Genomic DNA, 47,690 nt, shown 5'->3' with positions numbered 1-47,690 from the left:
CTCGCGAATGCGGTGGATCAGCCAATACATGTATGACTGACACACCGCATTCGCGAGCAAGCCCGCTCCCACATTGGATTGGCTGTGTTCTTGAGAATGGGGCTATTCAAGATTTCGCGCCGAATTACTCAACGCCCTTGAACACTGCAAAAGCGCCGGCGCTAGCTGCTTCTCCGCATCCGCCCGGCTCCACCGACTGGTCGGCGCCACCACATGCACCGCCGCCACCGGCCGGCCATTGGCACCGAGCACCGGTGCACCGATGGTCATGTCGCCCAGGAACAGCTCCTGGCCATTCACCGCGTAGCCCTGCTCGCGCACCTGCTGCAACGATTCCAGAATCCTGTCGACCTCAGTCAACGTTTGGCTGGTGTGCGCAATGCGCTGGCTGTTGTCGATCAACACCAGCGCTTCATCCACCGGCAAGGCACTCAAATACGCGCGCCCCGACGCCGTGCAGTACATCGGCACCCGTGAGCCAATCGGCATGTGCACCGGCACAAAACCCGAACTGACAAAGCGTGCGATGTAGGTCATGTCCAGGCCCGCCGGCTCGGTCAGGCATGAAGTTTCGCCGGTCAAGCGCGTCAACTCCGAGAGAAACGGGTTCGCCACTTCGATCAGCGAATGCGCATCCAGATAACTGAACCCCAACTCCAGCACGCGGGGTGTGAGTTGGTAATGCCGTGTGCGCGAGTGTTTCCGAAGGTAACCCAGGCTTTCGAGGGTAAACACCATGCGCTGGGCCGAACTTTTGGTCATGCCGGCGGCCTCGGCCACCTCTGCAAGGCTCATGCTGCGGCGTTGGGCGCTGAATGCCTTGAGCACCGACAGGCCCTTTTCCAAGGATTGGTTGTGCAAACTGTTGCGTTCTTCGGACATGGCGGGCTCAGGAGTCTGTTCGGTCGGGCGTGGCGATATTTTTACCTCAAATCACAAAAATAGACCATTAAAAATCGCATATCGATACGATTGGTTCAATTTTTCGAATTTAGATAGTGATATACGATTTTTATGAATCGAAATGGCACAGAGCTTGCGGTTTCATCCGTAACCGCTTGCGGTACTGACGATCCGTTTTCCTTTTGGAGTAACCCGATGAACAGTCTTTCGCCCCTGTTTCGCCGCCTCGCCTTCGGTATATGCGCCACGCTCGCCGTTACCGCCGTGCACGCAGAAAGTGCGTCCTCGTACAAAGTCGGTGCAACGGCCAGTGGCTCGCCGTTTACCTTCCTCGATATCAAGAGCAACAGCATCCAGGGCGTGATGGTCGATGTGGCTGAGGCAGTGGGCAAAGCCGGCGGGTTTACCAGCCTGATCGAACAGACCAACTTCGCTGCGCTGATCCCCTCACTCACCTCCGGCAAGCTGGACTTCATCGCCGCCGGCATGCTCAAGACCGCAGAGCGCACCAAGGTGGTCGACTTCAGCGCCCCGGTTTACGCCTACGGTGAAGGCCTGATCATCAGCGCCGATGACAACGCCGCCTACCCAGACCTCACGCCATTGAAAGATCAGGTGGTCGGCGTACAAGCCGGCACTGTCTTCTACGACCAATTGAACAAACTGGGCATTTTCAAGGAAATCCGCACCTACGATTCTATCGGTGAGATGGTCCGAGACCTGTCCCTGGGCCGGATCAAAGCTGCCGTCGGTGATCAGCCGGTGGTGGCCTACCAGATCCGTCAGAAGCTGTTTAAAGGCGTGAAACTGGCCAGCGACTACACGCCCACCAATGTCGGCGAAGTGTGCCTGGTAGTGCGCAAGGACGACGCCGCAACCCTCGAGCGCTTGAACAGCGCCATCGCCAGCATCAAGGCCGACGGCACCCTGGACAACATCCTCAAGAAGTGGGGACTTGATACCCAGGTGCACCCATGAACCCGGCTGAATTCCTGCAAAACGCCCAGGACTTCTTGCCGATTCTGCTGCAAGGCGCCTGGGTGACCATTCAGATCACCGTACTGTCGTTCCTGCTCAGCAGTGCCATCGGCCTGGTGCTGGCGCTGTTCAAGTTGTCGCCGATCCGCGCGTTGTCGTGGGCGGCGAGCACCGTCATCAATGTGATTCGCGGCCTGCCTATCATCGTGCAACTGTTCTACATCTACTTTGTGCTGCCGGACATGGGCGTGCACCTCACCGCGTTCTACGCGGGTGTGATCGGCATGGGCATCGCCTACTCGGCATACCAGGCGGAGAACTTTCGCACCGGCATCATTGCCGTCGAACAGGGCCAGCGTGAAGCCGCCGAAGCGCTGGGCATGCGTTCGGTGCTGATGATGCGCCGGGTGATCCTGCCGCAAGCGTTTCGCATCGCGCTGCCGCCCTATGGCAACACCTTGGTGATGATGCTCAAGGACTCGTCCCTGGTGTCGACCATCACCGTCGCCGAGATGACCCGCCAGGGCCAATTGATTGCCTCGTCCACGTTCCAGAACATGACCGTCTACACCCTGGTCGCCCTGCTCTACCTGCTGATGAGCCTGCCGCTGGTGTATGGCCTGCGCCGCATGGAACAGCACCTGGGCCGGAGGAAAAAAGCATGATCGAGATTCGCCAACTGCAAAAACATTACGGCAGCCACCGCGTGCTGCACGGCGTCGACCTCGACGTGGCCAAGGGCGAAGTGGTGTGCCTGATCGGTCCGTCGGGCTCGGGCAAATCCACCTTGCTGCGCTGCATCAATGCGCTGGAAGCCTACGACGGCGGGGTCATCACGGTGTTCGGTGAGACCGTGCAGCGCGCCAGCAAAAGCGTGCATTCGCTGCGCAGCCGTATGGGCATGGTGTTCCAGCGCTTCAACTTGTTCCCGCACCGCACCGTGTTGGAAAACGTGATGGAAGGGCCGGTGTACGTCAAAGGCGAACCCTTGAAACAAGCCCGCGAAGAAGCCCTGGTGCTGCTGGAAAAAGTCGGCTTGAGTGCCAAGGCCGACGCCTACCCGGAACAACTTTCCGGCGGCCAACAACAACGCGTGGCCATCGCCCGCGCTCTGGCGATGAAGCCTGACGCCATGCTGTTCGACGAACCCACCTCGGCACTGGACCCGGAACTGGTCGGCGACGTGCTGGCGGTAATGCGCACCCTGGCCGACGAAGGCATGACCATGATCGTGGTCACCCACGAAATGGGCTTTGCCCGTGAAGTGGCCGACCGCGTGTGCTTTTTGCATGGCGGTTACATCGTCGAAAGCGGCGCGGCGGAGCAGGTGCTGGGCAACCCGCAGCACCCACGCACCCAGGACTTCCTGCGCCGCGTGCTGCACCCCACCGGTAATACGCGGAGCCTGTCATGAGGTCGTTGTGGTCAGCGACCGCGCCGTGCGTGGTGCCGACACCCACGCTGGGGGCGTCGGTGAAAGTCGATGTGGCGATTGTTGGCGCAGGTTACACCGGGCTGTCGACCGCGCTGCATCTGGCCGAGCGCGGCGTGAGTGTGTGCGTGCTGGAGGCCAATGAGCCGGGCTGGGGCGCGTCGGGGCGTAATGGTGGGCAGGTCAACCCCACACTCAAATTCGACCCTGAGCATCTGGTGCAGATGTACGGGCCTGAGCGCGCTGAGCCGTTGATTACGACCGTCTCGAGTTCTGCGGATTTGGTATTCAAGCTGATCGAACGCCATAACATCGACTGCGCGCCGGTGCGCAAAGGCTGGATGCAGGTGTCGTACACACAAAAAGGCGTGGCCGGGCTGCATGCGCGGGCCGAGCAATGGGCGCGGCGTGGCGTGCCAGTGCAGCGTCTGGATGCGGCGCAGGTGGCTTCACGCATGGGCAGTGAGTCGTTTGCCGGTGGCTGGCTGGATGGCCGCGCCGGGGCGATTCAGCCACTGGCGTATGCGCGCGGGTTGGTGGGGGCGGCGTTGGCAGCGGGTGCACGCATTCACGGCCACAGCGCTGTGGTCGGCCTGCAACGCCAGGGGTCCGGTTGGCAATTACAGACCGCCAACGGTGCGCAGGTGTCAGCCGATCAAGTGGTGCTCGCTACCAATGGCTACAGCGGTAACCTGTGGCCGGGCATGGCGCAGAGCATCCTGGCGGCCAACAGTTTTATCGTCGCCACCAAGCCGTTAAGCGGCAGCACGGCCGAGAGCATTTTGCCGGGCCAGGAAACCGTGTCGACCGCGCAAAGGTTGCTGTTGTATTTTCGCAAGGACAGCCATGGCCGTTTATTGATGGGCGGGCGCGGGCTGTTTAACGACCCCACATCGCCTGCCGACTTTGCGCACCTTGAACGCTCCCTGGCATTGCTGTTTCCGCAACTGGGGCCACTGGAATTCGAGTACCGCTGGGCCGGGCGCATCGCGATCACACGGGATTTTATGCCGCATGTTCACCAACCTGCGCCGGGGCTGACGCTGGCCCTGGGTTGTAATGGGCGCGGGATTGCGTTGTGTACCAGCCTGGGCCAGCAATTGGCAGCACGCTTGTGTGACAGCAAGGCGGAATTTGCCTACCCGGTGACGCCATTGCAGCGCTTGCCGATGCATGGGCTGCAACGGTTCTATATTGGTGCGGGTGTGGCGTGGTACAGCTTGTTGGACCGCCTCAACATCAGCTGAATGTAACGTCGCAGGTAGGCAATGTGAGAGCTGGCTTGCCTGCGATGGCAGTGATTCAGTCAATACATCCGGCACTGGAAGATCGCTTTCGCAGGCAAGCCAGCTCCCACAGGAGATCGCATCCGTTCAGATATTTCCCACAAGGGTTTCAGGTTGTCGGTCGGACGTGCGCTGACTACTCTCTGCTTCGTCGCTGCCAACTCAGCGGCCGGATTTGACCGTCCGATTAATTAAAGTACAGCTTGGCTCTAACCTATTTCAGGTGTTTTTTTCACGCCTGAGGTATCGTGTTGCGGTGGCTGTACGCGGGATACCTTCGGGTATGCCGGATTTCCTTTGATTGCCGGTCGGTCAACCCGTGTACAGCTGCCACCCTCTTCGCTTGACCGCGAATGTTGGCAGCTTCACTCAATCTTAGGACCTTCACGATGATCAAAGACAGCCCAAATCCCCCAGGCCAGCAAGACTACGACACCAGCACCCTGCACGAAGTGGCCTACCGTGCGATCAACCACTACCTCAACCCCGGCAAACCCATTCCCGAGCCCAGTGAAGGCATCTTCACCGTGCGCGCCGACCTGGGCACCGAAACCCTGCTGGTTAACGCCTCCCAGGATCTGGCGTCCATCAGCGATATCGCCAACCACCTGGCGTTTGAAATAGAAGGCTCCCAACGCAATGTCGCGCTGGGCATCTGCCGCATGCTCGAAGGGGTGCAGCTGCTGGTGGACAAAGCCCTGAACGTGGCACACCCAGCAGCCTGAAGATCGTTCCCACGCTCTGCGTGGGAATGCCGCCCCGGACGCTCTGCGTCACGTACTTTTTCCACCGATAAAGCTCTTGTCGAACCTCAATCAGTGATGACGTCATCTATCGCCGCCACTTATTTAAGAACATTGATACCTTAAGATTTACAACTGTTATTAATTACAGTTTTTTAGACATCATCAACATAAGACCAGATTTAATATTTCAAAAAGGTATTTACTCCATCACACCAAAACTAAATCTTGACAACCTAAAAAACTGAGTTTTCTATTGAGATCCCGGACAAGTATGCGGATACTTTTCGCACGACAAGCGAAATAGTTAACTATATTTTAACGCGAAAAGATGCTCGCTAAGCGTTTGATAAAACAGAGAAGCCGAGTGTATTTTCGTCTGCGAGACACAAAGCATATTAAACATGACTCCTTTGTTGTATGGAGGAGTTATCAATAGATGTAGCAGACTACCTCAACTATCTCCGAGCATAACGTTTCGCCGCTTTATGTGATCACTTTGGGTTGCATAAAGATCGTTCCCACGCCCTGCGTGGGAACGATCAATAACCGCGTAAGACTTAAACCGAGGCATGGTCAATCCCAATGCCCACGCCCTCTTTGCTACGTCAGCTTGTCAATGACGTATTGCTGAAACCACGCTGGCTGGGTATCAGAGACGATATCAATATCCTCGCCCTCTGTAATCTCAGCAAGTTGAGCAAAGCTGGGCTCACCGTCCTGCGAATTGTCAAAAATGTAGGCTCTGTTGGATAACAATATTGCCTCGGATAGGTTCTCCAATGAGCGGTTATACCGGGATCGAATTTTGTCGGCTGGGACATCATGCCCGCCAATGGAAGTTCTATAAGCAACCCGAGCAACGTTGATATCTGCGTCTGCCGTAGCGACGTAATAAACATAGACGCGATAACCGGCAGCCTTTGCGCGCCGTAACAGCTCAATTTTGCTGGTATCCGACATAACCGTTTCAAAGGTAAAACTCACGCGTTCTTCAATCAGTGACACGCGAATAAAGTCAGATAAAGCAGACGCAATATAGGAATCAACTTGCCGGAAAGGAAAGCTGATCTGTTCGCCGCCCACAACCAGGCTATCCAGTTTGGCAAGAGAGTCGGGGAATTTTAAAAGTAGCGTATGACTACGCAAGAATGGAAGCACTAGCCTGGCATATCGCTCAAGACCAAAAGCAGCAAACTCAAACACTCCCGTTTCGCGGATGCTTAACTCAATCGCGTCAGGGTTGATGTAGTTAACCAGCAAGTGCGCCGGAACCTTCGAGTTGAACGTACTTTTCCCACTCCCGTTAGGTCCGGCGAACATCCGGACTCGGGGCGTTGTACTCAAGCCTGGATCTGCGCCTGGGCGGATCGGCGATCCAACAGAGACTTTCTGGTTTTCAAGCGCGTGCCGGCCTTGAGGGTCCCGTAGGCTTCGACCGGTCGAATAACCAGAGCCTCCGTGTTTGACACTTTCATGAGTTGGCCTGCACGCACCACGAGGACAGACTCACCTTTGGAAATGGCAACCTCGTAAGCGTCCCGAAATGCCTTGGCGGCGATAGAAGGAATACTCGATTCTTGGGCAAGCACCTGTGCTTCGGTGATCTGCGGCTTAACTTTTTTACGCGACATGCTGGTCTCCGGCTTAGGACAAGGGAGGATCAATGACGATTAGCATAGATCACCCCGGGCGTCGATCGCTGGCTCAACTTTACCTCAATATATATCCCCTGTCCTCTCAGCCAGTGTTAGCGTCACTTGCCTTCAAGGTCGACGCTTTCAAAACACCGACCACCCAATCCGCTCGCTCAGCAACTCCAACGCCTTCATCCCCGCCAACGAGTTCCCCGCCGCATTCAGCTCCGGCGACCACACGCACACGGTAAATTGCCCCGGCACCACCGCGACGATCCCGCCACCGACGCCACTTTTACCCGGCAAACCCACGCGGTAGGCAAAGTTGCCTGCCTCGTCATACAGCCCACTGGTGGCCATGATCGAGTTGACCTGCCTGGTCTGGCGTGCGGTCAAGATCTGCTCGCCGCTGTGGGCACTCACGCCCTCGTTGGCCAGGAAGCTGAAGGCCCTGGCCAGATCCAGGCAGCTCATTTGCAGCGCGCAGTAGTTGAAGTAGCTGTGCAGCACCGCGTCGACGTCGTTGTGGAAGTTGCCGAAGGACTTCATCAAGTAGGCCATGGCTGCGTTGCGCGCGCCGTGCTGGGCCTCGGAGTCGGCGACGACGCTGTTGACCAGGATTTGCGGGTTACCCGACAGGCGCCGCACAAAGTCGCGCATCGACAGAATCGGCACGGCAAAGCGCGACTGGTTGATGTCGCAGATCACCAGGGCGCCGGCGTTGATGAAGGGGTTGCGCGGGCGCCCGCGTTCGAACTCCAGCTGCACCATGGAGTTGAACGGTTGCCCGGAAGGCTCGTGGCCCAAACGCTCCCAGATGGTTTCGCCGCCATGGTCGATGGCCTGCACCAGGCTGAACACCTTGGAGATGCTCTGTACCGAGAACAGCGTGTCGGCGTCGCCTGCGCAATAGGCCGAGCCGTCGTTGCCGTACACGGCGATGCCAAGTTGGTTGGCGGGTACATCGGCCAGCGCGGGGATGTAGTCGGCCACTTTGCCCTGGCCGATCAGTGGGCGGACTTCGCCCAGGATCGAATCCAGCAGTGCCTGCATGTCTTGTCCGGTCATTCTTTTTGAATCAGTGGTAAGCGGGGCGCGGAGGATACTTCAATGTGCCCGCAAGAACACCACTCAACCAATGTGGGAGCGGGCTTGCTCGCGAATGCGGTGGGTCAACCGATGATTTATTGACTGCTACACCGCTTTCGCGAGCAAGCCCGCTCCCACTTTTTTCACCCCGTGCACTTCAAAAATGCGCCACATCCGACACCTGCTCATCGAGCACATCCCGCGCCAGCGCCCAGGCGCGGTCCCTGGACTCCACCACCAGCAGCGGGTAGCCCCAAGCCTTGCCAAACATCACCGCAAACGGCTTGAGGGCCAGGCGTTGCGCGGCGCTGGGTTCCACCTGGATCATGCCTTTGACGTAGGTGCGCAGCGCCGGTTTGTTTTTCTTCATCCAGATCGAGGCGTGTTTGCGCTCTTCGTGGGAGTGTTCGTGGTTGTTTTCGTCGACAGCTTTTTCGTGCAGCAGCACAAACGCTTGCTGGCGAGCGAGCAGGTTTTCGAACACAACAAAAGCGTCCTCGGGACCGCCTTCGTTCGGGGCGTCAAACACGATTTTCACCACGGGGAAGTTTGTACTGTCGAGTCGCATGGCAAAGCTCATTAATGAGAGTGAATCTCATCATAACGCTCAGCACGCTGGACGCCATTGCACAGAATAGCCAGAATGTTTCGCAATTCGGCCAATGAGCGAATCCGATATGCAACGCCACCGCCTTGAAGAACGTGACCTTTCCCGGTCCAGGGACGCCGACCTGATCCCGCGCGCAGTGGTGGCCGTGGGCGCCACCAGCACGTCCGAGCGTTGGGAGCACACGCCGCACGCCCATCGCAAAGGCCAGTTGATGTACACGCTGCGCGGGGTGATTCATTGCCAGATCGAGACCGGCATCTGGATCGTGCCGCCCCAGTGCGCACTCTGGATTCCCGGTGGCCTGGCCCATGCCGCGCGCGGCGCCGGGGAAGCGGAGGTGTATTGCCTGCTGATCGACCCGGACGCCGCCGGCGCCTTGCCCACCCAAGGCTGCACCTTGGCGGTGTCCGGCCTGTTGCATGAGCTGATCAGCAAAGCGGTAACGTTTCCCCATTTGTACGAAGAAAACGGCGCACAGGGCCGCCTGATCAGCACATTGCTCGACGAACTGGCCCAGGCCCCCATTGAGGACCTGCACCTGCCCATGCCCCAGGACCTGCGGCTGCGGCGCCTGGCTGACAGCTTGCTGGCTGACCCCAGCGACAAGTCCACGCTCGAGCAGTGGGCACAACGCATCGGCATGAGCGAACGCAGCATGACGCGCCTGCTGTTGGAAGAGTTGGGGTTGAGTTTCGGCCGTTGGCGCCGGCAGTTGCATGTGATTTTGTCACTGCAACGCCTGGCCAAGGGTGAAAGCGTGCAACGGGTGGCGCTGGACCTGGGTTACGAGAATGCCAGCGGCTTTATCACCATGTTCCGTAAAGCCGTGGGCCAGCCGCCGGCGCGTTACCTGGCGGATCGCGCCGGCGCGTCGAGTGCAACGGCGGCTGGCGCCATCGCGTTGCACCCGGACAGTTGATCAACGCTGAACCGGAATACGGATATCGCCGCCTTTGCACGTTGTCTTCATGCTCCTGGGGCAACGGGTAAAACGTTGCTCCTTGCTCATGCACACGCGCACTTCGGACAGCACCCTGCCTTTGCAAATAACCGCCATGCCATGGTTGCCCATGGCCGGATTGCTCTGGCGGAACAGGCTCTCGATCTCTTGTGCATGCAGGTGGTTGGGCACATTGAACGGCTCAAATAGCTGCGGAATTTTTACCGACGCCAGTGCCGTATCGGTCGCATCCAGATAACCCAAGGCACCGAGCCCACTGCACGTGCCGTGTTTGGCCCACACGTGCTCGAGCAAGGCTTGCGAGGAGAAGACCAACACACCTTTAGCCAACTCAGCCGGCGACAGGCGCGATTGCGCATCACACGATTGCGGCCCACCACCTTTGGTGTACTGCGGCCAAAATCCATGCAGCAAGAAACCGTAGCCTTCCGTGCATTTCTTTTTGCCCGGGCTTATCAGGCAGTAGGTCGGCGACCATGACAACGACAACACATAAAAATCAAACTCTCCAGGCTTTCCTTGACTACTCGAATCCGCCAACACATGGGTGGTCAGCAACAGCCACAACAGCATCCAATATTTCATTTTCCCATTCCTTAAAAAGAAACAGGTATATCCCGATTAACCTGGCAAATTGGGGTAGTTTTATAACACCTTATCCAGGCTCCAATCGGTCTTAGGCGCCTCAATGGCAAGCGAAAGATGGCCGGAATGCGCCGACGCCTGCGGCCACCGCCTTGCACCCAGCCACCCCTTGATCAACGTTGCACCGGAATGCGGATATCACCATCTTTGCATTGGGTTTTAACACTGCGGGGGCAGCCGGCAAAACGCAGCTCTTTACTCAGGCATACGCGCACTTCGGACAGCACCTTGCCCTTGCAAATGACCGCCATGCCATGGTTGCCCATGGCCGGGTTGCTCTGGCGGAACAAACTTTCGATCTCGCGTGCCTGCATGTAATTGGGCACGTTGAACGGCTGCAACTGCTGCGGAATCTGCACGGCCGCCAGCGCCGTATCGCTCGCCTCCAGATAGCTCGAAGCGTCCAGCCCACTGCAGGTGCCGTGTTTGGCCCACTCGTGCTTGAGCAACGCCTGCGTCGGATAGATCAGCGCGCCCTTGGCAAGGTCCGCCGCCGACAGCCGAGATTGCGTATCGCACGATGCTGGCCAGCCGCCTTTGGCGTATTGCGGCCAAAGCCCGTGCAGCACAAAGCCATAACCTTTACCCGTGCATTGCTCGTTGCCAGGGTGCGTCAGGCAAAACGTCGGCGACCATGACAACGACAGCACATAAAAATCAAAATCCCCAGGCGTCCCCTGACTACGCGGGGCCGCCAGCACATTGGTGGCCACTAACAGCCACAACAGTATCCAATATTTCATTTGCCTAATTCCTAGAGAAAAACCAGGTATATCCCGATTAACCCGGCAAATTGGGGTTACGGAGTAACACCTTATCGAGGATCCGATCAGTCTTCAGCGCCTCGATCGCCAGTGATGGGTGCTCGGACTCGCCACGAATATGCGCATTCATGGCCAGCACGTGATGCCACTGGATATGTGCATGGCAAGGTATTTCCAGCACCTCATTCAACTCACCTTCCAGGCGTAACGGCTGGTCTTCGAATACGGCAAAGGTGATGCGGCCACGGCTGCCGATCAGCTCCACGCGATCTTCGCGCCGGTCGGCGACAAAGTTCCAGCAACCCATGCCCAGCGCGCCGTTCGCGAAGGTCCAGCACGCAGTTACCGCATCTTCCGCCGCGTAATGGCCGGCCTGTCGCGCGGTAAACCCGGTGACCTCGACAATATCGCCGGCCAGGTACTGGAACAAATCGAACCCATGGCTGGCCAGGTCGGCAAAGTAGCCGCCACCGGCAATGGTCGGGTCGGTGCGCCAGTTGGCAGCGCTGGCATCGGCGGCGGCCGGTGGCTTGCACAGGCTCCAGGTCACGTGGCGCAACTCGCCGATACGCCCTTGCTGCAGCCAATCGCGTACTTGCTGGAAACGCGGCAGCGAACGGCGATAGTAGGAAACAAACAAGTGCAGCCCGGCACGCTCGAAGGTGCGCTGCATCAAGGCGCTCTGCTCGGCATTCAGCGACATGGGCTTTTCGACGCAGCAATGCTTACCGGCCGCCGCCACCATCAGGGCATATTCGAGGTGGCTGTCGGGCGGTGTGGCAATGTACACCGCGTCCACTTCAGGGTCGTCGATCAAGGCCTGGGCGTCGGTATAAAAACGCGCGATGCCGTGGCGTGCCGCATAATCGCGCACCGCTTCTTCACGGCGCCCCATCACGGCCACCAGCGCCGAACCTGGCGCTTTGTAGAAGGCGGGTCCACTCTTGAGTTCAGTGACGCTGCCACAGCCAATCATGCCCCAACGTACGGTATTCATCAGTTGTCCTCGTCCGTTTTCATCAAGGGGGCAGTATCCACATGACCGCCCGTGCATGCCACCCTCGATCAGCATGACAATTGCATTACACTTTAATGACAGTCACTGAGCCAGGCAGGTGTAGACATTGAAAATACGTGCAACCGTTATTTGTGAACACGAGGGGCATATCCTCTTCGTGCGCAAGGCCCGCTCCAAATGGGCATTGCCGGGCGGCAAGGTCGAGCGTGACGAGCGCCCGGTCGGCGCCGCCGCACGCGAGCTGGAAGAAGAAACCGGCTTGAATGTGGATGGCTTGCTGTACTTGCAGGAGCTGAAGGCCCGCGACACCGTGCACCACGTGTTCGAGGCCTCGGTGGTGAACATCAGCGAGGCGCGCCCTTGCAACGAGATCATCGACTGCCGCTGGCACGCCTACGACGCAATGGACGAACTGGACACCACCGACGCCACCCGCCACATCGTCAAATCGTTCCTACGACGCCTGTAAGTCCGCGCTCTGCCCGCTGTCCAGCAACCCACGCTTGACCCCACCCTTGGCTTTCTGCCGTTCGACAAAGGATTTGACGAACGCGGCAGCGGCTGTGTGCGCCACTGGAACGGCCATGGCCTGGTGTATGGTCATGAAGTCATCGTCAAGCAGACGCGAGTGCGCAAACACGCGGGTTTGCAGAAAATCCCTCACCCCCGCCGCCGCATCCAGGCCCTGCTCGATAAACCAGTCCACCGCCGCCGCAGAAGTGGGCGCGCGCACCAGTTCGGCATGCTGCACGGTTCGGCTCAGGTACAGGTCGTAGGCCGCGCCCTGGCCCACCGCGATGCGCTTGCCCGGCGCGTCCAGTTGCGCCACCCGGGTCAGCGCCGAATCAGCCGCCACCAGGTACGTGCCCTTGATCGCCACATACGGTGCACTGAAGGCGATTTGCTGCTCACGCACCGGCTCGATCGCCAGGAACGCCACGCGCCACACGTCCTCGGCCAAGGCGGCAAAGACCTTGCCGGCGGCCTCGAAGGTGATCAGCTCAAGGCGGGCGCCCAGCTCTTCGGCCAGCGCGCGTGCGAGTGCCACCGACACGCCTTGCGGCTCGCCATCGGCGCCGCGTTGCGCCAGCACCGGGTTGCCAAGGTTGATAGCGGCGCGCAGCACGCCATCCGGGGCCAACTGTTGCAGTACTTGCGGGTCAATCATCGAGCGCTCCTTGACGGCTCCGTTGCACAGTCTTTCGGATCACAAACGGCAATACGCCGCCGTGCTCAAGGTACCCAAGCTCTTGCTGCGAGTCGAGGCGCAAGGCCAACAGGCTCATAGCAATACTGCCGTCGGCGCGCTCAATGCGCAGGGTGATCGGGTTGTCATCCACCGTCAGTTGCCCAAGCCCCAGGAATGTCAGGCGCTCACGCCCATCCAGCGCGAGTTCTTGCACCGAGGCGCCCTCGGCAAAGACCAGCGGCAGCACACCCATGCCAATCAGGCCGATTCGAAGCGGGTGTTTTTAATGGCTGAGAATGGGCTGGGCGTGCGGCAGTTGTCGTTCGATTTCAGCGCCGATGTGCTGACCTTTGAGTTGACCGACAGCCACGCGACTCACCGCCTGACCGTGGGCGTCGATCATTGTGTTTGAAGGCAATGGAGTGAGCGTTGCGCCCACGGTTAACGTCAACAGTGCGCAACGCGAGCAGCAAGTGCTGATCGGCGTGTTAGCCTGATCGCTTCCACCGGCTTTGGTTAGCATCATGCGCACCGATCTGAACCTGCTACGCGTCCTGCTGGCCATCCACGACTGCCGCAACGTGACTGCTGCAGCCAAACGTTTAGGTATCAGCCAACCGGCCGCCAGCGCTGCGCTGGCGCGCCTGCGCCACTCCCTCGGCGACCCGCTGTTCGTGCGCAACGGCACCACCATGGAACCTACGCCACGGGCGCGCAGCATCGTCGAACGCACCCGTGAAGTGATCGCTACCATCGACCAGGAAATCCTTCCAAACCCCACCTTCGACCCGGCGCACACCCGCGAAACCTTCACCTTCTGCACCAGCGAAATCGGCGAAATGGTCTTCCTGCCCGCCCTCTTCGACCGCCTGCGCAGCGCCGCGCCCCACGCCAGGATCCACTGCGTGAGCCTGAGCCCCAAAGACCTCCTCGACGGCCTGCGCGAAGGCCATGTCGATTGCGCCCTCGGCTACTTCCCCGACCTCGACGCGCCGAACATCTACCAGCAACGCCTGTTCTCCCACGACCTTGTCTGCCTGATCGGCCGCCACCACCGCGTCACCGGGCCACAGCTGAGCCTGGAAGAATTCTGCACTCTGGAACACGTGCAAGTGCGCGATGGCAGCCGGAGCCAGGAGATGTATGAAAGCTTTCTGGCCGAGCAAGGGATCGAACGCAACATCGTGCTGCAGATCTCGCACTACATGAGCATGCCGGCGATTATCGAACGCTCGGACCTGATTGCGGTGCTGCCACGGTCGGTGGCGCATATTTATGAGAAACACGCGGCAGTCAGGATGATTGAACCGCCGGTGGGGATACCGGCGTATAGCTTGAAGCACCATTGGCATGCGCGGAATCAGAAGGATCCGCGGCATGTGTGGTTGAGGAAGGTGGTGGTGGGGATTTTTGCCGAGGTAACAACTGCCCCCTGAAGCTAACGTCGAACCAGACATTTAATATCAAAGAAATGGGTTAGGTTCTATAAAGGCAAGAATTTCATCTAGCGCAGTGTCAACACCCATAGCCTGCCTACGTGCATTATTATAAAGTTTCCCCATCACCTCATAAGAGTCAGCTATAAAACCAGATAACTGAGCATTATTGATTTCCTCAATAACATTGCCTTCATTATTTAATATTTGTAGCTGATACTCCAGCTGCCCAAATGGGCCTTTCTCTTCAAAGGACAACCTAACAAAGTTATTCGGAAAAGCCATTTGAAACACATCAACCACCTCTGTCTCTACCCAACCAATACTTCCCTGTTCCGTTTTGGCAGCCAAAGTAGATATTAACTTAACCATTTTGGGATAACTCATAGCGACTCTCCTAGCCCAATTTGCCCTTTGACCCTGATTAAAAGCCCTTGAATTATATCTTCATGCTTCGACACTAGCCGATTCATCTTCGAGGGCAATATTTTCTCACCAGTATCAATAGCTTTTTCAATATATTTTTCCAGCATTACGAATTGCGCTATCGCACCTTGAATATCTTGCCGTTCAATATCTGTAAGCAACGGATTTGAGGATCGAATAGAAACCAGAAATTTTCGTAAGTGGGAATAGCGATCCGGCAGATATGCAAGACTGTGAGAGCGGTGCAAGCGCTTTATCTCTTCCATAATCGCCAAAGCAGTAGCGAAGTCGGCTACTGTATCTCCTCTTCGTAAATCAGCCCTCATATTCTCAACAGCCGCCATAGCCAATGCAGAAGCAGCACGTGACGTCAAAACGGTTCTAATCGTAATGCCAAACCCAACAATTGAAGCGAGCAACCCAAGCAGACTGGCATAATCTGCTAGGCGATAAGTTTGCATTAATGCATTGAAGTCCTCTAGCACATTACATCCCTTTAGAATACCTTATGAGATTTAACAATTTAAAAATTCACAAAAACCAAGTAGCTTACAACTTTATGTCAGATCACCTTGATTCATTAGAATCTAAAGGTCATTCGGATATCCCTGAGCACTATCCTGGCGCGCCCTTCAGCGCCTAAAGCTACTATTTCGCCACCGTTTCGTCTATGGGTTTACGGCTTATCTGTAAAGAATTGGGCAAGTGCTGAAGCGTTACTTATACAAGGTCGTCGGATCCGAAAATGCCTCTCTAGGCTGCCGTCCCCTCAAAAAATCACCCTACGAGGCCATAACACACAAGATATGGCCATGATGTTTCCCTTTCCCTTGCAGGACGTTTCCGAGAAAATCTCATCTACTTGCGCCTCCCCATTGAGCTAGCTAGTCTTTGCCGGTCACTGCCAATTCAGTGACCGGGTTTAGCAGCCCGCCGATGACTAGGCGCAAAGCGCCACCTTTTGCAGGGCGCTTTTTTTCGGCCCGACGCTTTATGGTGGCCGTGCGCAGGGCACCTTCGGGTGCGCCGGGTCCTAGTCTCCGGTTCTGCTAACCTGCGTTCGGCCGCCACCTTTCAATCGTTTAGCAGCGGTGGTGACGGCCTCTAACCGACTAGAGGTGCTTCACGATGGATAAGATTATTCCCGATCCGCCTTTCAATCGCTTCGACGCTTCTTCTGACCAAGCGCAAAAATACGCCGCATACAAACGCGCACTGGATCACTATCTCTCCCCTGCCCCGTCGCCCGACTCGCTCGAACCGATGGTGTTTACCGTAGAGGCCGAAACCAGCTTTGAGAGTGCATTGGCGCATACCAGCAGCCTTTTGCGTTGCGCGTCGGCTACTGCGCAAGAGGCCGGTAATCAGTTGGACGGAGCTTCGCAGGCGCTGGTGATCTCGGTGCTGCATCTGGTGGATATGGCGAGGGCGCTGGTGGATCAGGCGGTGGAATGCATGCAGCCGCTTAAAGCCTGATAGACCGAGGCGCCTGCATCGCAGGCAAGCCAGCTCCCACACTTAAACCGCGTTGCATCAGGTAGACAGGCTTTTGCCTTGCACTTGATCTGGCTTTTGCTTCAACCACTCAGGTCGGCTTTCAGGCCGCCGTGCTGTAGATCTTGATCTTGATCTGAGGCGCCCCGTTAACCACGATGGCCGAACGCAGGCTTGAATCCGTGGGTAAACCGGCAGGACGCCGGGTTAGCCGCGCTGGGCCAAGGATGGCCCATCGCGGCGGCCCACGGATTCAAGCCTTCGTTCTGGCATGCCGAGCCTAAGCGAGGCACCGAGTGGTGGGGCACAGACCTTTCGGTTACTTTTGGCTGGGCCGGCTTTCCGGGCGTTTGCCAAAAGTGACCCGCTGTAAAAGCGGAACCAATAGAAGCCGTTACCGCAGAAATGGATATGTACACCGACAAACCGCTATCGCAGGCAAGCCAGCTCCCACACTTGGACCGCATTACATCAGCTAGATGTGGGCAACCGTTCAAGAACGCGGTCTACTCCCCGCCACCTGCGGCAACTTATCGCGGTTTTTAGCCTGCCCACGCTGGTACAACGCCTCGACCAGTTTCTGCCGCTCATCCTGGGGCAAATTACTCGCGAACTGAGCCAGCGTCGAGTCCACCAACGCCCGCAGTGCGACGTCTGCCTCGCGGGCCTTGGCCAGTTCAGTCACCAGCGCATCACGATCCAGCGTCGGCGCTTCGAGCTGCTTGATCACCCCCAGGCGTGCTTCCCGGCCGGCCATGATCAAAGGCTGGCTGTCGGCACGGTTATGGCGCAACAACTGACGCAATTCCTTGCGCCGCTCCATCGGCAACTTGATCATCGCCTGGCGCAACCCATGCTGGTTAACCACCGCTTCGGCAGGCTTGGCGGTGGCCATCCAGTGATAGAGCCCACCGCCCACACCGCCGATCAAAAACACATTGAGCAATACCGAAAAGACCAACCAGGGTTTAAGAGATGTCGGGGTCATTGCTCGGTTTCCTCGGCGTTGACGGTGAAGACGACATCGGCGTCGCCCTGATCGAAGACGCTGGGCAGCACGTCGGATGACAACATCGGCAACGGCACACTCAGTGATGCCACAAGCACGCCAGCGGCAATCCCGGCAACACCCACGCCGACCAAGCCTGCGGGCGACAACCAGTTGGCATAACGTGCCCAGAACGACGGCCGTCGCGGCGCAGCGTCGCGGATCTGGCGTGCAAGCGCTGGATCATTGAAAACCAGCTGATGGCTGTCCAGCTGGGCGTCGAGCCAACTGACCTCGCGCAACGCCTCGCGGGCGCGGGGGTTGCCGCTGTCGAGCAGCGCCTGGGCAGCGGCTCGTTCGGCGCTGGGCCAGCGATGCAGGCTGGCTCCGTAGGCATCAGCCAAGTGCGCAAAGCGTTCAGGTGTCATGGTTTTCCCCTTCCTGGGCGGGCGAGCCCGGGTGTGTCGGCAAGTTGACTGCGCAACTGGCGTCGGGCCCGCGACAGCAGGCTCTCCAGTGCCTCGACGCTGATGTTCATCAGGGCCGCGGCGTCGATGTTCGACAGCTCCTGGTAGTACTGCAACACAATGGCTTCGCGCTGGCGCTCGGGCAAGGCCGCCAGGGCGGCGGCCATCCTTGCACTGCGGTCCGCCGTTTCCAACTGTTCATCCGGCGACGGTGCGCTGTCCGCCAGTTCCAACGCTTCATCCTCGTTCAACGGGCGTTCCTTGCGCCGGCGCAAGCGGTCATGGCACAGGTTGAGCGCCACGCGGTGCAGCCAGGTGTCAAAACGCGCTTCGCCGGGGCGCCAGTTGGCCGCCTGGCGCCAGATGCGCAGGAAGCTTTCCTGGGCCACGTCCTTGGCTTCGTCGGCATCCCCCAACAGCCGACCGGCAAGCGCAAGCAGGCGCGGCAGCTTGCGCGTCACCATTTCGTTGACGGCCGCAGGTTCGTTGTTGCCGATACGCGCCAGTAGCTCAACGTCCGGATCAGTGTCTTTCAATCAGGTAATACTCGGTCCGGGGGCTAAGAGGTTTCAGCGGATCCAGTGCCCTTCGCGCCAGTACCAGTTAGGGCCACGGGATTCCCAATGCCCAGGCTCCCAGCGCGCGTTACGCACCACTTCCTGCCAGTGGCCCGGCACCCAGGCATACGCGCCGCGTTCCCATTGCCAGTGGCCACGGTCCCAGACGAAGCCTGGGCGCTCAGCCGGGATCACTTCGACGCGTTCGGCCGGTGGGGCCTGGCGGATGATCACTTCGGTCTGGGCAAAGGTCGGGGTGCTGACAAGCGCGGCGAAGGCCAGCGGGACCAGCAAGGCGTAGCGCAATTTGGCCAGTGGGTTCATGGCAACTCCTTCATACGGCGGACGAAAATGTTCGCATCTGATGGGTTGAACGCTGGGCAGCGAAAAATCCGTCGCGAGAAACCTAAGTTTTTTCTCGACGCTGGAAGTATTGCTCAGGGGATGAAGACGCTGGATGAAATGTTTGAAAGTATCGCGACGGATTTGCGCCGGTGGCTGCGTTCAACACGTAACGCAGAACACACAATGAGGAAATATCATGACCCGTCGACTCTCTATGCTGGTTGCCGCCCTGTTGATTGTCAGCCTGAGCGGCTGCGTGATCCTGCCCGAACACCGGCATTGCTGCTGGCGCTACTACGGCGCCGTCGACAACTCGACCAGCAGCGTGAACAGCTAGCCTACCGCCGCAAAACCTCGGCGCCCGGCCTTTATCTCAGCGCGCAGTTCGCCAAAAGGTTTGAGATAGAACGGATGCTGTCCAAACCTTGGGGCGACACCCGCGGCAGCAGCAGGTCAACGCGACCCGAAGCCGGTTCGAACACGCTGATGCGCAGCGAGCCGTCGCTGTTGAGGCTGCAATCACAGGCCAGCGGCAGGAAGCCTGCGGCCATGATGTTGTTGAGTTCGTCGATCGCAATCATGCTGAGTCCCCCGTCCCTGGGTTCTACCCTGTGGGTGTGATGCAACCAGCATAGATAAGGTTTTGCCTGCTACTGAACAATTAATTCAAAAGTGATACCTGCGCCGCATTTTGCCCTGTAAACGCTGGTGCGCTGGCGCCAGAAACCCAGCACACGACCTCTCGTCTGCCGCTTTGGCAAGCGCTTGACTCACGCTGTGTATCAAAAGACGCTCTTGGCTTTTAGCCATCACCCCGAGCCGCCCGCCATGAGCATCGTTCCCCCGAGCCAGCCCGACAGCGACGTGTACAAAACCCTGCTGGAGTCGACCAAAGCCATCCCGTGGCGCATTGACTGGCAGAGCATGACCTTCAGCTACATCGGCCCGCAGATCGAAGCACTGCTGGGCTGGAGCCCGCAAAGCTGGGTGAGCGTGGATGACTGGGTCGAGCGCATGCACCCGGACGATCGTGAATACGTGGTGAATTTTTGCGTGTCGCAATCGCGTGCCGGCGTGGACCACGAAGCCGACTACCGCGCACTGACGGTCAACGGCGACTATGTATGGATCCGCGATGTGGTGCATGTGGTGCGCAAGGACGGCGAAGTCGAGGCCTTGATTGGCTTCATGTTCGACATCAGCGAGCGCAAGAAGACCGAAGAGCACCTGATCCGCCTGCAAAAACAATTAGAGGAATACTCCTTCCAGGACGGCCTTACCGGCATCGCCAACCGCCGCATGTTCGACACCGTGCTTGAACGCGAATGGGCCAGCGCCCTGCGCAGCCAATTGCCGTTGTCGTTGATCATTCTGGATATCGACTTTTTCAAGCAGTACAACGACCACTACGGCCATATCAAGGGCGATGAAGCTTTGCGCCAGGTGGCGCGCACCTTGTCCCAGGCGGCGAACCGGCCGCGGGATTTTATTGCGCGTATCGGCGGCGAGGAATTTGTGTGGTTGCTGCCCGAAACCGACGCAGCCTCAGCCCGGCAAGTGGCGCAACGCTGCCTGCACTTGATTTGCCAGCAGCAGATTGAACATGCTGTTTCGCCAGTCTCCAAGTTGCTGAGCCTGAGCCTGGGGGTGGGCACGCATACCGTGACGCCCAACAGCGACCTGCTGGCGTTCGTCGAATCGGTCGACAAGCTGTTGTACCAGGCCAAACGCAATGGACGCATGCGCGCAGAGTTTGCCGAGAGTGAAGTTTGACGTCGAGGTCAAATTGCGCGCAAAAAAAATCCCAAGTAGCTGATGGAAACTTGGGATTTAAAAATGCATAAACCGTGGGAGGTGAACGCCCGGCTATAGTATCGATTGTAAAAACCTGTAACAAGATTATTTTATTCCTTTCGTCGGATTAAAAGCCGCGTAAGTCATTCAATAACCACATAATTTTTAAGGTAGCCAATCCATAAAGTGCCACTTTTTGGTGCAACAAGCCTATATAACCCTTATCACTTCGTGGCTATATATCCATTATTCAAATGGGGTTATTGCCTATAACGGCGCGACACTCTCGCTGTAACGCTTTCTGAGTTGCTTACAGGCCAAAAGCGATTCAAGAGCGGTCGTCGAAGTGGCACGGGCCACACTTTCAATATGTTGGCACAGCGCCAGGCGTTCGGCGGCCTCTTCCCGTTCCAGATCGACCTGAGCATTGAAGCGCATAAACAAGACGCCCAGCAGCACCGCAGCGCACACAACCCCGATCGCCGCATAGCGAAGGCCGTTGTTGGACGGAGGTTCTGCCGGGTTCATGATTCAGGGTGCCCTACTCTTTTCATAGCGCACATCGTCGCCATCGACCCGGCCCACCTGCATCCACCCCAAACGTTGATAAAACCCGTTGGCGCGGACCTCATCGCGCCCGTCGGTGATCAGGTACAGCGTCTGGTGATGCTCAAACAGCGCGGCTTCAGCCACCGCCATCAGTTGGCGGCCCAGACCCCGGCCTTCATAGGCGGGCAGTACGAACATCGCAAATACCTCGCCGCTGTCAAAGTTGACCATCGAAAAAGCAGCCGGTTCGCCCTCCACTTCTGCCAGCCATACACACGGCGCTTCACGGATGCTGTCTGCCAGCACCTGTGGCGTAATGCCCAGACCCGCCATCTGCTCACGGCTCAAGTGGTTCTGCACCACTGCGGTGCGAATGGTGAACAACGTATCGATATCCGCCAGCGTCGCCAGCCGAATAAGGGTTTGCATAGATGCCTCCTCCGTGGATGCATGCAATTGTATGTAAATAGAAACACAGAGATTGTCGTGGATTTGTAAGAGGAGGCATTCGGTTACAAGGATTTTGCCTGTTGTTGACGCCGAAACTGCCCCGGCGCCAAACCATGAGCCTTGCGAAAACAGCGGGAGAAGTACGCCTCATCGGTAAACCCGCAACGCCGGGCCACTGCACCGATCATCTGCGCAGTGTTGAGCAGTAAGGTGCGCGCCAACTGCATGCGGCGGTCAAGCACCCATTGGGAGAAGGGTTTGCCGGTTTCTTTGCGCAGCAGATGGGTGAGGTAATTGGGTGACAGGAAGGCAGCGGCTGCCGCGTCGGTAAGATTAAGGTTCGGCTCGTGCAGATGTTCGCGGATATAACCGTGCACCCGTGCCAACGCGTCTTTGCGTCCGCGCCGGGTGGCGTTATTGGCGGCGAACGCCTGTAAGGGTTCGGCGTACTGCTGACAAACCAACCCGATCAGTTGGAACAAGTAGCCTTTCAAGCGCTCACGGGCGCCGAAGGTGCGCTGGGCGTCCAGCATGCGCATATGGCCGAGCCAGGTGTGCACTTGCTCAAAGTCCGCGTCGTCAAGGATGAAGTCCAGGTGCTCCTGAAAACGAAACGGTGACAGCTCCGGCGCCTGGCTGATGGGGATGTCTTCCAGGTCCAGCGGATCACAGGTCAACTGCGGCAGGAAGAACGCCTGGCTGAAGTTGATCAGCATGAACTCGCCGTCTTGCGGGTGCGGAATTACATGCAGGCGATGGGGCAGGATAAACGCCATGGCTTTGTGTGGGAACGGACGCAACGCGCCGCCGATATGTTGCACGGTGTCGCCGCCCAGGTTGATCTGGATCTGGAAGTATTCATGCCGATGCGGGCTGGTCAGCGCCGCCCGCCCGCGCTTGTCGCGGATATAGAAGTCGGGGCGGTCGCTGCGTTGTTCCATGCCATAGGTGGTGACGCGGGTGCCTGGCATAACAGTCTCTCGAATGGCCTGGGCACCACTTTAGCCTCAACCCTGGCTCAGGGTGAAACTCAACTCGCCGATGCCCTCGATGCCAGCGGTAACCGAATCCCCACGCTGCAACGCGCCGACGCCTGCCGGGGTGCCGGTAAAGATCAGGTCACCGGCCTTGAGCGCCACGGATTTTGAGGCGTAGCTGATGATTTCGCTCACCGACCAGATCAGGTCGGCCAGGTCGCCGACCTGGCGCTGCTCATCATTGACCTTGAGCCAGATCTTGCCGCTGGCCGGATGACCGATGACGCTCGCAGGTTGCAAGGCGGTGCTGGGCGCCGACTCATCGAACGACTTGCCCCAATCCCACGGGCGTGCGAGTTTTTTCGCCTCGGCCTGCAGGTCGCGACGGGTCAAGTCGATGCCGACGCCATATCCCCATATGTGAGACAACGCGTCTTCTGGGCTGATATCCACCCCACCCTTGCCGATGGCCACCACCAACTCCACCTCATGATGCAGGTCGGCGGTCAGTGGTGGATAAGCGATCACGCCTTCGGCCGGCACTACCGCATCCGCCGGTTTCATGAAGAAAAATGGCGGTTCGCGATCCGGGTCATGCCCCATTTCGCGGGCGTGTTCACTGTAGTTGCGGCCCACGCAGAACACGCGACGCAGCGGGAAGCGTGCGTCGCTGCCCTGTACGGCCAGGGATGGGGTTGGCGCGGGGGTGAATACGTAATCAGTCATGGCCTGTGCCTCTTGGTTTACCTGGCGCCAGTATGGCCAGCAGCGCCAAGGCAAAGTTGGACAGGCTTACGCAGATTTTGCACTGACCGGTGCAAAACAGCCCTGGATCATTTACGCGCGACTTTGTAGCGCAGGCAATCCTGGTAAAAACTCTGGCGGATCACCTCGGGCTTGAGCCGTGAGCGGCTGTCGTAGGTCTGCTCGGTGATGCCCATGGCCATCATGCGCATCCACGACTTGCTGAACTTGATGGTCTGGATCTTCTGCCGCGCGGCATACAGCGACACGCCCGACAGCTTGAGTTCCTGAGCCCTGGCGGCGGTGCCGGCGCCCCAACTGCACATGTACTTGTCGCCCTCGCGCAACTCTCGTGCCTGCACGGTAGCCGCGCCGCCAGCCAGGGAACAGGCGATCAGCATCATTCCAACAGTGCGCATTTGCATCCCCACCTAACCACCTGAAAATAAAAGTGATTTTGGCGGGGATTTTGTTACAAAGGGGCCATTAAATTGCCTTCCTGGATAAACATTTACTTAGTAGATGTTGGCAAAAACCCTGTGGCGAGCGACTGTGGCGAGCGAGCTTGCTCGCGCTGGGGCGCACAGCGGCCCCTCGACAGGACGGCCGTGTACATCAGGTGTACCCAAGTGTCAGGTTTTGGGGCTGCTGCGCAGCCCAGCGCGAGCAAGCTCGCTCGCCACAAAAAAACTGATGACCATAGAGATTACCACTGGTAGGTGGCGCTCGCCTGCACGGTGCGCTGCGAGCCATACCAGCACCACGAATAGGAGTAGCACGAGGCCACGTATTCCTTGTTCGCCAGGTTGGTGGCGTTCAGAGCCAGGCGCAGGTTGTCGTTGGGGTTGGCGATATTCGGGATGTCGTAGTGCAGCGCCGCATCCATCAAGGTGTAGCCCGGCACTTTCAGGGTGTTGGCGGTATCGCCCCAGGACGACCCCACATACCGTGCGCCGGCACCCACGCCGAAGCCCTTGAGCCGACCATCGTGGAAGGTGTAGTCGGCCCACGCCGAGGCCGTATGGCGTGGCACGCCGTAGGTGGTGGTGCCCTCAACGGGAACCGCCGGCCCGGTGCCGATATCGCTGACCGGCGCGTAGCGAACGGTGCTGTTGGATTTGCTCGCGCGGTTGTCCAGGTACGCATAAGCCGCAGTAATGTCCAGGTTGTCGTTGAGGCTGGCCTTGCCTTCCAGTTCAAAGCCACGGGACTGTTGCTCGCCGTCCTGGATCTGGCAGCGGCCACTGCCACACAGGTGCGTCGGATCCGGGTCCATGGTCGGCACGTTGGATTGGCGCAGGTCGAAAATTGCCGCTGTGATAAAGCTGTTGCTGCCCGGCGGCTGGTACTTGATGCCGACTTCGTACTGTTTGCCTTCAGTGGGCTTGAACACCGACCCGCCGTAACCGGTGCCCGATTGCGGGTTGAACGACTCCGCATAACTGGCATACGGCGCCAGGCCGTTATCGAACAAGTAAACCAGGCCGACGCGCCCGCTGAACGCCTTGCTGTCCAGCGACGACTTGCTCTTGGCGCCGGAGCTGATGGTTTTGGTGGTGCTGTCGGTGCTGGCCCAGTCATAACGGCCGCCCAGCAACAGCACCCATTGGTCCCACTTCATTTGCTCTTGCAGGTACACGCCGGTCTGCTCGCTGCGCGCGGTGGCATCGGTGATGAACGCGGGCGTGGTGACCGGCGCGCCGTAGACCGGGTCGAAGATATCCAGGTTCGGGCCACTGCCATAACCGGTTTTGGTGTCGGTGCGGGTGTTCTGGTAATCGAGCCCCATCAACAGCGTGTGCTGCAACGGCCCGGTGTCGAATTTGGCCTGCACCTGGTTATCGAGGGTGTAAGCGTCCATGTCCACATCGGCAGCGATGGTCGAGCGCTTGGAGGTGCGGTAATCACCCATCAGGTAGCTGTTGTAGATGCTGCGATAGACGCCCTCGGCCCGCAGGTAGCGGGCGTTCTGGCGCACCGTCCACACGTCGTTGAAGTGATGTTCAAAGGCATAGCCGAGGGAGTAATGCTCGCGGTCGCTTTTCTCGAAGTTCTTTTCACCGTCGTAAAAATCCACATCGATCTTGCGTCCGGTAGGGCTGCGCAGCACCGAGCCCCAGGCCGGCACCGACCCGTACGACGCGCCCGTCGGGTCTTTCTGCAAATGCCCGAGCAACGTCAACGAAGTAGCATCGTCCGGGCGCCAGGTGAAGGCGCTGGACAGCGACTGGCGGCGAGTCTCGGTGTGTTCGACCTGGCCATCGGCATCATCGAACAACCCGGCCACGCGGTAGGCATACACACCTTGATCATCAAGCGGGCCGCTCAGATCGAAGGTGGTGCGCTTCTTGTTGAAGGTGCCGTACTCCACGCCGACTTCATGAAACGGCGTGTCCAACGGGCGTTTGGTGACCATGTTGATCACCCCGCTTGGCGTGCCCTGCCCGTACAGCACCGAGGCCGGGCCGCGCAGCACTTCGACGCGCTCCAGGTCGAAGGCGTCTTTCTGTGGCAAGGCATCCCGGCTGGACGGCATGCGCAGGCCATCCAGATAAGTAGCCGGGGCGAAACCACGAATGGTCAGCTGATCAAGACGCGAGGCCGTAGCCCCACGGGTTTCAGGCACCACAGCAGCGCTATAGCGCAGGATCTGGTTGAGGCTTTCGGCGTTTTGCGCACGCATCTGATCCTTGGTGACCACCGAAATCGACTGCGGCGTCTCGATCAGCGCGGTATCGGTCTTGGTGCCCGACAGGCTGCGGGTGGCGACATAACCCGCCACCGGCCCGGTGGGGCTTTCGCTCTGGTAGGCGCCGCTGATGGTGGTGGCCTGCAACTGCATGGCGCCGCCATCGTCCGGGAGCGCTTCGAGGCGATAGCGCTCGGCGGAGATCTTCAAGGCCTGCAAGCCACTGCCCGCGAGCAATTGCGCAAGTGCCACGTCAGTGTCGTATTGCCCGCTCACACCGTTGCTGTGCTTGCCGCGCGTCAAGCCTGCATCAAATGCCAGTACCAGCCCGGCCTGCTCGGCGAGGCTATTGAGGGATTGGCTCAAATCACCGGCAGGAATCGAAAAACGGCGCAACGCACTGCCGGTTTCTTCGGCAAAGGATGGCTGGACGGCAAATAACGGCACAGCGGCAAAAGCCATCGCCACTGACAGGGCCAGTGGGTGCAAGGGACGAGCAAGGCGCGACATGGGAAATCCTGCGTAATGGAGGTTCTATTAACCATGACGGCCATGTCGCGGAATCGGGCAAGGATGAGAGTCATTTTTATTTGAGTTGTTTTATTGCAATGAGCCAGATCGCTTTTTTGCGTAGTCCTTCAGGATAGTTTTTCGCGTTTTTTACCCGTCCTGCGTCATCCCATTCTGATTTTTCCAACCATTCGTCCAGCGGCTTTTTCCTGCAGCAGACTCCGACGCCTTGCCATTTTTGCCGAGACGTCACGGATGACCAACGCCGCCCACATCGCCTTTATCGAACATGAACTGAATGGCTTTCATCAGAGCCTGGCGGAATATCGCCAGCAGATGGGCGCCTGGTATGCGCGGGCGCTGGATACGCTCAGCCATGCTGCGGACATGCCGTCGCTGCTGGGGATGGACCGCGTGCTGCGGGTTGGTGATGCGCAGCAGAGCGTCAGTATTTCCGACATGGGCTTTTCCACCGTAGCCCTGTGCCCGGTAGGCGGCGAGCTGAAAATCCAGAGCCTGTTCGAGTCGGTGTATGACGTGCCGATCGGCGATATCCCCGTTGAGGTCATCCGGCTGGATGACGGCAGTTCCACGCTTGTCATGCTCGATGAGCATGGCAAAGGTTCGCATTTTTGCGCCGCTGGCGGGCGCTATCAGGTGCGGGTGCAGGGCGGCGTTTCTGCGCAGCAAGTGGACGCGCTGTTTGCCTCTTACGCCGGGCTGACGGCCGACCTGGAGCACTGGCTGCGCGAGCAGTGGAAGGATTTCAAACCCTATTGGCAGCAATCGACCGCCAGCGCGATTGGCAGCGGCGTGCTGGCGGGCAGTTGGGCGGCAATCCGCGATGTATGGGACAGCATCAAGCTGGTTCAGGCGATTCTTGAAGACCCGCTGAAATTCGCTGAGCAACTCGGCGCCGAGGCCACCAAGTTGGCGCAGTTGGCTACCGATACGCCCAAGGTTATGGAACAGGCCATGTTACTGGCCAGCGACGAGGCTGCGCTGTACCTGATCCTGCGTACCGCGATGCTCTGGCTGGATGCGTTACCACCCGGAGAAATCGCGGAGACCGCGGCAGGGTTTGTAGTGTCGCTGCTGATTGATCTGGTGATCGGCGCGGTACTGACCATCGCGTTACCGGCAGCGGGCGTGGCTTATCTCGGTTTGCGGCTGGTCAAGTACGGCGCGCGGGTTTTGGATGCCGCTGAGGGTTTTGTCAGGAGCCTGCTCGGGATTCTGACCAAATTCATGCAGGTGGTGGACCGTTACAAGGCGGTGGCAGTTCGCGGTGTGGTTGGCGGGTTGAAGCAAGGCACGCTGCAAATGCGTTGGCGGGCGCGGCAGAACGCGGTGCTGAAACAAAAAGAACACGTTGATGATGCGCCTGCGTCGGGCAAAAACCTCAATGGCGATGCCGCGGCACCTGCGGACAAAACCGTTACCAACGGTTGCCCGGTGTCGATGGTCACCGGCGAGGAATTGCTGACACTCACCGATGGCACGTTGGATGGGATTTTGCCCTTCGAGTGGACGCGGTTGTATCGCACCAGTGCGGTGGAAGTGGATGGCGGGTTGGGGTTTGGCTGGAGCCATTCGCTGGCGCAGCGGCTTTCTGTTTCGGGTGATTCGGTGGTGTGGACCGATCATGAGAATCGCCGTACCGAGTTTGTGCTGCCTACTGCTGCTCGACCGGCGATTACCAATAGCTTGGCCGAAGCGGCGATCTACTTGGGCGACTTGCCCGATGAACTGGTGCTGGCCCAGGCGTCGCGGTTTTATCACTTCCACGATGGCGTGCTGGTTGCCATCAGCGATGCGTATGACAACCGGCTGCGAGTTTTTCACGATCGTTTGGGGCGGGTTGAGCGGCTGGATAACGGTGTGGGGCGCTCGCTGTTTCTGCGTTATGAGCTGGGCCGCATTGTGGCGGTGGACTATCAGGTTCATCGCGCCAAAGGGCATGAACCCTTCGAATGGGTGACGGAGCAGAGCGTTGTTTCCTACGCCTATGACGATCTTGGCCGACTGGTTTCTGCGACCAATGCTGTAGGTGAAACCGAGGTTTATCGCTACGACGAACAGCACGTCATTCTTGAGCGCGGGCTGGCCGGTGGCGCGAGTTTCTTTTGGGAATGGGAACGGGCTGGTAAGGCAGCGCGGTGTGTTCGGCATTGGGCCAGCTTTTCGCAGATGGATACGCGGTATGCCTGGGGGGATGACGGCCGTGTCACGGTGCATAACGCTGATGGCAGCCGGGAAGTGTATGTCCATGATGATCGTGCGCGGTTGGTGCAAAGGATTGATCCTGACGGTGCTGAACACTTCAAATCCTATGACGACAAGGGCCGGCTGACGGTCGAGCAGGATCCGCTTGGGGCGGTGACGGGGTATCAGTACGACGAAGCCGGACGCTTGGTGGCGCTGTTTCCGGGGGACGATGAGCCGACGTCCTACGAGCATGACAACGGGTTCGTGCGGGTCGTAAGGCGTGGGCTCGCCGTCTGGAAATATGAGCGCAATGATCAGGGCGATGTCATTCGCAAGACCGATCCTGACGGCAATATCACGGACTACAGCTACAACAAATATGGCCAACTCACAGGGGTTTGGTTTCCCGATAACAGTTGCCATCGGCTGGTCTGGAATGAGCAGGGGCAGTTGCTTGAGGAGCTGCTGCCCAATGGGGGTATCAAGCGTTATCGCTATGACGATCTTGGTCGTCAGATCACCCGTGAAGATGAACTCAGCAAGCTCACACAGTACCAATGGGACGCTGCCGGGCGCCTGCGAAAACTAACCCTTCCAGGCGGCGCAACACGCGAATACAGCTACAACGCCTACGGAAAAATCACCGCCGAACACGACGAACTCGGCCACGTCACCCGTTACGAATATGCCGACGGCCTGCACCTGATCAGCCGCCGTATCAACGCCGATGGCAGCCAGGTCAAGTACCGCTACGACAATGCGCGCCTGCTGCTGACTTCAATCGAAAACGAGGCAGGCGAAACCTACCGGCTCGATTACCACCCCAACGGCCTGATCCAGCAGGAAATCGGCTTTGACGGTCAGCGCACGGCCTATGTGTATGACCTCAACGGCAATCTGGCGGAAAAAACCGAACACGGCGACGACGGCAGTCAGCTCGTTACCCGCTACAAGCGAGACCACGCCGGTCGCCTCGTAAGAAAAACCCTGCCAGACGGCAATATTGTCGACTATGCCTACGACCGCCAAGGCAACCTCCTCAGCGTCGACGACGGCCACTGGGCGCTGGCCTACGAGTACGACCCACAAAACCGCCTCACCGCCGAACACCAAGGCTGGGGCACCTTGCGCTACGGCTACGACGCCTGCGGGCAGCTGAAAAACCTGCGCCTGCCGGACAACAACCGCCTCACCTTCAACCACGACAAAGGCGGCCACCTTTCCACCGTCGAGCTGAACGGCGAAACCCTCACCTCCCACCTGTTCAAAACCGGCCGCGAACACCAACGCCAACAAGGCCAGCTCCTCAGCCACTACCACTACGACGACCAGAACCGCCTGCGCGCCCACGCCGTCAGCCAACAGCAGCACACGCTTTATCAACGCCAATACGACTACGACAATAGCGGCAACCTCACCCGCCTGCTCGACACCCGCAAAGGCGAACACCACTACCAGTACGACCCCCTCGCCCGCCTGACCCGCGCCGACCACTCGCAAGACGTACAGGAACGCTTCGGCCACGACCCGGCCGGCAACCTGCTGATGCAAGACCGCCCCGGCCCGGACATCGTGGCGGGGAATCGGTTGATGATTCAGGGCGATCATCACTACGACTACGACGCCTTCGGCAATTTGATCCGTCAGCGGCGTGGCAAGGGCCATCAGCTGGTTACTGAGTACCGCTACGACTGCCAGCATCGGTTGATTGGGATCACACAACCGAACGGGCAAACCGCCAGCTATCGCTATGACCCATTTGGTCGGCGGATCAGCAAGACGGTGGACGGGAAAACCACGGAGTTTTTCTGGCAAGGCGACAAGCTGGTAGCTGAACACCATGCGGACTGCCACCGCAGCTACCTCTACGAGCCAGACAGTTTTCGGCCGTTGGCACTGCTGGAAGGCTTTGGGCCTGAAGACACCAAACCCTTCCACTACCAACTCGACCACCTCGGCACCCCGCAGGAACTGACAAATCCCGAAGGCGAAATCGTCTGGTCCGCGCACTACCGCGCCTACGGCGAAATCGCCCGCCTAGACGTCGGAAAAATCGACAACCCGCTGCGCTTCCAGGGCCAATATTTCGATGCGGAAAGCGGGCTGCACTACAACCGCCATCGCTACTACAATCCAGATATTGGCCGTTACCTGACGCCGGACCCGGTGAAGCTGGCGGGTGGGATTAATGCTTACCGGTATGTGCTTAACCCTACGGGGTGGGTGGATCCGCTAGGCTTAAGCACGTGCCCTGGCGGGGATGGATGTAAACCGACACACGTCGCTGATGATCCCGGTAAATATGCCAAGGTACGCGAAGGAGATACGGAACTCCCTAAAGGAGCCTACAGTGAACTATCTAGAAATGGCGCATTTAAAAGGGCCAAGGCAATAGGGGGCGTTCCACAAACGCAACACCCCACGCTAGTACGTAAAGTTAAGATTACAGACCAATACCAACACACAGAGGGCAGAGTGTATATATTTGAACTACAGGAACGCCAAATAGAAATCAGGGAGCACTCACTTGGCCATAAAAAAGGCAACCTTGGCCCGCATTTCAATACGGAGGCTAGTATTGATGGAAAGTCAACATCCTTAAAAAATCACGTAGACAATCACTCATACTTTAAAGGAAATAAATGAAATCAGTATTCATAAGAGAAATAGGCATACATCCTTGGGAGCAATTGCAGCCTATTCATGACAAAAACTATATAACGGTTACAATGCTTAACCAAAAGTATACCGATGTCTGGGAAACCTGGTGCGAGTTCGCCTCGATACTTACACTAAGATGGCCAAAAATCGTACAATGGCACACAAAACTGTTACCTTTCCATAGCAAAAGCCAAGAATATATTTCACAAAAAACCTTTCACAAAAACTCGAAGCCAGGTGACATCTTAAGAAAAAACGAATCAACCAAAATCTACTCACAGATAATTAACTTAGATTTTGACTCGCTTCGAAACCCCCCTAACAGCATGACATCCCATCGAACGTCTATAATAATTATGCAGAACAACAACGATAACAACCTTGACCCCTTATGGCATAAACTAAGCAACCTCGCTGAAATTTCTAAAACTGATGATTTCAAAATAATACTTACTGATGAGGAATCTATTACCTTTAGCTTCTATGAAGCAGAAACATATGGCGTTGCGCAGCTGATTTGCCACTCAAAACACTTACCGTACTTAAACGAAAGCATTAATAAAATCAACCTAGAAGAAATTCAGAAAAAAGATATATACGCATACATCCACAGGTAACGCGTAGAGGGCAGAACATAAAGTGAATATAATGAAGCTCATTTGCACACCATTGGCTCTGGAAGCAGTGAATTTTTTAGACACGGTGATTACCCAGATTCATTATTGGAAAGCATTTCATTGACGAACTGAGAATACCAGCAGCTTTGGAAATAAGAAATTACAGATAAGATTTACGAAGATCTAGGAAAAATGATCGACGACTATGAATTCGAAAGCATTAACCCTCATGAATATCTTAAAAATTTCTGCACATACTAAAACATAATTCCATAGCCGAAAACTAAGAGCTATCATGCAAAACAATTCAACCAAACAAGCTGGCGACTGACAAGAACACAGGACTGCATTTCGCATTTTGCTCATAAAAATCATGAGCCCTGTCAATCACAATTTAAAATATTCAAAAAATAATTTGTACACCTCTCCCACTTTTCAACTGAAAAGAGACACCGGACCGCAGGGCAAAGTGCACATAGAGCGACATTTTCACCAATTTAAAGGTTTGAAAAAGGAGCTATTTTGACGAAGAAATAAAGCAACACACAGCTCTTTTTTTTATCTGAAATAGAGCAAGACGTTATCGTCGATAAAATAAATAGTAAACTCCCTTTTTCTGGAAATCGGATCGAATGGAGCTCGTTAAAAAACAGTGTCCACCTAGGCACAGCCATATCACAAACAGCGCTAATATCTCTTGCGGAAAAAATTAAACTTGCAACCAAAGAACGTGTCATTATAGTCGGAGATTCCACTGACAACTCTTACTCAGTAAGCGTTGAAAACTTCCTTTTGGCATTACAAATATTCTCCACAATCCCACAACACACATACATCTTACAACAACATCTAGACTGGATAGCATTTATATCATTTAAAGGAGACATTTATTTTTTCAACATATAACTTTACTCACGCAAACTTTAGAATCAAGACCAAAGCAGTAGGACTCGAATACCCGCATCACCCCACTACAAAAAAAAACATTTAAATCATAGAAAATTTGACATTCGATTATTAAAATAATTTAAAATCTACAAATCTTCTTGGGCACGGAACCGAAAAACGAAACATCAAATTATAGTTCAAACGAGCATTTAAAAATGCAGAGCCAGACTAATAAAAATCAGACTCCGACTTGAATTTGATGCAACGCTATCAAAACACAAAAACGGGACTAAACCCAAACAAACCAATTACACGACTTATAGCCGTGCATAATGAAACTAAAAACATCTTGACCTAGCGAATACAAAATCGCTGAATCCTATGATATAAATATAAACATTAGACTAATACAAAACAAGAAAATAACACCCCACATTATAGAGCTAACCGCATGTGAGAAATTTAATGCTAGAGCAAAATATAAAAATAACTCTTACTGGAGAGGATGCACTCGACGCCCTAAAAGAGATCGAATTCATATTGATCTCTCTGCATAGAATGGGTAGCTTTTATGCCGAAAACCCTGCAGCCCTAGACGACTACCGAAGAGAAACTACGGAATTCATTGACAACTTCAATATCACCCAACGCCTCGCAAAAGTTCGTACAAAAATTGCTCAACACTTTGACGACACGCTCGGCGACGACGACATGGACGATGTGGAAAGATATCTTTCCGATTTAAAATTTTGGCAGCCCACACGGTCTCAAAAGTCCGATTTCGATCCGGAAAAAATCTCGATTACGGGAGGGACGATTGAGCAAGTTACTTGCAAGCGTGGTGAGTTACTCATGGTATTCACCGACCGGCAAGACCGCTCTCTTCTTATCACCTTCCATAATCCAACCACCTTTCAAGGCGTAAGCGCAGTCGGCGCTGAGGTAAGCGGGATACATGAAGAGAAAAAATCAATTTCAGCACAAAAATCAGCGCAACATGGGGACGAAATCAAAAAAAACTATAGTTTTAAATCAAGCAACAGTCATCAAATTATCTTTTCCGTAACTGCAAAAAACTACAGCATTGAGCAGATATGACATCTCCAACTACAAAAATAGGGATCACAAAAAACGTGACTCCGAAGCACAAAAGATGAAAACCCAAACCCTGGAAAATTTGATCACCGAATATTTAACACAGGTAAAACAAGTCACAGTAAAAGGTTTGCAAAAAAATGAGCTATTTTGACGAAGAACTAATTACAGACCTAAAAAAGCTCAATATCGATTTCAGTGTCATCTCTCAGGCAGAACAAGACTCGATGGTCAGTAGAATTAATGAGCGCATTCCTTTTAGCGGGAATCAAATCGACTGGAGTCGTTTGGAGAGCTTCGGTTCCGCATCTTCAATCTTGGCGATTTCGCTCATTGCGGCGGAAATCTGCAAAATTTCTGACAATGACTTGGTTATCATCAGTGATTCCGCCTGTGACAACGCCTATTCAATAAGTCCAGAGCACTTAAATCAAGTACTAAAAATTCTCTCCGACCTCCCACAACACACCTATATTGTATCGGAGGATTTCACATGGATAGCCTGCATCTCATTTGAGGGGCGCTTGGATTTTTGCAAATTTTTCTCAGAGCCAAAACTAAACAAACCCTAGTAAATTCAAATTACAAAGACAAATTGTCGCATCAGAAACGTTACCCCTATCGACCAAATGAAACTTCCGAGTCCATCTAACACGGCTCATAACGGACTTTGTTCCACTGGCACTCCACTCCATGACACGGCCATCTCAAGCGATGAAAGAACAATCAGATCCCATAGCGAACAACGTAAAAAATGCACTGGTCGTAGCAATCAACGAACTGGTGGAAGAAGAGGTTACCCTGCTCATTGAAAATACTGTAGTAACTTGCTTCGCCAGCCACTGCCCCTACGAAATCGTAGTAGGGAAAACTTATTGCGTTGAATTAAATTTAAATCTATCTGAAAGCTATGAAGCTCATAAAACCTCCACGACTCACGCTTTAGCCAAGCGAACGGGCAGCGGATTTCCTTACGCGCTTTACGGAATGCTGAGCGACGATACTTTTCAGACATTTACTTCGCTGAACGATGAGGGGATCCATTACGACCATCCCGACTTGAACGATTCTTTTATTAAAATAATTGTTGACCGAATTGATGTGGCCTTTTATTAAAAATCCAACTACCAAAACTACCCATCTAGGCCTCTGACGATTGACAACCTAAATCCTAACCAACGCGCCCTAAAAAACCGGGGCCACTCACTTTAACAAGAGCATAGAAAAATGAAACTTATCTGCACCCCTTTGACGAAAGAAGCGATGATTCTATTAGACACTGACGAATGCCCAATCTCGTTATTGGCGAATTGCCCCCTGACCCATACAGAATATCAGCAGTTAATGGGATCAGGCGTTATCGACAAAATCAACAATTCGCTTGGAAAGATGATCGACGATTATGAAGACGAGAGCATCAACACCAATGAAGACCTCAAAAAATCACTACACATACTAGAAAATCATTCAATACCCGAAAACCAAGAACTGACAAGAAAAATAATCAAACTCAATAAACTGGCAATTGACAACAACACCGGACTGTATTTCTTCTTTTAAACCATCAAATGTATTGGCACAGGTAGTAACACAACCAAGCTGCAAACAGCGCTAGCAACAGTTTTATTTTTTAAGACGAACCCATTTTTATCTTAACTGCAAACGACTACAGTGCTAAACAGAAAGGGTTGATGCCGAATGCAAGAAAATCGAATCATTACCAAAACACTCACACGAAAACCGGCAATCTCCCACTCGGAAAAAACATGAAAATTGTAGTGATCGATACATTTTCCTATCTGAACGTATTGCACGTAAAATTCCATTCACCCTTCGGAGATGGCACTGCACTATGGAGCGATACTGCGCCAAAAATCGGTGAAATTATCGACGTTGAGTTTGATTTTGAGGAGGTTTTCTCATGGAATATAAACATGAAGTCAACCGCTGAAAAATCTTCAAAAATCAAAATGGAGGACAGCCTCATCCAAATAACCGCCGAGCTGGTCCAAGCTGACGAAGACGGATGTGCAGCATTAAAACTCGGCGATTCAATAATCCTAATTGAGTTGGATGGTCCCATACCTCAGAAATCAGGATTTGTTGAACTCAGCGCTACCGCAATTCAACTTTACCCAACACATATTTAGTCCACCTAAGTCACACGCTCAAACCGGGGCCACACACCGCAGCCCCGATCCATTTTCAACTCATAACCGGCGCAGCCCCCACCTGCACTCCACGCCCACTCGCCGCCATCTCAAACAACCCCTCCACCCGCGCTTTCTCCACCGCGCTCGGCTTGATCACCAGTGCACACACCACAAAAATCGCAGCATTCACCACCAGTCCCACAATCCCGCTGGTCAACGACCCCAGCGCCGGAATGTCATCCGGGTATAGCGTGGTCAGCACAATCGCCACCACGATCCCCGCCAACATGCCGCCGATCGCGCCTTGTTTGTTGCCACGGCGGCTGAAGATGCCGAAGAACAGTGGTACGGCCAGTTGAATGATGCCTTGGTAGGAGATCTGCGCCAGTAATTGCAGGCGCGAGTAATCAAAGGTCAGGTAAGCCAGCACCGAGGCGGCGACGATAAACACCACCATGCCGGCCTTGGCCAGCAGGGTCAGTTGGCGGTCGGTGCGTGGGGTGTTCCAGGTGGCCAGGTCGTTGGCGAACTGGGTGCCGCAGACTTGTACGCAGCCGTCGACGTGGCCGATGCTGGCGGCCAGTACGATGACGATGGCCAGCGCCAGCAGCCAGGGCCCGCCAATGTCGAACAGCGAGAGGAACCAGCCTTGTTGCGGGTGGGCCAGCACGTTGGGGTCCTGGCTGATGGCGGCTGCAAACAGCATGAGGATGCCGTAGAAGCCGCCCACCAGCAGCATGGTGTACAGCGTGCCTTTTTTCACCGAGCGCACGCCGCTGGCGGTGTAGATGCGCTGGAAGCTCATCGGCCAGCACATCGAGCCGATCACGCCGGTGAAGATCAGGCTGAACATGTACATCGGGCCATAACCGGTGCCGGTGGCGCCGGGAATTTGCAGCATTTTCTCCGGCAATTGCGCGAGGTTGGAAAACGCGGCCTGATCGCCGAACAACAGGAACACGCACACGCCGGCGCACACCACGTAGGCGATCAGGCCCTGGAACATGTCGGTCATGATCAACCCGCGCATGCCCATGCTCACGGTCCAGTATTGGCGGATCAGTACCACCGCCACGCCCGCGAACAGGCAGGTGGTGACGCCCCAACGGCCAAAGCTGGCGAACTGGAACAGCATCGCCAGGGCCTGGATGCCCATCACCACCCACGGAAACACCGAGATGATGCCGATGATCGAGGCCACCCGTTTGACCACCGGGCTGTCGAAGCGCATCCCCAGCAGGTCCGGCTGGGTGCGCAGGTTGAAGCGTTTGCCCCAGGTCCAGGCGCGGCTGGCCATCATGTACATGGCGGTCACGCCCAGGGTCGCATAGACCATGCCGTAGAAACCCAGGGCGCCGCCGACGCTCAGGGCAAAAAACGCGGTAAAGGTCGAACCCGGCCACCAGGAGTTGGTGTAGCACATGGCGATATACCACGGCCCGTAAGAGCGCCCGCCAACGGCGTAGTCGGAGAAACTGGTGCTTTCGCGGTTGGTGGCATAGAGCACGGCGATCATCCCGGCCAGGAACAGGCCGATCACACCGAAGGTAATAAACAAGTGGGCATCGCTGCTGGTGCTGATCATCACACGCCCTCCTCGTCAGGAATCTCGCCGGCCTTGAGTTCGGCCAGATACAAGGCCCACACCCCAAGGGCGGCCAGTACGGCAATGGCGATCCAATAGAAGATCGGCAGCGGGATGCCCACCACCAAGGCGCGGCTGCCACTCATGCTCAAGTAAAACGGCGGGAATAACGCCAGCATCAATAACAGGAAAAAGTAGCCGCCGAAGATCTGGTTTCTCAGGCGTGCGGGTGACGCGCTTGCGGGTTTCATGATGAAGGGTGCTCCTTGAATTTCTGGATCGGTTTGTTGTGTGATCAATCAAAAAATCAAGCAGTGAAACGTCAGCGCAAACCAGCGCCAAAAGAGCTGCAGGGTGACTCGTCGTTATTGTGCTGGCGCAGGCTCAGGCCTGTCTTAGCCAGCTTTCCCATTGCGAATCATTGATCACGCTACGCGCGCGCATGTGCTTCCAGGCACCGTATTTGTAGAAGTCGAAATCCAATTGCGACACCGCGTGCTGGACCATCGCCCAGGTCGACCATTTGATGTCGGCCAGGGCCTTGTGCAACTTGATCCGCGCCAGCCGTTGCGGGGTGACCTGGCCGAAATAGTCTTCGATCAGCGCCAGTTCCATCTCATCGGTAAAGAACATCTCGCCAAACCACAGCGCCAACTCGTAATGACGGTCGTTGTTGGAGGCGTATTCAAAGTCCACCAGGCGAATCTGGCGGCGGTCGTTGAGCATGAAATTGCCCGCCAGCGTGTCATTCATGCACGGCGCCAGGTCGATGCCCGATGCTTGCAACGCGCCACGCGCGCGGTCGCACTGACGACGCAACCAGGCATCATCGCTGGGCTTGCAACCCTGCAGTTCTTCGACCTGGCGCTGGTGCTCGGCAATCATGTCGAACACGGTTTTGGTCTGGCACAGCGGCGACTGGTCGTTGAACGCCTTCAGCGCGTGCAAGGCGTTATGGCGTACATCGCGGTCGAGAAAATCCTGATTAGAAGAGGCTCGCCAGCCTTCCATGAACTCGAACACTTCAACACCAAACTCTTCGAGGAAGGCAAACACCGGCGCGCCATAGCCGGTTTGCGCGGCTTTGACGCTGGCGTCATGGGCGGTGCGCCGGTCGATAAACATCTCGGTGCCGGCGCCGGGCACTTTGAAGAAGTAGGCGGTACTGAGCCCGCTGACCTCGACCCGCCAGTTGCTGTTGGAGATCCCGCCGCTGACCGGCTCGTAACGAATGCCCGAGCCGCCCCAATCGCGCACGCCGCGCACGGCGGCCTCCAGTTGGCATTCCTGAGGCGTACAGGCCTCACCCATTGCTTTCATGCCTGCCCCTCCTGTACCTGACGTAACCAACTTTCAAATCGCGGGTCTTGCAAGCTTTGCCGGCAGCGCAGCAAGGTCCACTGCCCGACCTTGGAAAACTCCAGGGGCCGCGTTGATGTCGCGCCGACCCACAGGCCCCACAGCGTCCAATACCAATCATTGATCAGCGCATAGAGTCGGCAGCGCGCGTAATCGCACTCGCGGCACTCGCCGGCCCAGGCCCTGATACCGTCACGCCACTGGCTTTCGAAGGCATACAACTCGTTGAGGCTGACAGCCACGTCGTACCACGGGTCAAAGCAGCCCGCGTAGTCGAAGTCGATCAATTGCAACGCGCCGCCGGGGCCGATCATCACATTGCTCGCCAGCCCGTCGCCGTGCACGGGCACCGAGGTGCCAGGGTTCAATTGCAGCTCGGTCCAGGCCAAGTCAATGCAGGTATCGATCCAACCATGATCAGCGGGCAAGCCCACGCCGTCACGGTTGCACAGCTCACGCAGGTGCTGGATATCCTGCAGCGGCGAGCGGTTGAAGCCCGGTGAGGTGCCGACGTGCAACTGCCGTTTCAAGGCCCACAACGCTTGCAGGCGCTGGGGCTGCAGCAACTCATCGAGGCGTGCCCAGCGCCATTCATGGGCCGGCAACGCATCCAGCAGCAGCACACCGGCGGCCACATCCACCAGGCGCACCGCGGGGGTTACGTCACAGTCGGCCGCCAGTTGCGTGGCGCGGCCCGTGCGCTCGATGTCGATCAGCGCACGCATATCGTCGTGCAGCACTTTGGCGTAGCACTGGCCCCAGGGCGCCGTGAGGTGAAAGCCGGTCCACTCGGTGGCCAGGCGTATCGGCGAGGCGATGCCGGCAGTGCCGTCCGCGACCTCGACATGGGCGGACAGGCCGGCGGATTCAAGGGCGCCCATCAGGCGCGACAGTGCATCAGTACGGTTGGACATGGCGTCCCTCACCGGTAAGCATTGGGGCAAGTACACGCACAATGCAACAGCGCGGTCAGCATCTGCAGGCCGGTGCGCATATCACGGTCATGGGTGAATTCCGCCTCGTTATGGGACACGCCGTTGCTGCTCGGAATGAACAACAGGCACGCCGGATAATGGCGGCCCAGGCTGATGGCGTCGTGGCCGGAGACCGTGACACTGTTGCCGACTGCCAACCCCAACTGCCGACCAACGCTGTAGGCCAATTCGGCAAAACCATGATGCAACGCTATCGGTGCGCGCAAGGCCCGGCTTTCGACTTCGTAAGTGGTTGCGGTCGAGGCGGCGACGGCCTTGAGGCTGGCGTCCAGCCGATAACCGGCAACCGCCAGCAATGCCGTGTCGGGCGAGCGGTATTCCACATGCAAGGTGACGCGCGAGGGCACCACGTTCGGCGAGTTGGGGTAAATTTCCAGGCGCCCTACCGAGCTGTGGAACTGCAGCCCGTGCACGTCCGCTTCGGCGCGCACAGTAGTAATCGCATGGGCCGCCGCGAGCAAGGCATCCTTGCGGGCGGCCATCGGGGTTGGGCCGGTGTGGTTCTGTTCGCCGTCGAAACGGATACGCTGCTTGAGCGCCGCCCAGGTTTCTCGCACTACGCCAATGTCCAGGCCCTGGCTTTCGAGGCCATCGCTTTGTTCAACGTGGATTTCCACGTAACCGGCCACATTCAGTTCAACCGGGCCGTCGCCAAGATAGCCGATCGCTTGCAGCGCATCCTTGAGGCGAATGCCGTCGCCGTCGCGGCATTCCCAAGCCTCTTGCAGGGCCAGGTCGCCGGTAAACACACTGCTGCCGATGAGGCTGGGTTGAAAGCGCGCGCCTTCTTCGTTGGTCCAGTTGACCACCGCCAGGTTGCACGCCGGGGTTTCGCCGCGTTCGTGCAGTTGGCGCGCCAGGCTGGCGATGGCGACTGCGCCGGCCAGCACGCCATAGATACCGTCGAAACGCCCTGCGCTGGGCTGGCTATCCAAGTGTGAGCCGCACAGCACATAAGGGGCGTCCGGGTTGAAGGTGATCAGCCCGAACAGATTGCCAATGGCGTCGACCCGCACCTCAAAACCACGTTCGCGCAGCCAACCGCTAAACAGGTCACGTACCGCGCCGTCTTCGGCTGACGCGGCCAGGCGGTGCAAGCCACCAGCTGGCGTTGCGCCGATGGCTGAGCTGTCGCGAAACAGCGTCTCGAACGCCTCGATGTCCGCCTCACTGGGAGACAGCCACTCAGGGGTAAAGGATGTCGACATGGGCGTGCTCCAGGCAGGTCGCAAACTCCGCGGACGGAGGGCGATTGGTGACCAAAGTGGTAATGGCACTGAACGGCAATGTGTTGATGAACGTGCGATGGCCGAACTTGGCGTCGTCCGCGAGGATGACGCTGCGCAGGCAGTGCTGGGTCAGGGTGCGGCGCAGCAGCGCCTCGGGCTCCTGGTAGTCCATGAAGCCTAACTGCAGGTCCACCGCGCCGATGCCCATGAAGGCGATGTCGTAGTGAAACTGCCGGACGAATTCCAGGGTGTGGGCGCCGATCAGCGCATTGTCATTGCGGCGCACATCGCCGGGCACCACCAGCACCTGGTTACTGCTTTGCTGGGTGATCAACTGGGCGATGTCCAGCGAGTTGGTGATGATGCGCAGCTGGCTGAAACCGATCAATTGCTGGGCCAGGGCCAGGGTCGAGGTGCCGGTGTCGAGAAACAGCACCATGCCTTCGCTGACCAATTTGGCCGCGCAGGCGGCCATGCGGGTCTTGGCCTGGGCCTTGATGCGGGTGCGCACTTGCAGCGGCTGTTCCTCGTTGAGCCTGGGCAAGATCGCGCCGCCATGGATGCGGCGCAACTTGCCGGCTTCCTCCAGGTATTTGAAGTCACGGCGAATGGTTTCTTCGCTGACAAACAGCGCTTGCGCCAAGTCCGACGCTTTGACGCGCTGATATTGGGTGAGCATGAGCATGATTTCGTCGAGACGCGGTTGGTTAAGCATAAAAGGTGCATTCCAAGGCAAATTCGAGCCATCAGTATCGCGCGCTTTGCGCCCACCACGGTACGCGGCATGCACCGGTCCGGCAGGGTGAAAAGGACGATTGACGGCGGTTGATCGGGTCACGGGTACCTCTCACTCTTCAAGGTGTGAAAGGGCAGAAACACTACAAAAGGATCTGTCCAGGGCAGGCTTCTAACGAGCCGGCTCCACGGGTAATCAGGTCAGGACAACAAAGGAGGCAGGTGCTGGTCCCAAGGCGCAATGGCTTCCACTGCGGCGCAGAACTGCAACACCTGGGCATCGGCAAAGCGCGGGCCAACCACTTGCAACCCAATTGGCAAGCCGCTCGGGCTGAAGCCGCACGGCAGGCTGGCGGCGGGGTTGCCGGTGATGTTGAACGGGTAGGTAAAAGGCGTCCAACGCGCCCAGGGCACCGCGCCATCTGCGCCCGGCCAGCCGTCGGGCGCGACCTGGTCGGCGGCGAACGGCAGAGTTGGCAATGTCGGCAGTAGCAACACGTCGTAGTCGGCAAACAGCGCATGCACCTGGTTGGCGAAGTGCGCACGCTGTTGCACGGCCTTGAGGTAGTCAGCAAGGTCGTAGTTGCCCGCGCGCTGGATCAGCGCGGCAAAGCCTGGGTCCAGTTGATCGAGGCGATCGGCCAGGGCTTTGCCGTAGGCAATGCCGCGCCCGCCGACCCACAAGGTTTCGAACGTGGCGAGCGGGTCTTGCCAGTCCACTTCCAGGGTGGTCACGGTGACCGGCAAACGTTCCGCCAGGTTGTACACGGCGGCCTCCACGGTAGCGGCGATGACCGGGTCGACCGGGGTGTTGAACAATGTCGGGCAATACGCCACCCGCAGCGGCCCCAGTGGCTGGTCGCAGCGAGCCAGGCAAGATTCGGTCAAGGCAGGAAGGGCCTGATGGTCCAGCGGGTCAGGCCCGGAAAGCAGGTCGAAGAGCAAGGCGCTGTCGCGCACCGTGCGTGTGATTGGCCCCGCATGGCTGAGCATTTCGGTGGCCGACCACGGCCAGGTCGGAATGCGGCCCAGGGAGCCTTTCATCGCAAACGCCCCGCAGAACGCGGCCGGAATCCGCACCGACCCACCGCCATCGGAGCCCAGCGTGCCCGGCACCATACGTGCGGCCACGGCAATCGCCGAGCCGGAGCTGGAGCCGCCGCTGGTGAGGTGGGGGTTCCAGGGATTGCGGCCGTTGCCAAACACGCGCGACGTACTGGCGCCGGTCCAGCCGAATTCGGTGGTGGCGGTTTTGCCGAGGATAATTGCGCCGGCGTCCTTGAGGCGGCGAATGATCGGCGCGTCCTGGGTGGGCATGTGTTCCAGGGCGGTCAACGAGCCTCGGGTGGTGCGCAGGCCGGCGGTGGAAAACAGGTCCTTGATACCAAACGGCACGCCGTGCAACGGGCCACGCAACTGCCCTGCCCTGGCTTCTTCGGTCAGCACTTGTGCTTGCGCCAATGCCGAGTCGGCGTACACGTCGCCAAACGCATTGAGTGTGGGATTGTGGGTTTCGATTGCTTGCAGGCTTTGCTCGACCAGGTGTACCGCAGACAGCGTGCCCACGCGAATGGCTTCGGCAGCGTCGATCACGGTGGGCATCAAGAGGTCTGTGTTCATTGAGTATCCTGGGCCGTCTGCACATGGGTCCGGTGGGTACGTCAATAAACGCCCGAGGCTGGGGGCGTGTCAAGTGGGTTTTGTTGGGTATGTGGTTTTTGTGTGTTTTGTTCTCAACTCCACGCGACGATCAATAACCCCGCGCCTAACACCAGGCACAAGGGTGAGTAGAAATAGGTATCCAAACGGGCAAATCGCGACCCGCTCACCTTCTTGAAAAAGCCGACCAATTCCGAATCGCCAATTGCCCTGGCGAACATCACCAAGGCAATCGCACTGATGCCCCATTGCAGTGCGCCGTGCGACACCGGCGAGAAGTACAACCCCGCCCGCAGGCACACCAGCAAGGCAATTGCGACCAACCCCATCGCCACCAGAAACGTGCCCAACGCCGACGGTTTGAACGCCGGCCGCGGCCCCTGGGCGAATTCGCCGGGCAGCTCGGGGATGGCGGCCAGGCTGCCGAGTTTGCCACCGGCGGCCCAGTACAGATGCACCATGCTGATGCAGGTAAAAATGGCGACGATCCAGCGTGCGACGAAAAAGCTCATGGCAGGCGCTCCCTCAAAGGTGCGAATGAGGATAGTCGTCCTGAGATTTTTTGTAGGCATTTCGTCGGCGGCTGATGGTAAAGTGCCGCCCCATGAAAATCGCCCGTGCCGACCGCTCACTCATTGCCTGGATGCTGTATTGCTGCGTCCTGTTCAATGTGTTCGCGTGCAGTATTGGTCATGGGCAGATGCTGGGCATGCAGCTCAACGGCATCGGCGGCCAGTTTTGTACGGTCGACCCGCGCACCCAGGCGCCTGCGCAGAAGAACTCCACCGACGAGAACCTGCCGACGCTGTCCAAGGCATTTGGTTGCCCACTGTGCTCGACCGGCGGTATGGGCCCGGCACTCAGTTCCAGCTTCAATGTGGCGGTGCTGCCCCAACCGCACGCGCCACCGCCGGCGGTGGTGCTCGCCGCTGATATTCCTGCCCGCTTCACCTGGCCCACGGCCAACCCTCGCGCGCCTCCCGCTTTCGCCTGATCCCTGCGCTTTCTGATCTGCATCGGCCAACGTTCCCAACCGGGAATACGTGCGGCTGTGCGTTGTTTTCAAGCCAAGATTTTCAGGATTCAACCATGAAACATTTACCCTTGTTGGCGAGCCTGTTCGGCTGCCTGCCCGTCTGTGCCTGGGCGCTCGAGTTGGCCCCCACCACCATTGATGGTGAACAAACCAGCGAACCGGGCCTGGCCCTGGACCAATCCAGCGGCACGGCCTCACGCCTGGGTTTAAGCCTGCGTGAAACCCCGGCGTCGGTGGCCATTGCCAACCGTAACGACATTGAGCGCCATGGCGCCAAGACCTTCCGCGATGCGGCAAACACCTTGCCCGGCGTCAACGCCAGTGCGCCGCCGGGGTTTGGCGGGTTTGTGTCCTATCGTGGTTTTACCAGCAGCCAGATCACCCAGATGTTCAACGGCATCAACGTCGCCACCGGCCTGGCGCGGCCGGTGGATGCGTGGATCTATGACCGGGTTGAGCTGGTCGGCGGCCCCTCTTCCCTGATCAACGGCGCCGGCTCAGTAGGCGGCTCGCTCAACTACGTGACCAAGCTGGCCACCCGCGAGGAACAAGCCGCCGAAGGCCAGCTCACCTATGGCAGCTACGACACTGCCGGCATGGCCTTTGGCCTCAACCACGCCCTGACCGAACCCGGCGCCGAAGTGCAGCACTACGCGCGCCTGGATGTGAGCCGCAATACCAACCACAGCTACATCGACCGCGACCAGCGCGATGCCTGGAGCCTGGCGTTCTCCTTGCTCAGTGACCTCACCCCCAACCTGTCCCACACCCTGGCCCTGGAATACCAGGATGAGCATGAAGACAGCCCGTATTGGGGCACGCCGGTGCTCAACCCCAAGGCGGGCGAGCTGAAAATCGACAAGCACAACCGCTTTAACAACTACAACGTTGCCGATGGTCGTTACGAGCAACGCACGATCTGGATGCGCTCGATCATCGACTACCGGATCAACGACAGCACCACGCTGAAAAACACCCTCTATCACCTCGACAGCCAGCGCGACTACCGCAACCTGGAAACCTACCAGTACAACGCCGACAACAGCGCGGTGAACCGCTCGACCGCCTACCAGGTGCGCCATCAGGGCGAGCAGCACGGCAACCAGTTCGAGCTGCGCCATGACGACAGCGTGTTCGGCCTGTCGACCACCTGGTCCGGTGGTTTCGAATACAAGGTCAACAGCACCACCAACAACCCGTTGAATGTGCCGGGCAATAGTACGGTGGACCCGAACGCCTACAACCCCGGGCACTTCTATGACATTCCGGGCACCCGGCCTGGCTTTGTCAAAGACAAGACCAACGAGGTCACCACCAAAGCCTTGTTTGTGGAGAACCGTCTGGGCCTCACCGACAAACTCTCGCTCCTCACGGGCCTGCGTTACGATGCCATCGACCTGGACGTGACCAACCATCGCGTGATAACCGCTACCAACCCACGGCACTTCAAACGCAGCTGGGAACCGGTCACCGGCCGCGTGGGCCTGACGTATCAGTTCATCCCGTCTGCCAATGTGTATGTGCAATACAGCACCGCAGCCGAGCAGCCTTCCACCACCACTCAAGTGTTCGACGTGTCGACCGGCAAACAATGGGAAGTCGGCAGCAAGTTCGACTACCTCGACGGTCGCGGTTCGGCCACCGTCGCCGCCTACAGGATCGAGCGCAAGGACTTTGCCGTCACCGACCCGCTCGACCCGAACAACAGCATCCCGGTGGGAGCGCAGACCTCCAGGGGCATCGAGTTGGCCAGCTCGTTGCGCATCACGCCACGGCTGCTGGCCGAAGGCAACTTTGCCTGGGTGGACGCCGAATACGATGACTTCAATGAGAAAATCGCCAGCGGCGCGGTGGTCTCGCGCAAAGGCAATACGCCCACCAACGTGCCCAAGCGTGTGGGCAACCTGTGGCTGACGTACGACTTTGCCGAGGACTGGCAAGGCGGTGTGGACGCGCGGTATGTGGCCCAGGTGTATGCCGACAATGCCAACACCCAGACGGTGCCGGCCTATACGTTGTTTGGCACGTTCCTGCGTTACAACGTGGATTCACATACCTCGGTGACTGGGCGGGTCCGCAACCTGACCAATGAGGTGTATGCCGAGTTTGCGCATGTGTCGCCGGCTTACTATTTGGGCTCGCCAAGGACGTTTGAGTTGGCCGTACAAACCAGGTTCTAAAGCTGGAATAAAGATCCAGATGTGGAAGCCGTGTTTGCCCGTGGTGGTCGTGGGTATCTACACAACGTTAACGTTGAGGCGGTCTTGGTGGGGCTTGGCGGTTGGGGTGCATATCCGTTATTTGGGTAACGGCTGCCTATGGTTCCGCTCTTACAGCGGGTCACTTTTGTAAAGACCGGAATGCCGGCCCAGACAAAAGTAACCAAAAAGTCTTCGCCCCAACACTCGGTGCCTCGCTATGGCTCGGCATGCCCGCAATCCGCCAGTGATTTGGGGGCGCCGCGATGGGCCATCCTTGGCCCAGCGCGGCTAAACCGGCATCCCTGCCGGTTTACCCCCCAAATCCCTGTCAGATTCCGGCCATCGTGTTTGACGGGGCGATTTCAGATCAAGATCACGATCACAAGCGCAGATCAAAAGACCGCTGACTTCGTCATCGAAAAGGATGTAAGGGCCAGAGCAACAGCAACAGCAACAGCAACAGCAACAGCAACAGCAACAGCAACAGCAACAGCAGAGCCATACTCGGTCAAAGGTGGGAGCGGGCTTGCTCGCGAATGCGGTGGGTCAGTGACAGATGAATTGACTGACCCACCGCTTTCGCGAGCA

General features: G+C 57.3%; 52 protein-coding genes and 1 pseudogene. 21 read left to right on the top strand and 32 right to left on the bottom strand.

The features are described 5' to 3' along the window. Positions 1 to 102: 102 nt before the first annotated feature. Entirely contained in the window at positions 103 to 882 is a 780-nt protein-coding gene (locus ACTD9P_RS15910; protein WP_438868414.1) for an IclR family transcriptional regulator, read from the bottom strand. 216 nt (positions 883 to 1,098) lie between these two features. Between ACTD9P_RS15910 and ACTD9P_RS15905 the strand changes: the two genes are divergently transcribed. The 5 genes from ACTD9P_RS15905 to ACTD9P_RS15885 all read left to right on the top strand — a co-directional run bounded on the left by ACTD9P_RS15905 (position 1,099) and on the right by ACTD9P_RS15885 (position 5,324). Beyond that, positions 1,099 to 1,881 (top strand): ABC transporter substrate-binding protein, encoded by a 783-nt coding sequence (locus ACTD9P_RS15905; RefSeq protein ID WP_438868413.1) that lies wholly within the window; start codon positions 1,099 to 1,101, stop codon positions 1,879 to 1,881. Next, positions 1,878 to 2,546, top strand: a complete 669-nt coding sequence (locus ACTD9P_RS15900) for an amino acid ABC transporter permease (RefSeq protein WP_369302370.1) — start codon at positions 1,878 to 1,880, stop codon at positions 2,544 to 2,546. Before ACTD9P_RS15905 ends, ACTD9P_RS15900 begins: the two co-directional genes overlap by 4 nt. Then, positions 2,543 to 3,295, top strand: a complete 753-nt coding sequence (locus tag ACTD9P_RS15895) for an amino acid ABC transporter ATP-binding protein (RefSeq protein WP_438868412.1) — start codon at positions 2,543 to 2,545, stop codon at positions 3,293 to 3,295. The genes ACTD9P_RS15900 and ACTD9P_RS15895 overlap by 4 nt, the downstream gene beginning before the upstream one ends. Beyond that, complete coding sequence (locus ACTD9P_RS15890) at positions 3,292 to 4,560, top strand: NAD(P)/FAD-dependent oxidoreductase (protein WP_438868411.1); 1,269 nt, start codon at positions 3,292 to 3,294, stop codon at positions 4,558 to 4,560. The genes ACTD9P_RS15895 and ACTD9P_RS15890 overlap by 4 nt, the downstream gene beginning before the upstream one ends. A 428-nt stretch (positions 4,561 to 4,988) precedes the next feature. Continuing rightward, on the top strand, positions 4,989 to 5,324 hold the full coding sequence (locus tag ACTD9P_RS15885; protein ID WP_438868410.1) for a DUF6124 family protein: 336 nt from the start codon (positions 4,989 to 4,991) through the stop codon (positions 5,322 to 5,324). A 621-nt stretch (positions 5,325 to 5,945) separates the two neighbouring features. Here ACTD9P_RS15885 and ACTD9P_RS15880 read toward each other — a convergent pair. The 4 genes from ACTD9P_RS15880 to ACTD9P_RS15865 all read right to left on the bottom strand — a co-directional run bounded on the left by ACTD9P_RS15880 (position 5,946) and on the right by ACTD9P_RS15865 (position 8,636). Next, positions 5,946 to 6,605: an ATPase gene (locus tag ACTD9P_RS15880; RefSeq protein WP_438868409.1), complete on the bottom strand. Its 660-nt coding sequence runs from the start codon at positions 6,603 to 6,605 to the stop codon at positions 5,946 to 5,948. An 80-nt stretch (positions 6,606 to 6,685) separates the two neighbouring features. Further along, complete coding sequence (locus ACTD9P_RS15875; protein WP_305459558.1) at positions 6,686 to 6,976, bottom strand: hypothetical protein; 291 nt, start codon at positions 6,974 to 6,976, stop codon at positions 6,686 to 6,688. Between the two features lie 147 nt (positions 6,977 to 7,123). Next, the gene (glsB, locus tag ACTD9P_RS15870; protein ID WP_438868416.1) at positions 7,124 to 8,032 is read right to left on the bottom strand and encodes a glutaminase B; all 909 of its coding nucleotides are present in this window, start codon (positions 8,030 to 8,032) and stop codon (positions 7,124 to 7,126) included. Positions 8,033 to 8,225: 193 nt separating this feature from the next. Further along, a complete protein-coding gene (locus ACTD9P_RS15865; RefSeq protein ID WP_438868408.1) occupies positions 8,226 to 8,636 on the bottom strand; it encodes a hypothetical protein in 411 nt (136 codons plus the stop codon). A 109-nt stretch (positions 8,637 to 8,745) separates the two neighbouring features. On the opposite strand from ACTD9P_RS15865, the gene ACTD9P_RS15860 reads away from it, so the two are divergent. After that, on the top strand, positions 8,746 to 9,597 hold the full coding sequence (locus tag ACTD9P_RS15860) for an AraC family transcriptional regulator (RefSeq protein WP_438868407.1): 852 nt from the start codon (positions 8,746 to 8,748) through the stop codon (positions 9,595 to 9,597). Here the strand turns inward: ACTD9P_RS15860 and ACTD9P_RS15855 are convergent, their stop codons facing one another. The 3 genes from ACTD9P_RS15855 to ACTD9P_RS15845 form a co-directional block, all read right to left on the bottom strand. After that, the gene (locus ACTD9P_RS15855) at positions 9,598 to 10,224 is read right to left on the bottom strand and encodes a ribonuclease T2 family protein (RefSeq protein WP_438868406.1); all 627 of its coding nucleotides are present in this window, start codon (positions 10,222 to 10,224) and stop codon (positions 9,598 to 9,600) included. Between the two features lie 173 nt (positions 10,225 to 10,397). Beyond that, positions 10,398 to 11,027 (bottom strand): ribonuclease T2 family protein, encoded by a 630-nt coding sequence (locus ACTD9P_RS15850; RefSeq protein WP_438868405.1) that lies wholly within the window; start codon positions 11,025 to 11,027, stop codon positions 10,398 to 10,400. A gap of 37 nt (positions 11,028 to 11,064) precedes the next feature. After that, entirely contained in the window at positions 11,065 to 12,045 is a 981-nt protein-coding gene (locus ACTD9P_RS15845; RefSeq protein WP_438868404.1) for a Gfo/Idh/MocA family protein, read from the bottom strand. Between the two features lie 127 nt (positions 12,046 to 12,172). On the opposite strand from ACTD9P_RS15845, the gene ACTD9P_RS15840 reads away from it, so the two are divergent. Further along, a complete protein-coding gene (locus ACTD9P_RS15840) occupies positions 12,173 to 12,535 on the top strand; it encodes an NUDIX hydrolase (protein WP_438868403.1) in 363 nt (120 codons plus the stop codon). Here ACTD9P_RS15840 and ACTD9P_RS15835 read toward each other — a convergent pair. Together ACTD9P_RS15835 and ACTD9P_RS15830 are read right to left on the bottom strand one after the other, a co-directional pair. Next, on the bottom strand, positions 12,521 to 13,234 hold the full coding sequence (locus ACTD9P_RS15835) for a transporter substrate-binding domain-containing protein (RefSeq protein ID WP_438868402.1): 714 nt from the start codon (positions 13,232 to 13,234) through the stop codon (positions 12,521 to 12,523). The genes ACTD9P_RS15840 and ACTD9P_RS15835 overlap by 15 nt on opposite strands. Continuing rightward, a complete protein-coding gene (locus ACTD9P_RS15830) occupies positions 13,227 to 13,508 on the bottom strand; it encodes a hypothetical protein (protein WP_438868401.1) in 282 nt (93 codons plus the stop codon). Before ACTD9P_RS15830 ends, ACTD9P_RS15835 begins: the two co-directional genes overlap by 8 nt. A gap of 33 nt (positions 13,509 to 13,541) precedes the next feature. On the opposite strand from ACTD9P_RS15830, the gene ACTD9P_RS15825 reads away from it, so the two are divergent. After that, positions 13,542 to 13,667 (top strand): hypothetical protein, encoded by a 126-nt coding sequence (locus tag ACTD9P_RS15825; RefSeq protein ID WP_438868400.1) that lies wholly within the window; start codon positions 13,542 to 13,544, stop codon positions 13,665 to 13,667. 112 nt (positions 13,668 to 13,779) lie between these two features. Then, positions 13,780 to 14,691 carry a LysR family transcriptional regulator gene (locus tag ACTD9P_RS15820; RefSeq protein ID WP_438868399.1) on the top strand — a complete coding sequence of 304 codons (912 nt, stop codon included), beginning with the start codon at positions 13,780 to 13,782 and terminating at the stop codon, positions 14,689 to 14,691. A 27-nt stretch (positions 14,692 to 14,718) separates the two neighbouring features. On the opposite strand, the gene ACTD9P_RS15815 is transcribed toward ACTD9P_RS15820, so the two are convergent. Both ACTD9P_RS15815 and ACTD9P_RS15810 read right to left on the bottom strand, forming a co-directional pair. Continuing rightward, positions 14,719 to 15,078, bottom strand: coding sequence for a hypothetical protein (locus ACTD9P_RS15815; RefSeq protein WP_438868398.1), 360 nt, complete (start codon positions 15,076 to 15,078; stop codon positions 14,719 to 14,721). Continuing rightward, positions 15,075 to 15,602, bottom strand: a complete 528-nt coding sequence (locus ACTD9P_RS15810; protein WP_438868397.1) for a hypothetical protein — start codon at positions 15,600 to 15,602, stop codon at positions 15,075 to 15,077. The genes ACTD9P_RS15815 and ACTD9P_RS15810 overlap by 4 nt, the downstream gene beginning before the upstream one ends. 643 nt (positions 15,603 to 16,245) lie before the next feature. Here ACTD9P_RS15810 and ACTD9P_RS15805 point away from each other — a divergent pair. Further along, entirely contained in the window at positions 16,246 to 16,593 is a 348-nt protein-coding gene (locus ACTD9P_RS15805) for a DUF6124 family protein (RefSeq protein WP_438868396.1), read from the top strand. Between the two features lie 511 nt (positions 16,594 to 17,104). Here the strand turns inward: ACTD9P_RS15805 and ACTD9P_RS15800 are convergent. Genes ACTD9P_RS15800 through ACTD9P_RS15785 form a run of 4 tightly spaced genes read right to left on the bottom strand, consistent with a single transcriptional unit; the run spans position 17,105 to position 18,947 of the window. Beyond that, positions 17,105 to 17,599, bottom strand: coding sequence for a periplasmic heavy metal sensor (locus ACTD9P_RS15800; RefSeq protein WP_200434708.1), 495 nt, complete (start codon positions 17,597 to 17,599; stop codon positions 17,105 to 17,107). Then, on the bottom strand, positions 17,596 to 18,027 hold the full coding sequence (locus ACTD9P_RS15795) for a hypothetical protein (protein WP_438868395.1): 432 nt from the start codon (positions 18,025 to 18,027) through the stop codon (positions 17,596 to 17,598). The genes ACTD9P_RS15800 and ACTD9P_RS15795 overlap by 4 nt, the downstream gene beginning before the upstream one ends. After that, positions 18,024 to 18,602 carry an RNA polymerase sigma factor gene (locus ACTD9P_RS15790; RefSeq protein ID WP_017136880.1) on the bottom strand — a complete coding sequence of 193 codons (579 nt, stop codon included), beginning with the start codon at positions 18,600 to 18,602 and terminating at the stop codon, positions 18,024 to 18,026. Before ACTD9P_RS15790 ends, ACTD9P_RS15795 begins: the two co-directional genes overlap by 4 nt. Positions 18,603 to 18,635: 33 nt before the next feature. Then, positions 18,636 to 18,947 carry a YXWGXW repeat-containing protein gene (locus ACTD9P_RS15785; RefSeq protein ID WP_099547786.1) on the bottom strand — a complete coding sequence of 104 codons (312 nt, stop codon included), beginning with the start codon at positions 18,945 to 18,947 and terminating at the stop codon, positions 18,636 to 18,638. A 217-nt stretch (positions 18,948 to 19,164) separates the two neighbouring features. On the opposite strand from ACTD9P_RS15785, the gene ACTD9P_RS15780 reads away from it, so the two are divergent. Then, the gene (locus ACTD9P_RS15780) at positions 19,165 to 19,305 is read left to right on the top strand and encodes a lipoprotein (RefSeq protein ID WP_438868394.1); all 141 of its coding nucleotides are present in this window, start codon (positions 19,165 to 19,167) and stop codon (positions 19,303 to 19,305) included. Here the strand turns inward: ACTD9P_RS15780 and ACTD9P_RS15775 are convergent. Continuing rightward, a pseudogene (locus ACTD9P_RS15775) lies at positions 19,302 to 19,549 on the bottom strand (DUF1652 domain-containing protein). The gene ACTD9P_RS15780 and the pseudogene ACTD9P_RS15775 sit on opposite strands and share 4 nt — an antisense overlap. A gap of 247 nt (positions 19,550 to 19,796) precedes the next feature. Between ACTD9P_RS15775 and ACTD9P_RS15770 the strand changes: the two are divergent. Next, entirely contained in the window at positions 19,797 to 20,741 is a 945-nt protein-coding gene (locus ACTD9P_RS15770) for a GGDEF domain-containing protein (protein ID WP_438868393.1), read from the top strand. Between the two features lie 288 nt (positions 20,742 to 21,029). Here ACTD9P_RS15770 and ACTD9P_RS15765 read toward each other — a convergent pair whose 3' ends face one another. From ACTD9P_RS15765 to ACTD9P_RS15740, 6 genes are all read right to left on the bottom strand, one after another. After that, the gene (locus ACTD9P_RS15765) at positions 21,030 to 21,290 is read right to left on the bottom strand and encodes a hypothetical protein (protein ID WP_438868392.1); all 261 of its coding nucleotides are present in this window, start codon (positions 21,288 to 21,290) and stop codon (positions 21,030 to 21,032) included. Between the two features lie 3 nt (positions 21,291 to 21,293). Next, positions 21,294 to 21,740 (bottom strand): GNAT family N-acetyltransferase, encoded by a 447-nt coding sequence (locus tag ACTD9P_RS15760; protein WP_438868391.1) that lies wholly within the window; start codon positions 21,738 to 21,740, stop codon positions 21,294 to 21,296. Between the two features lie 83 nt (positions 21,741 to 21,823). Then, on the bottom strand, positions 21,824 to 22,732 hold the full coding sequence (locus tag ACTD9P_RS15755; protein WP_438868390.1) for a helix-turn-helix transcriptional regulator: 909 nt from the start codon (positions 22,730 to 22,732) through the stop codon (positions 21,824 to 21,826). Positions 22,733 to 22,768: 36 nt separating this feature from the next. Continuing rightward, positions 22,769 to 23,464, bottom strand: a complete 696-nt coding sequence (locus tag ACTD9P_RS15750; protein ID WP_438868389.1) for a fumarylacetoacetate hydrolase family protein — start codon at positions 23,462 to 23,464, stop codon at positions 22,769 to 22,771. A gap of 107 nt (positions 23,465 to 23,571) precedes the next feature. Then, positions 23,572 to 23,901 (bottom strand): hypothetical protein, encoded by a 330-nt coding sequence (locus tag ACTD9P_RS15745; protein ID WP_219267102.1) that lies wholly within the window; start codon positions 23,899 to 23,901, stop codon positions 23,572 to 23,574. Between the two features lie 287 nt (positions 23,902 to 24,188). Next, entirely contained in the window at positions 24,189 to 26,681 is a 2,493-nt protein-coding gene (locus ACTD9P_RS15740; RefSeq protein ID WP_438868388.1) for a TonB-dependent siderophore receptor, read from the bottom strand. Positions 26,682 to 26,936: 255 nt separating this feature from the next. Here ACTD9P_RS15740 and ACTD9P_RS15735 point away from each other — a divergent pair, with 255 nt between their 5' ends. The 7 genes from ACTD9P_RS15735 (at position 26,937) to ACTD9P_RS15705 (ending at position 36,300) form a co-directional block, all read left to right on the top strand. Beyond that, entirely contained in the window at positions 26,937 to 31,535 is a 4,599-nt protein-coding gene (locus tag ACTD9P_RS15735; RefSeq protein WP_438868387.1) for an RHS repeat-associated core domain-containing protein, read from the top strand. Next, positions 31,532 to 32,167 (top strand): hypothetical protein, encoded by a 636-nt coding sequence (locus tag ACTD9P_RS15730; protein WP_438868386.1) that lies wholly within the window; start codon positions 31,532 to 31,534, stop codon positions 32,165 to 32,167. The genes ACTD9P_RS15735 and ACTD9P_RS15730 overlap by 4 nt, the downstream gene beginning before the upstream one ends. Positions 32,168 to 33,520: 1,353 nt before the next feature. Beyond that, positions 33,521 to 34,153, top strand: a complete 633-nt coding sequence (locus ACTD9P_RS15725; protein ID WP_438868385.1) for a hypothetical protein — start codon at positions 33,521 to 33,523, stop codon at positions 34,151 to 34,153. A 137-nt stretch (positions 34,154 to 34,290) separates the two neighbouring features. Then, positions 34,291 to 34,722: a hypothetical protein gene (locus tag ACTD9P_RS15720; RefSeq protein ID WP_438868384.1), complete on the top strand. Its 432-nt coding sequence runs from the start codon at positions 34,291 to 34,293 to the stop codon at positions 34,720 to 34,722. Positions 34,723 to 34,843: 121 nt separating this feature from the next. Beyond that, positions 34,844 to 35,266 (top strand): UCP019853 family protein, encoded by a 423-nt coding sequence (locus ACTD9P_RS15715; protein ID WP_438868383.1) that lies wholly within the window; start codon positions 34,844 to 34,846, stop codon positions 35,264 to 35,266. A 111-nt stretch (positions 35,267 to 35,377) separates the two neighbouring features. After that, positions 35,378 to 35,710, top strand: coding sequence for a hypothetical protein (locus ACTD9P_RS15710; protein ID WP_438868382.1), 333 nt, complete (start codon positions 35,378 to 35,380; stop codon positions 35,708 to 35,710). Between the two features lie 206 nt (positions 35,711 to 35,916). After that, positions 35,917 to 36,300 (top strand): hypothetical protein, encoded by a 384-nt coding sequence (locus tag ACTD9P_RS15705; protein ID WP_438868381.1) that lies wholly within the window; start codon positions 35,917 to 35,919, stop codon positions 36,298 to 36,300. A 55-nt stretch (positions 36,301 to 36,355) separates the two neighbouring features. Here the strand turns inward: ACTD9P_RS15705 and ACTD9P_RS15700 are convergent, their stop codons facing one another. The 8 genes from ACTD9P_RS15700 to ACTD9P_RS15665 all read right to left on the bottom strand — a co-directional run bounded on the left by ACTD9P_RS15700 (position 36,356) and on the right by ACTD9P_RS15665 (position 44,377). After that, positions 36,356 to 37,888: a sodium:solute symporter family protein gene (locus tag ACTD9P_RS15700; protein ID WP_438868380.1), complete on the bottom strand. Its 1,533-nt coding sequence runs from the start codon at positions 37,886 to 37,888 to the stop codon at positions 36,356 to 36,358. After that, positions 37,888 to 38,139 carry a hypothetical protein gene (locus ACTD9P_RS15695; RefSeq protein WP_438868379.1) on the bottom strand — a complete coding sequence of 84 codons (252 nt, stop codon included), beginning with the start codon at positions 38,137 to 38,139 and terminating at the stop codon, positions 37,888 to 37,890. Before ACTD9P_RS15695 ends, ACTD9P_RS15700 begins: the two co-directional genes overlap by 1 nt. Positions 38,140 to 38,272: 133 nt before the next feature. Beyond that, complete coding sequence (locus ACTD9P_RS15690) at positions 38,273 to 39,208, bottom strand: phosphotransferase (protein WP_438868378.1); 936 nt, start codon at positions 39,206 to 39,208, stop codon at positions 38,273 to 38,275. Further along, complete coding sequence (locus tag ACTD9P_RS15685) at positions 39,205 to 40,161, bottom strand: phosphotransferase family protein (protein WP_438868377.1); 957 nt, start codon at positions 40,159 to 40,161, stop codon at positions 39,205 to 39,207. Before ACTD9P_RS15685 ends, ACTD9P_RS15690 begins: the two co-directional genes overlap by 4 nt. Positions 40,162 to 40,169: 8 nt before the next feature. Continuing rightward, positions 40,170 to 41,450, bottom strand: coding sequence for a Zn-dependent hydrolase (locus ACTD9P_RS15680; RefSeq protein WP_438868376.1), 1,281 nt, complete (start codon positions 41,448 to 41,450; stop codon positions 40,170 to 40,172). Further along, a complete protein-coding gene (locus tag ACTD9P_RS15675; protein WP_438868375.1) occupies positions 41,428 to 42,186 on the bottom strand; it encodes a DeoR/GlpR family DNA-binding transcription regulator in 759 nt (252 codons plus the stop codon). The genes ACTD9P_RS15680 and ACTD9P_RS15675 overlap by 23 nt, the downstream gene beginning before the upstream one ends. Before the next feature lie 221 nt (positions 42,187 to 42,407). Continuing rightward, positions 42,408 to 43,808 carry an amidase gene (locus ACTD9P_RS15670; RefSeq protein WP_438868415.1) on the bottom strand — a complete coding sequence of 467 codons (1,401 nt, stop codon included), beginning with the start codon at positions 43,806 to 43,808 and terminating at the stop codon, positions 42,408 to 42,410. 131 nt (positions 43,809 to 43,939) lie between these two features. Further along, positions 43,940 to 44,377: a DUF3995 domain-containing protein gene (locus tag ACTD9P_RS15665; protein WP_285680768.1), complete on the bottom strand. Its 438-nt coding sequence runs from the start codon at positions 44,375 to 44,377 to the stop codon at positions 43,940 to 43,942. 92 nt (positions 44,378 to 44,469) lie between these two features. On the opposite strand from ACTD9P_RS15665, the gene ACTD9P_RS15660 reads away from it, so the two are divergent. Both ACTD9P_RS15660 and ACTD9P_RS15655 read left to right on the top strand, forming a co-directional pair. Further along, positions 44,470 to 44,859 (top strand): DUF2946 domain-containing protein, encoded by a 390-nt coding sequence (locus ACTD9P_RS15660; protein WP_438868374.1) that lies wholly within the window; start codon positions 44,470 to 44,472, stop codon positions 44,857 to 44,859. A gap of 95 nt (positions 44,860 to 44,954) precedes the next feature. Then, positions 44,955 to 47,081, top strand: a complete 2,127-nt coding sequence (locus ACTD9P_RS15655; RefSeq protein WP_438868372.1) for a TonB-dependent receptor — start codon at positions 44,955 to 44,957, stop codon at positions 47,079 to 47,081. Between the two features lie 413 nt (positions 47,082 to 47,494). Here ACTD9P_RS15655 and ACTD9P_RS15650 read toward each other — a convergent pair. Next, positions 47,495 to 47,690 (bottom strand): hypothetical protein (locus ACTD9P_RS15650; protein ID WP_438868371.1); only part of this gene is annotated, 196 nt, incomplete at its 5' end.

Origin of the sequence: Pseudomonas onubensis, from assembly GCF_965653655.1 — a bacterium.
GTDB lineage: Bacteria > Pseudomonadota > Gammaproteobacteria > Pseudomonadales > Pseudomonadaceae > Aquipseudomonas.
The sequence above is the reverse complement of the archived record's forward strand: the minus strand, read 5'-3'. Positions and strand labels throughout refer to the sequence as shown.

Excerpts from the sequence above, each read along its gene's own strand:
- ACTD9P_RS15815 (WP_438868398.1), bottom strand. The coding sequence starts at position 15,078 with ATGAGTTATCCCAAAATGGTTAAGTTAATATCTACTTTGGCTGCCAAA.
- ACTD9P_RS15670 (WP_438868415.1), bottom strand. The coding sequence starts at position 43,808 with ATGCCCACCGTGATCGACGCTGCCGAAGCCATTCGCGTGGGCACGCTG.
- ACTD9P_RS15730 (WP_438868386.1), top strand. The coding sequence starts at position 31,532 with ATGAAATCAGTATTCATAAGAGAAATAGGCATACATCCTTGGGAGCAA.
- ACTD9P_RS15805 (WP_438868396.1), top strand. The coding sequence starts at position 16,246 with ATGGATAAGATTATTCCCGATCCGCCTTTCAATCGCTTCGACGCTTCT.
- ACTD9P_RS15910 (WP_438868414.1), bottom strand. The coding sequence starts at position 882 with ATGTCCGAAGAACGCAACAGTTTGCACAACCAATCCTTGGAAAAGGGC.
- ACTD9P_RS15740 (WP_438868388.1), bottom strand. The coding sequence starts at position 26,681 with ATGTCGCGCCTTGCTCGTCCCTTGCACCCACTGGCCCTGTCAGTGGCG.
- ACTD9P_RS15720 (WP_438868384.1), top strand. The coding sequence starts at position 34,291 with ATGAGCTATTTTGACGAAGAACTAATTACAGACCTAAAAAAGCTCAAT.
- ACTD9P_RS15690 (WP_438868378.1), bottom strand. The coding sequence starts at position 39,208 with ATGAAAGCAATGGGTGAGGCCTGTACGCCTCAGGAATGCCAACTGGAG.
- ACTD9P_RS15795 (WP_438868395.1), bottom strand. The coding sequence starts at position 18,027 with ATGACACCTGAACGCTTTGCGCACTTGGCTGATGCCTACGGAGCCAGC.
- ACTD9P_RS15905 (WP_438868413.1), top strand. The coding sequence starts at position 1,099 with ATGAACAGTCTTTCGCCCCTGTTTCGCCGCCTCGCCTTCGGTATATGC.
- ACTD9P_RS15685 (WP_438868377.1), bottom strand. The coding sequence starts at position 40,161 with ATGTCCAACCGTACTGATGCACTGTCGCGCCTGATGGGCGCCCTTGAA.
- ACTD9P_RS15890 (WP_438868411.1), top strand. The coding sequence starts at position 3,292 with ATGAGGTCGTTGTGGTCAGCGACCGCGCCGTGCGTGGTGCCGACACCC.
- glsB (WP_438868416.1), bottom strand. The coding sequence starts at position 8,032 with ATGCAGGCACTGCTGGATTCGATCCTGGGCGAAGTCCGCCCACTGATC.
- ACTD9P_RS15765 (WP_438868392.1), bottom strand. The coding sequence starts at position 21,290 with ATGAACCCGGCAGAACCTCCGTCCAACAACGGCCTTCGCTATGCGGCG.
- ACTD9P_RS15835 (WP_438868402.1), bottom strand. The coding sequence starts at position 13,234 with ATGATTGACCCGCAAGTACTGCAACAGTTGGCCCCGGATGGCGTGCTG.
- ACTD9P_RS15665 (WP_285680768.1), bottom strand. The coding sequence starts at position 44,377 with ATGAGCTTTTTCGTCGCACGCTGGATCGTCGCCATTTTTACCTGCATC.
- ACTD9P_RS15800 (WP_200434708.1), bottom strand. The coding sequence starts at position 17,599 with ATGACCCCGACATCTCTTAAACCCTGGTTGGTCTTTTCGGTATTGCTC.
- ACTD9P_RS15860 (WP_438868407.1), top strand. The coding sequence starts at position 8,746 with ATGCAACGCCACCGCCTTGAAGAACGTGACCTTTCCCGGTCCAGGGAC.
- ACTD9P_RS15855 (WP_438868406.1), bottom strand. The coding sequence starts at position 10,224 with ATGAAATATTGGATGCTGTTGTGGCTGTTGCTGACCACCCATGTGTTG.
- ACTD9P_RS15680 (WP_438868376.1), bottom strand. The coding sequence starts at position 41,450 with ATGTCGACATCCTTTACCCCTGAGTGGCTGTCTCCCAGTGAGGCGGAC.
- ACTD9P_RS15700 (WP_438868380.1), bottom strand. The coding sequence starts at position 37,888 with ATGATCAGCACCAGCAGCGATGCCCACTTGTTTATTACCTTCGGTGTG.
- ACTD9P_RS15770 (WP_438868393.1), top strand. The coding sequence starts at position 19,797 with ATGAGCATCGTTCCCCCGAGCCAGCCCGACAGCGACGTGTACAAAACC.
- ACTD9P_RS15820 (WP_438868399.1), top strand. The coding sequence starts at position 13,780 with ATGCGCACCGATCTGAACCTGCTACGCGTCCTGCTGGCCATCCACGAC.
- ACTD9P_RS15845 (WP_438868404.1), bottom strand. The coding sequence starts at position 12,045 with ATGAATACCGTACGTTGGGGCATGATTGGCTGTGGCAGCGTCACTGAA.
- ACTD9P_RS15735 (WP_438868387.1), top strand. The coding sequence starts at position 26,937 with ATGACCAACGCCGCCCACATCGCCTTTATCGAACATGAACTGAATGGC.
- ACTD9P_RS15675 (WP_438868375.1), bottom strand. The coding sequence starts at position 42,186 with ATGCTTAACCAACCGCGTCTCGACGAAATCATGCTCATGCTCACCCAA.
- ACTD9P_RS15865 (WP_438868408.1), bottom strand. The coding sequence starts at position 8,636 with ATGCGACTCGACAGTACAAACTTCCCCGTGGTGAAAATCGTGTTTGAC.
- ACTD9P_RS15715 (WP_438868383.1), top strand. The coding sequence starts at position 34,844 with ATGACACGGCCATCTCAAGCGATGAAAGAACAATCAGATCCCATAGCG.
- ACTD9P_RS15885 (WP_438868410.1), top strand. The coding sequence starts at position 4,989 with ATGATCAAAGACAGCCCAAATCCCCCAGGCCAGCAAGACTACGACACC.
- ACTD9P_RS15875 (WP_305459558.1), bottom strand. The coding sequence starts at position 6,976 with ATGTCGCGTAAAAAAGTTAAGCCGCAGATCACCGAAGCACAGGTGCTT.
- ACTD9P_RS15850 (WP_438868405.1), bottom strand. The coding sequence starts at position 11,027 with ATGAAATATTGGATACTGTTGTGGCTGTTAGTGGCCACCAATGTGCTG.
- ACTD9P_RS15710 (WP_438868382.1), top strand. The coding sequence starts at position 35,378 with ATGAAACTTATCTGCACCCCTTTGACGAAAGAAGCGATGATTCTATTA.
- ACTD9P_RS15750 (WP_438868389.1), bottom strand. The coding sequence starts at position 23,464 with ATGACTGATTACGTATTCACCCCCGCGCCAACCCCATCCCTGGCCGTA.
- ACTD9P_RS15785 (WP_099547786.1), bottom strand. The coding sequence starts at position 18,947 with ATGAACCCACTGGCCAAATTGCGCTACGCCTTGCTGGTCCCGCTGGCC.
- ACTD9P_RS15760 (WP_438868391.1), bottom strand. The coding sequence starts at position 21,740 with ATGCAAACCCTTATTCGGCTGGCGACGCTGGCGGATATCGATACGTTG.
- ACTD9P_RS15705 (WP_438868381.1), top strand. The coding sequence starts at position 35,917 with ATGAAAATTGTAGTGATCGATACATTTTCCTATCTGAACGTATTGCAC.
- ACTD9P_RS15895 (WP_438868412.1), top strand. The coding sequence starts at position 2,543 with ATGATCGAGATTCGCCAACTGCAAAAACATTACGGCAGCCACCGCGTG.
- ACTD9P_RS15725 (WP_438868385.1), top strand. The coding sequence starts at position 33,521 with ATGCTAGAGCAAAATATAAAAATAACTCTTACTGGAGAGGATGCACTC.
- ACTD9P_RS15695 (WP_438868379.1), bottom strand. The coding sequence starts at position 38,139 with ATGAAACCCGCAAGCGCGTCACCCGCACGCCTGAGAAACCAGATCTTC.
- ACTD9P_RS15780 (WP_438868394.1), top strand. The coding sequence starts at position 19,165 with ATGACCCGTCGACTCTCTATGCTGGTTGCCGCCCTGTTGATTGTCAGC.
- ACTD9P_RS15830 (WP_438868401.1), bottom strand. The coding sequence starts at position 13,508 with ATGGGTGTGCTGCCGCTGGTCTTTGCCGAGGGCGCCTCGGTGCAAGAA.
- ACTD9P_RS15660 (WP_438868374.1), top strand. The coding sequence starts at position 44,470 with ATGAAAATCGCCCGTGCCGACCGCTCACTCATTGCCTGGATGCTGTAT.
- ACTD9P_RS15745 (WP_219267102.1), bottom strand. The coding sequence starts at position 23,901 with ATGCGCACTGTTGGAATGATGCTGATCGCCTGTTCCCTGGCTGGCGGC.
- ACTD9P_RS15900 (WP_369302370.1), top strand. The coding sequence starts at position 1,878 with ATGAACCCGGCTGAATTCCTGCAAAACGCCCAGGACTTCTTGCCGATT.
- ACTD9P_RS15655 (WP_438868372.1), top strand. The coding sequence starts at position 44,955 with ATGAAACATTTACCCTTGTTGGCGAGCCTGTTCGGCTGCCTGCCCGTC.
- ACTD9P_RS15755 (WP_438868390.1), bottom strand. The coding sequence starts at position 22,732 with ATGCCAGGCACCCGCGTCACCACCTATGGCATGGAACAACGCAGCGAC.
- ACTD9P_RS15825 (WP_438868400.1), top strand. The coding sequence starts at position 13,542 with ATGGCTGAGAATGGGCTGGGCGTGCGGCAGTTGTCGTTCGATTTCAGC.